Genomic DNA, 57,671 nt, shown 5'->3' with positions numbered 1-57,671 from the left:
CCGACGCCATCAACCACCTCGTCAAGAACGGCCAGTACGCCAAGTGGCTGGCCGCCTGGAACCTCTCCAACGAGGCCGTGGACACCTCCCAGGTCAACCCGCCCGGTCTGCCCCTCAGCAACTCCTGAACCACCGCCCACCTCAGGGGACTCCGCCGTCACGCGGCGGGGTCCCGGGGCGCGTCCGGCCGCTTTCCCGATACGGAGACCCGCACCGTCATGTCCACCAGCGTCCACCCCGCCCCCTCCCCGAGCCCGACCGCACCGCACATCCTGGACAACGCGGCCTGGGCCGCGCTGACCGGTCCGCACGCACACCTCGCGGAACGCCTGGGCCGAGCCGCCCGCTATCCCGCCGACGTGTCCCCGTTCACCGCCCTCGCCGACCCCGCCGACCCCCGCTCCTGGGCCGATCTCGCCGAACTCGTCGGTCCCGGCGCGGTCACCCCGGTCACCGCGGTCCAGACCGTGCCCGACGGCTGGACGACCGAACAGAGCGGCTACGGCGTCCAGTTGGTAGCGACGGGACTGGACACCGCGCCCGCTCCGGAAGCGGTACCGCTGGGACCCGCGGACGTGCCCGAGATGCTCGACCTCATCGCCCTCACCCGGCCCGGCCCCTTCCTGCCCCGCACCGTCGAACTCGGCACCTACCTCGGCATCCGGAAGGACGGACGCCTGATCGCCCTGGCCGGCGAACGTCTTCGCCCGCCGGGCTGGACCGAGATCAGCGCGGTGTGCACGCATCCCGACCACCGCGGACAGGGTCTCGCGACCCGCCTGGTCCGCGCGGTCGCGGCCGGCATCAGGGACCGCGGAGACATCCCCTTCCTGCACGCCGCCGCCGACAACACGAACGCCATCCGCCTCTACGAGTCGATCGGGTTCACGCTCCGCCGCCGGACACGGTTCGTCCTCGTGCGCTCGCCCGGTGACCCTCGGAAGACCCGGAACGGGCACGAAGGTTCCGGGCAGCCGGAAGAAAAGGCATAGCCGTGCGGTTGTGCCTGTCCAGGACCACGTGGCGCCCCACCGGGGACCCGCGAGGGCCGGGCGGACCAGGTGCCCCGGAGCACCGGGGCGGGAGGGCGGAGGTGAGGCCGGTGCGTCGCCTGAGCCACCGCCGCGCGCCGAGACCGCTCACGCCCCGCCGCCTGCACCTGTACGGCCGGCCGCACATCGATCTGCTGCGGGTCGCCGGCGCGCTCTGTCGCCCCTGACCCGTTCCCCCGCAGCCGCGTCCCGCTCCGCCGGGACGGGCTTCCTCGTACGGTCGATCAGGAAGGCACCCCGTGTCCTCGTCACCCACACCTCTGCACCTCGCCGTCGCGCTGGACGGCGCGGGCTGGCATCCGGCCGCCTGGCGCGAGCCGGTCGCCCGCCCCCGCGAACTGCTCACCGCCGCCTACTGGACCGACCTGGTCTCCGAGGCCGAGCGCGGCCTCCTCGACTTCGTGACCATCGAGGACGGCCTCGGCCTCCAGTCCTCCTCGCCCACCGAACCGGACGGCCGCACCGACCAGGTCCGCGGCCGCCTGGACGCCGTCCTCATCGCCTCGCGCATCGCGCCCCTGACCCACCACATAGGCGTCGTACCGACCGTCGTCGCCACCCACACGGAGCCCTTCCACATCTCCAAGGCGATCGCCACCCTCGACTACGTGAGCACCGGCCGCGCCGGTCTCCGCGTCCAGGTCAGCGCCCGCCAGAACGAGGCCGCCCACTTCGGCCGCCGCACGATCCCCGCGATCCGGTCCGAGGAGTACGACACCCCCGCCGTGCAGGAGGTGGTGACCGACCTCTTCGACGAGGCCGCCGACCACGTCGAGGCCGTCCGCAGGCTGTGGGACAGCTGGGAGGACGACGCCGAGATCCGCGACGTGGCCACCGGCCGCTTCATCGACCGCGACAAGCTGCACTACATCGACTTCGAGGGCCGGCACTTCAGCGTCAAGGGCCCCTCGATCACCCCCCGCCCGCCCCAGGGCCAGCCGGTCGTCACCGCCCTGGCCCACGCGACGATCCCGTACCGGCTGGTCGCGAGGTCCGCGGACATCGGCTACGTCACCCCGCACGACGCCAGCCAGGCCCGCGCCATCGTCCAGGAGATCCGCGCCGAACAGGCCGCGGCCGGCCGCGCCGACGACACCGTGCACGTCTTCGGCGATCTGGTGGTCTTCCTCGACGAGGATCCGGCCGCCGCCCAGGCCCGCCGGGAACGGCTGGACGCGACGGCGGGCGAGCCCTACACCAGCGACGCCCGGATCTTCGCCGGGACACCCGCCCAGCTCGCCGACCTGCTCCAGGAGCTGGCCGCCGCGGGGCTCTCCGGCTTCCGGCTGCGTCCCGCCGTCCTGGGACACGACCTCCCCGCGATCACCCGCGGCCTCGTGCCCGAACTCCAGCGCCGGGGCGTGTTCCGGACCGCCTACGAAGCCGACACCCTGCGCGGACTGCTCGGGCTCGCCCGCCCCGCGAACCGTTTCGCCGCCACCACCGCCTGAGCCGGAAGGACCCCCCGACCATGAGCAAGCCGCTCAAGCAGATCCACCTCGCGGCGCACTTCCCCGGCGTCAACAACACCACCGTGTGGAGCGACCCCGAGGCCGGCAGCCACATCGAGTTCAGCTCGTTCGCCCAGTTCGCGCGGACCGCCGAGCGCGCCAAGTTCGACTTCCTGTTCCTCGCCGAAGGTCTGCGCCTGCGGGAACAGGGCGGCAAGATCTACGACCTGGACGTCGTCGGACGCCCCGACACCTTCGCCGTCCTGACGGCGCTCGCGGCCGTCACCGAACACCTCGGCCTGACCGGCACCATCAACTCCACCTTCAACGAGCCCTACGAGGTGGCCCGCCAGTTCGCCAGCCTCGACCACCTGTCCGATGGCCGGGCCGCCTGGAACGTCGTCACCTCCTGGGACGCCTTCACCGGTGAGAACTTCCGCCGCGGTGGCTTCCTGCCCCAGGACGAGCGGTACTCACGCGCCAAGGAGTTCCTGGCCACGGCGAACGAACTCTTCGACTCCTGGCGCGGCGACGAGATCGTCGCCGACCAGGAGAGCGGCACCTTCCTCGACGACGCCAAGGCCGGCGCCTTCGTCCACCGGGGCCGGCACTTCGACATCGAGGGCCAGTTCAACGTCCCGCGCTCCCCGCAGGGCCGCCCGGTGATCTTCCAGGCGGGGGACTCCGAGGAGGGCCGCGAGTTCGCCGCCGCCGGCGCCGACGCCATCTTCAGCCGCTACGCCACCCTCAAGGAGGGCCAGGCCTTCTACACCGACGTCAAGGGACGCCTCGCGCGGTACGGGCGACGCCACGACGAGCTGCTGATCCTGCCCGCCGCGACCTTCGTCCTCGGGGACACCGACGCCGAGGCCGAGGAGCACGCCCGTGAGATACGGCGCGCGCAGGTCAGCGGCGCCACCGCCATCAAGCACCTGGAGTTCGTCTGGAACCGCGACCTGTCCTCGTACGACCCGGACGGTCCGCTGCCCGACATCGACCCGGACCTCGGCGAACACACCATCGCCCGGGGCCGCGCCCAGGTCCGGATGTACCGTGACCCGCTGGCCACCGCCCGCGAGTGGCGGGAGCGGGCGGCCGCCAACAACTGGTCCATCCGGGACCTCGTCATCGAGACCGGGAACCGGCAGGCGTTCGTCGGCACCCCGGCCACCGTCGCCGAGACCATCAACGACTTCGTCCAGGCCGACGCCTCCGACGGCTTCATCCTCGTCCCGCACATCACACCCGGTGGCCTGGACTCCTTCGCGGACAGCGTCGTCCCCCTCCTCCAGGAACGCGGTGTCTACCGCACCGCGTACGAGGGCCGCACCCTGCGGGACCACCTCGGCCTCGCCCACCCCGACGCCGGGGCGCGGACCGACCGGGCCGCGTCATGAAGTTCCTGGCGATCACCCTGATCGTGCACGCTCCGCATCCAGTGACCGGCGTCAAGAAGCCGACCGACGACCGCTTCCGCGAGGTGATCGACAACGCGCTGCTCGCCGAGGAACTGGGATTCGACGGGTTCGGAGTGGGGGAGCGCCACGAGCGTCCGTTCATCTCGTCCTCCCCGCCGGTGGTGCTGAGCCACATCGCCGCGCTCACCTCGCGCATCCGGCTGTTCACGGCGGTCACCACCCTCAGTCTCCTCGACCCGGTTCGCGCGTACGAGGACTACGCGACGCTGGACCATCTGTCGGGCGGGCGCCTGGAGCTGATCGTCGGAAAAGGGAACGGCGCGGCGCAGCGGGAGCTGTTCCAGGTCACGACCGACGACCAGTGGGACCGCAACGCCGAGAGCTACGAGGTGTTCCGGCGTATCTGGCGGCAGGACAAGGTCACCGCGGCGACCCGCTTCCGTCCGGAGCTCCACGAGGCCGAGGTGTGGCCGCGACCGCTCCAGCAGCCCGTCCGCGTCTGGCACGGCAGCGCCACCAGCAAGGAGTCGGTCGACCTGGCCGCCCGGTACGGCGACCCGCTCTTCTCCGCCAACGTCACCAACACCATCGAGCCCTACGCCGAGTTGATCCGCCACTACCGCGAGCGCTGGGTGCACTACGGCCACGATCCGGCAGCCATCGCGGTCGGCGCCGGCACCGCCGGCTTCTACGCGGCGCGGACCTCCCAGGAGGCACTCGCCGACTACCGGCCCGTGTTCGAAGGCAACCTCGCGTTCCAGAGACGTCTGGGTCTGGAACCCGTGTTCCCCACCCTGGAGGACTTCGTGGAGCGCAGCTCGGCGCTGATCGGCAGCCCCCAGCAGATCATCGAGAAGGTGCACCGCTACCACGAGCAGTTCGGGCACAGCGTGCTGCATCTGCACGCCGACGCGGGCGGACTGACGGACCGCCAGCACCGCACGGCGCTGGAACTCTTCCAGTCGGACGTGGCACCGGTGCTGCGCCGCGAGATCCCCGATCCCCCGTTCACCTGGGGACCGGTCCTCGCGCCGCCCACCGGCCACCCCGTGCCCGCCGACCACTGAGGAGCCGAACCGTCATGTCCGACATCCCTCTCGGCGTCCTCGACCTGGTCCCGATCCCGTCCGGCTCCACCGCCGGCGAGGCGCTCCGCAACTCCGTCGACCTGGCCCGCCGGGCCGAGGAACTCGGGTACGCCCGCTACTGGTTCGCCGAGCACCACCTCAACCCGGGCGTCGCCGGCACCTCACCCGCGGTCCTCCTCGCCCTGACGGCATCGGCGACCTCGACCATCAGGCTCGGGTCCGGCGCCGTCCAGCTCGGCCACCGCACCGCCCTGTCCACGGTCGAGGAGTTCGGCCTGATCGACGCGTTGCATCCCGGGCGTCTCGACCTGGGGCTGGGCCGCTCGGGTGGAGCCCCTCCGGGTGGCACCGCCGCCCGGCCGACCACCACGCCCGTCGTCGACGGGCTCACTCCCAACGGGCTGCGCATCCCGCCCCGTTTCTCGTTCGAGCACCTTCTCGGATCACCGCGCGTGGCCCTGCAGCGCACCCTGCTGCAGCAGCCGAACGCGGTGTCGCAGGAGTACGGCGAGCAGATCGACGACGTCCTCGCCCTCCTCGGCGGCACCTACCGGTCGGCCGACGGCGTCGAGGCGCACGTCGTCCCGGGCGAGGGCGCGGATCTGCAGCTGTGGATCCTGGGCAGCAGCGGCGGCGTGAGCGCCGAGGTCGCCGGCCGCAACGGCCTGCGGTTCGCGGCGAACTACCACGTCAGTCCGGCGACCGTGCTGGAGGCGGCCGAGGGCTACCGCGCCGCGTTCCGGCCGTCGGACGTCCTCGACAAGCCGTACGTCAGCGTGTCCGCGGACGTGGTGGTCGCCGAGGACGACGCGCGAGCCCGTGAGCTCGCCACCGGCTACGGCCTCTGGGTCCGCAGCATCCGCAACGCCGAGGGGGCCGTCCCGTTCCCCACACCGGACGAGGCGCGCGCCCACGTGTGGTCCGCCGCCGACCGCGCGCTGGTCCAGGACCGCCTCGACACCCAGTTCGTCGGATCCCCGGGCCGGGTGGCGGACCGACTGGCCCAGCTCCAGGAGGCCACGGGGGCGGACGAGTTGCTGATCACCACGATCACCCACGACCACGCGGACCGGGTGCGGTCGTACGACCTGCTGGCCGAGGAGTGGCGCACACGGTGAACCGCCGCCGGACGGAGGCCGGGCGGATCACCCGCCCGCCCGGCCTCCCGTTCGCCCGGCCGTCAGCCCGTCAGCCCGTCAGTTCGCTGACGAGTGCGGAGACCTGCTCCACCTCGATGAGGAAGCCGTCGTGCCCGTGGGGGGACTCGATCACCCGCGGCCGGTCCGCCGCGGAGATGCCCGCCGCCACCTCGGCCTGCTGGGACGGCGGATAGAGCCGGTCGGAGTCGACGCCGGCGACCAGGGTCCTCGCCGTGACCCGGCTGAGCGCCGCACGGGTGCCGCCACGGCCGCGCCCGACGTCGTGACTGTTCATGGCCTCCGACAGCGTCACATAGCTGCCCGCGTCGAAGCGGCGCACCAGCTTGGCGGCATGGTGGTCCAGATAGGACTGGACCTGGTAGCGGCCACCCTCCCACGGGTCCTCCTCGCCCTGCACGGCACGACCGAAGCGGACCGCCAGCTCGGACTCGCTGCGGTACGTGACGTGGGCGAGGCGGCGGGCCAGGCCCAGGCCCGCGTGTGGCCCCCGGCCCGGCCCGGCACCGTGATAGTCGCCGCCCCGCCAGTTCGGGTCGCTCCGGATCGCCCGCGTCTGGATGTCGGCCCAGGCGATCTGCTCCGCGCTCGCCGCAGCCGTGGTGGCCAGCAGCAGCAGCGCGTCCGTGCGGTCCGGGTACGACACCGCCCACTCCAGGGCGCGCATGCCGCCCATGGAACCGCCGATCACCAGCGCCCAACGGCCGACCCCGAGCGCGTCGGCGAGCCCGGCTTCCGCCGCCACCTGGTCGCGCTGGGTCAGAAAGGGGAACGCGCCGCCCCACGGCGGGCCTGCCGGGCCGGCCGAGGACGGACCGGTGCTCCCCTGACAGCCGCCGAGCACGTTCGGCGCGACGACGAACCAGCGGTCCGGGTCCAGGGCGAGACCGGGCCCGACCAGCCCGTCCCACCAGCCGGGCGTCGGGTGACCGGGCCCGGCCGGACCGGCGACATGGCTGTCGCCGGTGAGCGCGTGCAACACCAGCACGGCGTTGGACCCGTCGGGCGCGAGCCGCCCCCAGGTCTCGAACGCCAGCCGCACGCCCGGCAGTTCACCGCCCGCCTCCAAGGACAGCGCCTTGTCGCGGAGGTGCCACTTGCGGTGTCCGGGCGGGTCACCCTCCCGCCGGCCACCGGAGGCCGGCGGGAGGGGATCGGCGGACGGAGTGACCTCGGTGTTCAGGACGCACCCTTCGCCGCGCGGAAGCCTGCCTCCAGATCCGCCTTGAGGTCCACCAGGTTCTCGATGCCCACCGACAGCCGCACCAGCCCCGGCGCGGTACCGGTCGCCGCCAGCTGCGCCTCGTCCAGCTGACTGTGGGTCGTCGAGGCCGGGTGGATGATCAGGCTGCGGACGTCCCCGATGTTCGCCAGATGGCTGAACAGCTCCACGGCGTCCACGAACCGCTTCCCGGCCTCGACACCGTCCCGCAGCTCGAACGCGAGGACCGCGCCCGCTCCTCGCGGCAGATAGCGCTGCCCCGCTTCGTACCACCGGTTGGACGGCAGTCCGGGGTAGTGCACGGCGGCCACCTCGTCACGCTGCTCCAGCCACTCGGCCAGCGCCTGGGCGTTCGAGGAGTGCCGCTCGATGCGCAGGCTCAGCGTCTCCACGCCCTGGAGGAGCAGGAACGCGGAGTGCGGCGAGAGCGCCGGGCCGATGTCCCGCAGCAACTGCACCCGCAGCTTGACCGCGAAGGCGCCGGGACCGAGCGCCGGCCAGTACCGCAGCCCGTGGTAGCTGGGGTCCGGCTCGGTGAAGTCCGGGAAGCGGTCCGCGTGCGCACCGAAGTCGAAGGTGCCGCCGTCGACGACGACACCGGCGATGGTGGTGCCGTGTCCGCCGAGGAACTTGGTCGCCGAGTGGACGACGATGTCGGCCCCGTGCTCGAGGGGCCGCAGCAGATACGGCGTCGGCACGGTGTTGTCCACGATCAACGGGACGCCCGCCCCGTGCGCGACGTCCGCCACGGCCCGTACGTCGAGCACGTTGCCGCGCGGGTTGCCCAGGGTCTCCGCGAACAGGGCCTTGGTGTTCGGCCTGATCGCGGCACGCCAGGCGTCCGGGTCGTCCGGGTCGTCGACGAACGACACCTCGATGCCGAACCGGGGGAGCGTGTGGCGGAACAGGTTGTACGTGCCGCCGTACAGCGACGTACTGGAGACGATGTGGTCCCCGGCGGACGCCAGCGTGAGGATGGCGAGGGTCTCCGCGGCCTGCCCGGAGGCGAGTGCCACGGCCGCGACGCCACCCTCCAGCGCCGCCACACGCTGCTCGAAGACGTCCTGGGTCGGGTTGTGGATGCGGGTGTAGATGTTGCCCGGCTCGGCCAGCGCGAACAGGTCCGCGGCGTGCTGGGTGTCGCGGAAGACGAACGAGCTGGTCTGGTAGATCGGCACCGCCCGCGCCCCCGTCGTCGGATCGGGCACGGCACCGGCGTGGATCTGCTTGGTCTCGAACGACCAGGCGGACGTGTCGGGACCGGGCGCTTCGTCGGGGGTGTGCCCCGCGGTCACGGAGTCGATGGGCCGGCTCATGGTTCTCCCTTGTGCGGTGTACGGGTGCGGAGGTGCGCGGATCGGCGCGGGCGGAGGTGTGGGCGGACGCGCGGCGGCCTTGCGCGCGATGCCGTGAAGGCGTGCAGGGCAAGGCGAAGCGCGGTGCCGGAAAGGGGAGGAGAAGGTGATCGGGCGCGGAGCGGAGCGTCAGCTCACGGCGCGACACGCCGTGGTGGTGACACGCACGTAGTCGACGTGGCGGCGGGTCACGAGCACGGTCATGCAGTCAGGTAACCACAGTTGGTCACGGCACACCAGCGGATCGCGACCTTCGGGGGCACCGGTGAAGGCCGTCCGTTCCAGGGGGAGTTGGAGGCAGCGGCGACCGGCCGGACCCGGCGGTGCGACGGCCGGGGTGCGGACCGCCCGTCGCCGGGTCCGGGCGGTGCGCCGTCACGACCGTCGTCAGCCGGTCGACGCCAGGACCGTCGTCCGTCCTCCGAGCGCGGCGGAGAAGTGGTCCGTCACCTGCTCCAGGGCCTGGGCCGCGGCGAGCGCGACCGCCGGTGTGCCGTCCTCGCCGACGACGATGTCCTTGTCGAGGGTGAACCAGCCGGGGACGATGTGCGAGGCGCCCATGGAACTCAGCACCGGACGCAACGCGTAGTCGATGGCGAGGACATGGGCGGTGCTGCCGCCGGTGGCCAGCGGCAGCACCGTCTTGCCGGTCAGCGCGTACTGCGGGAGCAGGTCGAGGAGCGACTTCAACAGGCCCGAGTAGGCGGCCTTGTAGACGGGTGTGCCGATGACCACGCCGTCCGCGCGCTCGAACTGCGCCGTCGCCTCGACGATCGCCGGGTGCCGGAAGTCGGCATCGAGCAGTGCCTGGGCGGGCAGGGTCCGGACCTCCAACGGGATCACCTCGTGTCCCTGGAGGCGGAGCCGTTCGTCGAGGTGACGCAGCAGACGTGTGGTGCGGGAGGTGGGGGAGGGGCTTCCGGAGACGGACAGAATCACAGCCATGGCGGGCCTTCCGGGTCGGGGTTCGGATGCGGCGAGGGGCGGTGGGACGTCACCAGGCGCTCGACCGCACGGCGACCAGCGGCCGCAGGTCGTTGCGCAGCGCTTCGAGGAACGTGACGACCTCGGCGGCGACCGAACGGTGCTGCAGGTCGTTGAGGACGTCGTGGTGCGCCCCGTGGACGACCGAGAGACGGGCCCGGGGCAGCGACTTCGCGGCACGGGCGAGCGCCTCGTGGTCGGCCAGCGGGTCGGCGTCACCGGCGAGGAGCAGGGTGGGCACGCGGGTCTCGCTCGCGTACGCCGCGCCGAGTACCGCGTCCGGAACGGCGTCGCCCAGCGACCCGCGCCGTACCCCGGCGTCCTGGGAGAGCGTCCCCCGGTGCGTCGGGCACGAGGTGCGCGCGTCGAGCTCGTCGTCCCAGGTGCCGATCCCGGCGGCGGACCCGGCGGTGGGGCCGGGGAGACCGGCGAGGACCAGCGCGTCGGGCTCCGGGGCCGGCCCCGCACCGGTCCGGCCGAGGAGCGCGGCGAGCGCCGCGGCCCCCGTGTCCGACCCGACGAGGACGACCGGCAGGGCCACACCGTCCTCGGAGGCGGTGCCCCCGATCGCGTCCGTGAGCCGCTCGGCCAGGCCCGTCAGCGAGCCGTCCGGGTCCCCGGCGTCGAGGACGGGAGCGTCGATCACCCGGACGCGGTAGGCGTCGGCGGCGAGCCGCCGGGCGAAGCGCGTGTACGTGTCCCGGGTCTCGCCGCGGCCGGGCACCACGATGATCGTGCCGCGGATCAGCAGGCCCTCGGGGCCGTGGTGGTCGCTGTACTGGGTCATCTCACACTCCTGCGGATGCGGGTTCGGCCGTGCGCGCGGGCTGCCAGCCGAGAGCGGGCGCCACCTCGGTCGCGATGAGTTCGAGGGCGCGTACGGCGGCGTCGTGGTCGGGCACGGCGGGGTTGAACTGGGTGATCAGGTCGGTCGCCACGGGCAGGACCTTCTCCTGGCGCAGGCTCTCGACGATCTCGTCGGGATGGCCGTAGAAGGTGTGGAAGCGGCGCAGCGCCTCGTCCGCGTCGAGCCCCTTGGGGAAGGCGCCGTTCTCCGCCATGCGCAGGGCCGCCCGGTGGACGTCGTCGCCGATCGCGCGGAGCGCCGTGCGGCGGTCCTTGGCGGGGAAGACGAAACGGGAGAGGCCGATGCGCGGTCGGTGCGGCCGGTCCCACGCGGCGAGGTAGGCGTCCGCCCAGGGGCGCTGCACCTCGTCGGTGGGGGCGTCGTACCCGTAGGCGGCCCGGTTGAGCAGGAGGTGGGAGCCGCGGCTCGCCGCGTACTCCGCGCCCTGGGCGCTGAACACGCCCTGCCACACGCGCTCGGTGAAGTCGGCGGGCCGCGGCTGGATACGGAAGCCCGGCGTTCCCACGTCGTCCCCGGACAGCGCGCGGCGCAGGACGTCCAGGTTCTCGCTGGTCAGTTCCCGCTTGCGGCTGACGTCCTTGCCGAAGGCGGCGTACTCCAGGCCGCTCGTCCCGCTGCCGACGCCGATCTCGACACGGCCGCCGCTGAGCGCGTCGACGGTGGCGACGTCCTCGGCGAGCCGGACGGGATCCTCCAGCGGGAGGACGGTGATGGCGGTGCCGAGGCGGATCCGCGTGGTGCGCGCGGCGGCGTGCGCGAGGAAGGTCCAGGGCGAGGACAGTCCGCCGCCTCCGAGGGCGACGTGGTGCTGGGCGACCCAGCCGACGTCGAAGCCCAACTCGTCCGCCACGACGAACAGTTCCTGGGCGTTGCGGTAGGTGCGGGCGATGTCCTGGTCGCGTCCCTGGACATGGGTGAGGAAGCCGAGCCGGAAGCGTGGTCGCTCGCTCGTCATGAGGTGATGCCTTTCGGTGTCGGGCACCCGTCGTCCGGTGACCGGGAGGGCGGCCGGACGACGGGTCCGCAGGGAGACAAGGCGGAAGGGGCGCCGCGCGAAGGTGCACGGAGGGGGTCCGGTGTGTTCGACCGCCCCGGACGCGGCGCGGGACGACGGTCGACGGGTCCTAGGGCGTGTCCGCACGGTCACGTCGTCCGCCCGAAGTGCGTGCCAGGCGTCGTCGGGCAGGCGAGACTGTGCGGACACCCCCTAGTCGTTCACGAGCTGCGGCTCGCGCGTGTTGCTGTTGGCCGGGACGGGCAGGCCGAGGTTGCCGCGCAGGGTGTCGGCCGCGTACTCGGTGCGGAACAGTCCGCGCTTCTGGAGGATCGGGACGACGCCGTCGACGAAGAGGTTCAGCTCGTCCTCGGTGCGGAAGGCGAGGTTGATGCCGTCGAAGGTGCCGGCGTCGAACCACTCCTCGATGGTGTCGGCGACGGTCTGCGGCGCCCCGACGAACGGCGAGGTGCGGAACTGGTTCACCGAGTCCGCCACTTGACGCAAGGTCAGGTTCTGCTCCCGGGCCCGCTCGATGAGCCTGGCCGCTCCGGTGCGGCCGCCCTTCTCGGCGAGGTGGGCGACGTCGGGGAACGGCGCGTCCAGGTCGTGCACGCTGAAGTCGTAGGCGCCGAAGGAGCGGCCGAGCAGGGCGAGGTTGCGCTCGAAGTCGTTGTCCTCCTCGAAGATCTCCCGCTCGCGGCGCCGGGCGGCCTCGTCCGTGGCGGCGACGACCGGACCCCCGTGGATGAAGATCTTGATGTGCTCGGGGTCGCGGCCGTAGGAGGCGGTGCGCTTCTTGATGTCAGCGAAGTACTCCTGCGCCTGCTGGAGGGTGCCGCCGGGCGCGTAGATGCCCTCGGCGACCTGTGCCGCGAGGTCGCGGCCCTCTTCGGAGACCCCGGCCTGGAAGATCACGGGCTGGCCCTGCGGGGAGCGGGAGAGGTTCAGCGGGCCGGCCACCTTGAAGTGCTCGCCCACGTGGTCGAGCGCGTGCAGCTTGGCCGGGTCGAGGAAGACGCCCCGGTCCACGTCGGCGGGGAACGCGTCCTCCTCGTAGGAGTCCCACAGTCCCCGGGCGACCTTCACGAACTCCAGGGCGCGGCCGTAGCGCGTGCTGTAGTCGAGGTGTTCGTCGAGCCCGAAGTTGCGGGACGTGCCGGTGTCGAAGCTGGTGACGACGTTCCAGCCGGCCCGGCCGCCGCTGATGTGGTCGAGGGAGGCGAACCGGCGGGCCAGGTTGAACGGCGAGTTGTACGTCGAACTCGCCGTGCCGACCAGCCCGATGTGCCGGGTGTGGGTGGCCACCGCCGACAACAGGGTGAGCGGCTCCAGGCGGTTGAGGTAGTGCGCCGGGTAGGTGGAGTTGATGAACTGGCTGTCGACGATGAACAGGGCGTCGAACAGGGCGTGTTCGGCCGCCTTCGCCAGCCGGATGTAGTAGTCGATGTCGATGCTGGAGTTCTTCGCGACGCGCGGGTCCTTCCACAGGCCGTGCTGGCCGGGGCCGCCGACGCCGTAGGGGTGCAGGGCGAGGTGGATCGTGCGGGGCATGGTGTCGGGTTCCTGTCTGTCGGGTCGGTGGCGGGTCAGGAGTGCAGAAGCGCGGCGCGCAGGGCCTCGCGTTCGGCCCGGTCGGCCGGAGCGGAGTGCAGGGTGGGCGCGGAGCGGACGAGCAGGCGCGTGTAGGCGTGCCGGGGCCGGGTGATGACGTCGCGGACGGGACCGACCTCGACCAGTTCGCCCTGGTAGAGCACCGCCACACGGTCGGCGACGCCGGCGACGGAACCGAGGTCGTGGGAGATGAAGACGAGGGCCACCCCGTCGTCGCGTAGCTCCTTGAGGATCTGCAGGATCTGGACGCGGTTCGCGGAGTCCAGGGCGCTGACCGGCTCGTCGAGGATGACGAGCCGCGGCTCGGTGACCAACGCCCTCGCCACCGCGACGCGTTGGCGCTGGCCGCCGGACAGTTCGCCGGGGAGCCGGTCGAGCAGGTCCTCGGAGAGCCGGACCCGGGAGAGGAACGCGCGCACCCGGCGCGCGGCCGCGTCGCGGGGCACGCCCGCGACGAGCAGGGGCTCGGCGAGCGAGGTCTCGACCGTGAGGTCCGGGTCGAGACTGCGGAGCGGGTCCTGGAAGACGTACTGGACGACACCACGGCGGCGCAGGGCGCGCCACTGGCGGGGGCTGTGCGAGGTGACGTCCTCGCCGTCGACGACGACGGACCCGCCGGAGGCGCGCACCAGGCCCAGTACCGCCCGCGCCAGGGTGGACTTGCCCGAGCCCGTCTCTCCGATGATGCCGACCGTCTCACCCGCCGTGACGTCGAGGCTGACGCCGTGCAGGGCGCGGCGACGCCGACGGCGCTGCCCGTAGTGGACCTCCAGCTCCCTCACCGCCAGCACGGGGCGCGTCGGCGTGTCGGGAGCGGCGGTCGCCGGGGACGGCTCGACGGTGACGGCGTCGGTGGTGCTCATGCGTCCTCCCGGGGCGCGAGGAACGTGTCGAGGCCGTACTGCTCGTGCTCGGCGATCAGCAGCCGGGTGTAGGCGTGCCGCGGGTGGTGGAGCACGTCGTGGGTCGGCCCCTGCTCGACCACCTCGCCCTGGTGCATGACGAGGACCTCGTCGCACAACTGGGCCACCACGGCGAGGTCGTGGGAGACGACGACGAGGGCCAGACCGGTCCGTTCCCGCAGGTCGGCCAGCAGGTCGAGGATCTCGGCCTGGACCGTCACGTCGAGCGCCGTGGTCGCCTCGTCGGCGATGAGGATCCTCGGGCCCGCGGCGATCGCCGCCGCGATGAGGACCCGCTGGAGCATGCCGCCGGACAACTCGTGCGGGTACTGGCCGTGGACCAGTTCCGGATCCCGCAGGTGGACCGCGCGCAGCAGTTCCACCGCGCGGCGGTGCGCGGCCCGCCGCTTCAGCCCGTTCTTGACCCGCACGACCTCGGCGATCTGCGCGCCCACCCGGATCGACGGGTTGAGGTACGACGCGGGGTCCTGGAAGACCGCGCTGATCGTGGCACCGCGCAGTTCCGTCCAGCTGGCCGGGGACAGACCGGCGATGTCCTCGCCGTCGATCTCCACCGAGCCGCCGGTGATCTCGAAGTGGGCGGGCAGGATGCCCAGCGCGGCACGGCAGGTGAGCGTCTTGCCGCTGCCGGACTCGCCGACGATGCCGACGGCCCTGCCCGGGGTGAGCGTGAAGCTCACGCCGTGCACGATCTCCCGGTCGCCGGCCAGGTCGCCGATCCGGACGTCGCGCACGGCGAGTACGGGCGCGGACGGTTCGGCCGGGGGTACCGGGTCGGGCCCGGCGATCTCCTCGGCCTCGGGCAGGAGCTTCTCGGACAGGGCGGTCATCGCACACCTCCTACGGGGGCGGGGTCGGCGTCGCGGCGGCGGTTCGCGTGGGCCTTGCGTCGGTTGACCAGCGCGCGGCCCGCCTCGCCGGAGACGTCGCGGATCGCGTCGGCGAGAAGGTTGCAGGCCCAGACGGTGACCATGATCAGCAGGGCCGGTACGGCCGGCGCCCACGGCTGGTGACTGAGGTAGCCGAGGTCCGAGGCGAGGAGACCGCCCCAGGTCGGGGCCGGCGGCTGGACGCCGATGCCGAGGAAGGTCAGGCTCGACACGATGACGAACCCGACGCCGACGGTCTGGGCGAGGGCGACCGCGATGGGCGGCAGGACCTTGGCCCACACGTGACGGCGCACGACCCACCCGATGGACGCGCCGGAGATGAGCGCGGCCTCCACATAGGGGGAACGTGCGACGGACAGGGTGGCGGCGCGGGCCACCCGGTAGAACAGCGGGGACACCAGCGCGCCCGTGACCAGCATCGCCTGGGTGAGGCCGTTGCCGAGCAGCGCGATGACGGCGACGGCGAACAGCAGGAACGGAAGGGCGACGAGAGTGTCGGCGAGCCGGAGGGTGATCCACTCGAAGGCCCGGCCGAGGTGGACCGACAGGATGCCCGGGACGGCGCCGATGGCGAGTGCCGTGAGGGCGACCTCCAGGGCACCGAGGACGCTGACGCGTGAGCCGTCGAGAAGTCGGCTGAGCACGTCACGGCCGAGGTAGTCGGTCCCCAGCCAGTGGGCCCCCGAGGCGGCGGCCAGCGTGTGGTCGCTGGTCGCCAGAGGGTTCTGCGGGGCCAGCAGCGGCCCGAGCAGGGCCAGCAGGGCGACCGCGAAGAGAACGGCCACGGCGATCCGGCCGGAGGTGAGGGCGAGGACGCGGCGCACCATGGTCACACCCCCCGTTGCGAGGCCGGCGTGACGCGTGCCAGCACCAGGTTGACGATCAGGTTGAAGACGACGACCAGGACGATCGACACCACGAGGACGCCCTGCACGGCCGGTACGTCGCCGGCCTGCGCGGAGTCGTTGGCGAACCGTCCGAAGCCCTGCAGCCCGAAGATCCACTCCGTCACGACGGAGGCACCGACGAGAGCGGGGAACTTCAGGCCGAGCGTCGCGAGCGCCGGTCCGAGCCCGTTGCGCAGTACGTGGCCGAAGAAGATCCGGCGGGGACTCAGCCCCCGGACCACGGCGCCCGTCACGTAGTTCTCGCGGTAGGCCGCCACGAGACTGCTCCGCAGCTGGCGTGCCACGTCGGCGACGACGTCGAAGCTGAGTGCGATCGCGGGCAGGGTGATGTGGGCGAGCCACGGCCCGAACCCCTGCTCCGCCGGCACGTATCCGGCCGACGGGAGCAGATGCAGTCCCACCGCGAAGACCGCGACCAGCACGATCCCGACGACGAAGGCCGGCATCACCGAGATGACCGTGACGAACCCGGTGATCGCCCGGTCCACCCAGGTGGTGCGGCGCAGCGCCGCGATCGTGCCGAGGGCGAAACCGGCGACCACGCCGATGAGCAGGGCGAAGGTTGCCACCGACAGGCTCACGCCCAGGCCGAGGCCGATGAGGGTCGAGATGTCGGCGCCGTTGGTCCAGCTCGTTCCGAGCTGCCCGTGCAGCACGCCGCCGAACCAGTCCGCGTACTGGACCAGGAACGGCCGGTCGAGTCCCCACTGGGCCTCGACCCGGGCGACCGCCTCGGGCGTCGCCTCCTCGCCGAGCTGGATGCGCGCCGGGCTGAGCCCGCTCAGCGACCGCAGTGCGAACGTCACGAACGTCGCGACGAGGAAGACGGGCACGAAGATCGCGACCGACCGGGCGAGGGTGACCAGGACACGGAACACGGTGTGCCGTGTCCTGGCCGCGGCGGCGGGAAGACGGACGTCGGGCGGAGCCGGTGCCTCCGTCGTCGTCATGGAATGCCTCCTCTCTGGGGTGGACGACGGTCAGTTGCCGGAGATGGTCACGCCGGTCCAGTCGATGTGGGCCGGGTTCTTCGGCAGGCCCGAGATGGACTTGCTCTTGGCGATGAGGTTGGGCGAGGAGTACGTGAAGACGAGCGCCTTGCTCTTGAGCCCCGCCCGGGTCGCCGTCTGGAGGACCTTCGTGTAGTCGGGGGAGTCGAGCGGGGTCTGCCGCACCTTCGCGATGGCCGCCTCGAACCCGGCGGGCTCGTAGGGGGTGCTGAGGTTGAGCGGCCCGTCCGGGCCGAAGTGCGCGGTGAGGGTCTGCGCGGCGGAGTCCCGCCCCGTCGTCCCGTACAGCGAGAACGTCAGGTCCTTCGCGAAGAACGGGGTGGCCCAGTTCTTGTCGATCTTGATGGTGACCTTGATGCCGACCTTCGCCAACTGCGCCTGGACGATCTCGGCCTGCGGGTCCTCGGCCGGGATGACCAGGTTCAGCTTGATGTCCCCGGCGTGGTAACCGGCCTCGGCCAGCAGCTTCTTCGACTTCGCGGGATCGTAGGCGTAGGCGTTCTCCGACTGCGGATCGAAGGCCACATACCCCTTCGGGAAGGGCTGGTTGGTCACCGAGCCGTAGCCGAACGTCAGCTTGTCGACGAACTCCTGACGGTCGACCGCGTACCGCACGGCGTCGACGACCTTGTCGTTGTCGAACGGTGCCTTGTTCACGTTGAGGCTGATGTTGGACGCGTTGAAGCCGGGCTGCACGAACACGTCGAGGCCGGCCTTCTTGGCCGCGTCGGCCTGACTGGGCGCGATGTCGGCGAAGTTGTAGACGCCGGTCTGCAGTCCCGAGACGACGGTGGAGGCGTCGGGCGCGGAGGTCAGTTCGACGTTGTCGATGTGGATGTTCTTCGCGTCCCAGTAGTCGGGGTTCTTCTTCAGCACCGCCTTCGTGCCCGGCACGAGCTGGGTGACGATGAACGGACCGGCGCCGACCGGGTTCTGGTCCAGCTTGTCGGGCGAGGCGGACGCCTTGGGGCTGGCGATCTGCAGGACGCGCTCGCCGAGCAGCTGGGGTATCTGGTAGTCGACCTGGCTCAGCCGGAGCACCGCGTCGAGGCCCTCGGCCCGCACCGACCTGATGGAGGTCAGGTCGCCGAAGAGGGCCGAGTTCTTCTGCTTCTTGGCCCGTTCGATCGCCGTCTTCACCGCGGAACCGTCGACCGGCGTCCCGTCGCTGAACTTCAGTCCGGGGCGCAGATGGAAGGTGATCACGTCCCCCTTGGCGTTGTACTCCCAGCTCTTGGCGAGATCCGGGACGGCCTTGCCGTCCTTGTCGGTCCTGGTCAACGAGGCGTACACGAGGGCGAGTTCACGGAACTGGGCGCCACTGCCGCCGACGACCGGGTCCCAGTGGGCGGGGAAGTAGGAGGAGGTCCACTTCAGCGCGGCCGCGCCGCCGCCGGTCGACGCCGCCTCACCGCCGCAGGCGCTGAGCGCGGGGACGAGCACGGCGGCGAGGGCGGTCCCCAGCGCCGCGGCACGGAGCCGGGCGGGCCGGGCGGAGCGGAGTCCTGTCGCGGGGCTTTCGGGCGTGAGTCGTCCGGACATCTGTTTGTTCTTTCTGCGAGGGCTCCCGTCCGCGCCGGGGCGCCGGAACGGGAGCGAGGACGGCACGCCCCTACCCGGTCCGCGCAGCCCGGACGGGCATGCCGGCGTGGCGTCGGTGCGCACGGAGGCATGCCGCGCTCAGGGCGTGAGGCGTCGGCGGATCGCGAGAGGGGCGGCCGGAAGGCCGAGGGAGGGAGAACGACGAGGCGCTGCGGGGGCGGCGCGCGATGACGGGCGTCGGGCGGCGAACCGGTGGGAGACCGGTGCCGGTGCCGAGGAGAGCGGCGTCAGGCGCCTGGGGGCCGCGGTGGGCGGGCGGTCAGCGACAGAGAGCGCTGCAGGTGCGCCGCAGGTCCACGTAGCGGCACTCCACGCCGGGATGCGTCGTGAGCATGGGCACATCCTGGCGGCGGTGCTCGGCGGCTGTCAATGGACACCAATTGGTGTCTCATTGGGCGGGACGTCTCTGACCCCTGATCAGAAGCCTGTCAGGACGCCGGGAGCGGACCTGCGCGGCGGGCGGGGTGCACCGCGGCCTCCTCCGGATGCAGCCACAACGGCCCGTTGCCGGTGTCGACACGGACCGCCTCCACGGGGGGCCACGGCCCGTCGGCCAGCACGTGGCCCTCCGGGCCGGTGAGGCTCCGGTACCGGGCGAGTGCCTGGGCGGCAGTCCACCGTTCGGAGTCCGCCGGCGGTTCCGGGCTCAACTCGGCCACGGCCGCCGCGTACTGCTCGTACGGCCGCCAGCCCGGTACGACCCGGAACGCCGTGGACGTACGGATCAGCAGGGTCGGCAGCGCGTACCGGTGGCCCCCGTCCGCGGTCTCCTTCGCGGCGCCGGGGTGCGGCGATCCGCCGGGCACGGACAGCACCGCGCGCACCGGACGACGCGCCTCGGCGTGGTCGGCGCGCACCGCGTCCAGCACCTCGGCCGAGGCCGCGCCCGCGGCCAGCAGCTCATGGTCCAGGCCGGGCACGCCCCGTACCGCCGACAGCGCGAGCGGCACGGTGTCCGCCGGTTCGCCCAGGACGAAGACGCTCTCCCGCAGCCGCCGCAGCACCCGGTCGGCCACCTCGGCGCCCTGTCGCTCGGCGGCCTTGGCGACCAGCGAGGACGGCCAGGAACTCGCCGCGACCCGGCTCAGCCGGACGGGTCTCGGGGCTCCCGTGTGCGTGCAGACGTCCTCGACGTAGCGCGCGTACCAGGCGGTCTCCGCCGCCGGATCGGGCGGCGGGTCGTCGTCGAGGTCGAAGAGCAGGCAGTACACGCGGCGCCAGCGGACGCGGCCCGCAAGCCCGGCGCGCAGCCGGCGGAACACCGGCTCCGAACCCCAGGCCCACGGACACAGCGGGTCCGTGTACTCGACCACCTCCACCCCGGGGTGTCGTACCGCCCGCGCCCCGGCCTCGGGCGGGGCCGTCACGCGGCTCCCTGGTGGCTGAGCCGTTCGGCCGGTTCGGCGGGCAGCAGCGCGGCCAGGGTCGTCCCGCCGAGCACCGCCGCGGCGTCCGCCTCGATCTGCCGCCACACCCCGGGCAGTCCGGCGGCGGGCCCGGGATAGTCCAGTCCGGCCAACGGCTCACCCCGCAGCGTGATCAACTCGCCGTCCACGGCGCGTACGACGTCCAGCAGCGTGACTTCGCCGGCCGGCCGGCCCAGCCAGTACCCGCCCTCGCAGCCGCGCTGGCTGCGCACCAGCCCCGCCCTGCGCAGTTCGCCGACGACGGACTTCAGGAACCGGAACGGGATGTGCTGCGAGGAGGCGATCGCCTCGCAGGTGAGCGGTCTGGCGGGTTCGCGGGCGAGCTCCAGCAGCGCCCGTGTGGCGTAGTCCGCCTTCGCGGAGATATGCATGGGGCCATGATGCCCGACAGGGCGCCGGGCGCGGGGGCTTCCACCGCTTCCACACCTACATTGCGGGAACATTGCCGCAGGTGAAGGACAATGGACACCTCTTGACATCCTTTTCCGGACGGCTCTAGCGTCGCCCCCCATGAGCCAGCCGCTGACGACCCCCGGTGAAGGTTTCCACCCCCATCTCACGGACCGTGCGGGGGAGTCACCGTCCCCGCTGCGCACCCGCCTGCACCACATCCGTGCCGACGCGCTCGACGGCGACACCGCGCAGTCCGGCGGCATGCGCCGGTTCGCCGCCGTCAGCGGCACCACGGTGGGCTCCGAGAAGCTGTGGATGGGCCAGACCCACGTCGCCCCCTCGACCGCGTCCTCCGACCACCATCACGGTGCGTCCGAGACGGCCATCTACGTCGTGAGCGGACACCCCGAGTTCGTGTTCCTCGACGACGCGGGCCCGCAGCCCGAGGAGATCCGGCTGCGCACCTCCCCGGGCGACTACATCTTCGTGCCCCCGTTCGTGCCGCACCGCGAGGAGAACCCCGACCCGGCGGACGAGGCCGTCGTCGTCATCGCCCGGAGCACGCAGGAGGCGATCGTGGTCAACCTGCCGGAGCTGTACGTCCTGCGCGCCGAGGATGAGGCCTGACGGGATCCGTCCGTCGGACCGTGTCCACCGTCGCCGCGTGCCCGCGCGGCACGGTCCGGCGTCGACGGCGTTGACGGCGTCGAAGCGCCGAGGGGCCCGCCTGTTACGCTCGCCGAGCCTCCCGTGGGGGAAGTCCGGTGAGAGTCCGGCGCTGACCCGCAACGGTGTGCGTGGCGACCTGACGGTCCGTCACGCGAGTCCGATCGCCCGCGGGGAGCACGCGACCCGTTGACTGCTCGCCGTGGAATGCGACAGGGGACCGCACGGCCGGCGCGCTGTACGGGCTGTTCCCCTGCCTCGGTTCACCAGGCGGCCCCAGGCGAAGGACCGCCCCGTGCGCACCACCACGACGACTCCGATACCCGGACCCGGCCGCACCCGGGACAGGACCCCCGGCCGCCTGCCGCTGACCCCGCTCCTCGGCTGCCTCGCGGTCGTGCTCCTGATCTCCCTCGTCTGCGGCGTCGCCCTGGGCGCGACCGGGATCGGGACGACCGCGGTCCTGCGCCTCCTGTGGGCCGGTGCCACCGGCGGGACCGTGCGGGCCCCGGACGCCGCCGCCTACACCATCGTCACGGAGATCCGGCTCCCACGGGTGGTGCTCGGCGCGGTGGTCGGAGCCGGGCTCGCGACGGTCGGCGTGGCCGTGCAGGCCATGGTCCGCAACGCGCTCGCCGACCCCTTCGTCCTCGGCATCTCCTCCGGCGCGGCGGTGGGCGCCAACGCCGTCATCCTGCTCGGCGCGTTCGCCGGGCTCGGCGTATGGGCGCTGTCCGTGTCGGCGTTCGCCTCCGCCCTCGCGGCCATGGTCCTCGTCTACGCGGTGGCACGGTCGCCGCACGGCCTCACCCCGCTGCGGCTGATCCTCACCGGGACCGCCCTGGCCTACGGCTTCGAGGCGCTCACCACGCTCATGGTGTTCGGTGCCGCACGCGGCGAGGCGGCACGGTCGGCGATGATGTGGCTGCTCGGCAGCCTGGGCGGGGCGACCTGGGCACAGATCCCCGTCGCCGCGCTGACCGTGACGGTCGGCTGGGTATGGCTCAGGCTCAGGGCCGAGCCGCTCAACGCCCTCGCCATGGGGGACGAGACGTCCGCCGCGCTCGGTGTCCGGCCGGCGCGCCTCCGCGGGGAGCTGTTCCTGGTCACGGCCGCGGTGACCGGCACCGTCGTCGCCGTCAGCGGCGCCGTCGGATTCGTCGGGTTGATGGTGCCGCACGTCGTGCGGATGCTGGTGGGCGCCGACCACCGGCGGGTGCTCGCCGTCGCGCCCCTGGCCGGCGCGGTCCTGCTCGTGTGGGCCGACGTCCTCTCCCGCCTGCTGCTCGCCCCGGCGGAGCTGCCGGTCGGCGTGATCACCGCCGTGGCCGGCGTGCCCGCGTTCCTGCTCCTCATGCGGCGCGGCGGCTACGCGTTCGGGGGCCACTGATGCGACTCGAGATCGAGGGACTCTCGGCCGACGCGGGCACCGTGCGGCTCCTCGACGACATCCGTCTCACCGTGGACAGCGGGACGTTCGTCGGGCTCGTCGGCCCCAACGGCAGCGGCAAATCAACTCTGTTGAGGTGCGTCTACCGGGCGCTGCGGCCCGCCGGGGGAGCGGTCCGGCTGAACGGGGACGACCTGCACGGCATGGACGCGCGGGCGGCGGCGCGACTGCTGGCCGCGCTGCCGCAGGAGTCCTCCGCCGAGTTCGACTTCACCGTCGCCGAAGTCGTCGGCATGGGACGGCATCCGCACCGGAACCGGACGGCCGCCGACGACCGGGCGATCTGCGCCGGAGCCATGGACCGCACGGGCGTCGCCCATCTCGCCGACCGCGGGTTCCTGGCCTTGTCCGGCGGCGAGAAACAGCGCGTCCTCATCGCCCGCGCTCTCGCCCAGCGACCCCAGGTCCTCGTCCTCGACGAGCCCACCAACCACCTCGACATCGCCCACCAGTTGGACGTCCTCGCCCTGGTCCGGGCGAGCGGCCTCACCGTGCTGGCGGCGCTCCACGACCTGAATCTCGCCGCCGCCCACTGCGACCTCCTGTACGTGATCGCCGACGGCCGGATCGTCGCGTCGGGTCCACCGCTCGACGTACTCCGGCCCGAGCTGCTGGCCGACGTGTTCGGCGTCCGCGCCCACCCCGTACGGCACCCGGTCACCGGCGCCGTCCAGCTCCTCTTCGACCTCCTTCCGACCACCCCCTGAGGAACACCCGTGCGCAGAAAGCTCATTGCCGCCCTCTGTCTCACCGCCACCGTCACGGCCTCCGGCTGCGGCGCGCACGTCGAGACGTCCGACGACGCCCGGTCCCCGGCCGTCACCCTCACCAACTGCGGCCGTCAGGTCACCTACGACCGGGTGCCGCGCCGGGTGGTCACCAACGACGTCGGCATCACCGAGATCATGTTCGCGCTCGGCCTGGAGGACCGCATGGCCGGGTTCGCCATGCCCGACGACAAGGGCGACCTGACCGGCGTGCCCTGGAAGGAGGGCTACGAGAAGGTGAAGTGGCTCTCCAAGGACCAGCTCACCAAGGAGAACGTCCTCGCCGCCCGCGCCGACCTCGTCTTCGCAGGCTGGAACTACGGCTTCCGCGAGGAGGACGGCTTCACCCCCGACGCCCTGAAGAAGCTCGGCATCCCCTCCTACGTCCTCACCGAGTCCTGCCACAACGGCCGTTCGGGATCCGCCCGCGGCATCATGCCGCCCCTCGACGCGCTCTACGCCGACCTCACCAACCTCGGGAAGCTGTTCGGCGTCGAGGACCGGGCCGCCGCACTGGTCGCCGGCTTCAAGAAGCGGATCGCCGACGTCCGGGCGCAGGCACCCGAGGGCGCGGACCGGCCGAAGGTCTTCCTCTACGACAGCGGCCAGGACACCCCCTTCACGGCCGGCCGCTACGCCGCCCCGGAGCAGATCATCAGCGAGGCCGGCGGCGTCAACGTCATGCACGACGTCCAGGACTCCTGGACCACCGTCGGCTGGGAGACCGTCGTCGAGCGCGACCCGGACGTGATCGTGATCTGCGACTACGGGGACACGAGCGCCGAGCAGAAGAAGAAGTTCCTGCTGAACCACCCGCCGCTCCGCGGGGTCTCGGCCCTCAAGAACCGGCGCGTCTTCGTCCTCGACTACGCCGACCTCGTCGAGAGCCCCCGCAATCCGTCGGCCGTCGCCCGGCTGGGCGCGTATCTGCGCACGGTGGAGAAGCGCTGAACAACCGGGGTCCGACCCGCGCCCGCCCGGGGTCTGTCGGCGTCCGGCCACCCGGAGCCGACAGACCCCGCACCCGCTCGAAGGCACCGGCTCCCCCCGCCGGCACGGGCGCTGAGAAGATCGTCACCGAGTTGTGCTCTCCACCCGGCCCCGGAAGGAACGAACGAGATCATGCACGACAGCGTGGCCAACGGCCCGACGGAGGTCCGCGGATGACCGGCACCGACGAACACGCCACCGAGCCGTCCGTCCTGGTGCGCACCGAGGGACGGGCCGCCCACATCATCCTCAACCGGCCGCGGGCGCTGAACGCCCTGAACCACGAGATGGTGCACCTCGTCGACCGCGCGCTCACCGCCTGGGAGCACGATCCGGCCGTCGAGACGGTCGTCGTCACCGGCGCCGGAGACCGCGGCCTGTGCGCGGGCGGCGACATCCGCGTCGTCCACGACGACGCCCGCGACGGGGACGGCACCGCCTCCGCCGCGTTCTGGCGCGACGAGTACCACCTCAACGCCCGCATCGCCCGCTACCCCAAGCCCTACGTGGCCGTCATGGACGGCATCGTCATGGGCGGCGGTGTCGGCATCTCCGCGCACGGCAGCGTCCGGATCGTCACCGAGCGCTCGCGGATCGCCATGCCGGAGACCGGCATCGGCTTCGTCCCCGACGTCGGAGGTACCTACCTGCTCGCCCACGCCCCCGGCGAGCTGGGCACCCATCTCGCCCTGACCGGCACGTCGGTCACCGCGGGAGACGCCGTACTGTGCGGCCTCGCCGACCACATCGTCCCCTCCGCCGCTCTCCCCGCGTTCCTCGCCGACCTGGCGGACCGGTCCGTGCGGGAGGCCCTGACCCGCCACACCCAACTGCCGCCCCCGGCACCGCTGACGGACTGCCGTGCGTGGATCGACACCAGCTACGCGGCCGACACCGTGGACGAGGTCCTCCGGCGGCTGGAAGCCTTCGGGGACCCCGCCGCCAAGGAGGCGGCCGAGACGCTGCTCAGCCGCTCGCCCACCGCGCTGAAGGTCACCCTGGCCTCGCTGCGCAGGGCCCGTCGGGCGGGTCCGCTGGAAAGCGTCCTGAACCAGGAGTACCGCGTCTCCTGCGCGTTCCTGGCAGCTCCCGACCTGGTGGAGGGCGTCCGGGCGCAGATCATCGACAAGGACCGCGACCCGCACTGGACCCCGGCGACTCTCGCCGAGGTGACCGACGCGGACGTCGAGCGCTTCTTCGCGCCGCTCGGCGAACGCGAACTCGGGCTCGTGGTACCCGGGGTCGGCCCGGACACGGGCGGAGCCGGCTGCTGACGCCTCCCGTCGACCTCCGTGGCCGGGCGCGCCGTCGACGCACCGCCCCCACGGACCGGCCACCTGGCGCGAGAGGAAGATCACGCCAGGTGGCGCGGTCTTGGCCATGTACCCGCCACGCGGTACGGTCGGTCCGATAACGATGACGTCAGGACGGAAGCCGGTGGGAATCCGGCACGGTCGCGCCACTGTGAACGAGACGCTCCAGCACGCTGGACACCTCGCAAGTCAGACCCGTAGACGTCATCCAGTGCACCACCGAGATGGGACGCGAACTCCCGAGGAGGTCCTGCCATGGCGCAGACCGTCGCTCCGCCGACAGCCACCACCCCCGTAGTGCCCGCCAAGCTGCCGTTGAAGGCGATCGCTCCCTGGGCGGTCTTCTTCGGCATCCTGATGCTGGTCCTGCTCTACTTCGTCGGCGCGGAACAGGGCGCCACCGCCGTCGTCTCGGGCGAGAACGTCCACGAATGGGTCCACGACGCCCGCCACCTGCTCGGCTTCCCCTGCCACTGACGCGAGGGACAGAGCACACTCATGAACTCCGCAACGGTAAGAAACCTGCTCGTCCGCGGCATGCTCGCCGGCCTCGCGGCCGGCGTGCTCGCGCTGGTGGTCGCCTACTTCCTCGGTGAACCGAGCGTCGACAGCGCCATCGGCTTCGAGGAAGCGCACGCACACGCCCATGGGCACGAGGTCGAACTCGTCTCGCGCAGCCTGCAGTCCACCGCCGGCCTGGCCACCGGTGTGCTGCTCTACGGGGTCGCCTTCGGCGGCATCGCCGCGCTCGCCTACTGCTTCGCCCTCGGCCGCGTGGGCCGGTTCGGGGCGCGCGCGACCGCGCTGCTCCTCTCGGGCTGCGCGCTGCTCGCCGTCTACGTCGTGCCGTTCCTGAAGTACCCGGCCAACCCGCCGTCGGTCGGCGACCCCGACACCATCGGCAAGCGGACCACCCTGTACTTCCTGATGATGGTCCTCAGCGTGCTGCTGGCCGTCGCCGCCACCCTCCTCGGCAAGCGTCTCGCCCCGAGGATCGGCAACTGGAACGCGACGGTCGTCGCGGTCGTGGCCTTCGCCGTCGTGATCGGCCTGGCCTACGCGTTCCTGCCCGTCATCAACGAGGTGCCCGCGGAGTTCCCGGCCACCCTTCTGTGGCGGTTCCGCCTCTCGGCCCTGGCCATCCAGGCCGCACTGTGGGGCGGATTCGGTCTGGTCTTCGGTGAGTTGGCCGAGCGCCTGCTGAACCCGAAGCCCGCAGCCGTCGGTTCCGGGCAGTCCGTCCCGGCCGCCGGTTGAGTCCCCGGCAACGTGAAGGGCCCCCGGCACCGGCCGGGGGCCCTTCACGTTCCTGGGACATCGTGCGGGCCTGGGGCCGTTCCGGCCCCGCGCACCTCACTCCACGCCCTGCGCGGGGAACGCCGGCCCCCGGTACCGCGGTTCGACAGGCCCGCTCCCATCGCTAACGGTCTCCGCCCCGGAAGGTCCTCAGGATCCGTTCCGCGGCGAGGGTCGCCGTCAACGACCCCTCGCGCACCTGCCGTTCGAGGTCCGGGGCCAGCGCACGAACCTCCGGGTCGGCGTGCAGCCGGCCGAGAAGCTCGTCACGGACCATCGTCCAGGTCCAGTCGACCTGCTGGTCGCGCCGCTTGTCGGCCAGCCGGCCGGAGGAGTCGAGCAGCGTGCGGTGCTGCTCCAGCCGGTCCCACACGGTGTCCAGGCCCGCACCCTCACGGGCGCTGCAACTGAGCACGGGCGGCGTCCAGGCCGCGTCCTTGCCGTGCATCAGCCGCAGCGCACCGGCCAGTTCACGGGCGGCGGACTGGGCGTCACGGGTGTGCGGTCCGTCCGCCTTGTTGACCGCGATCACGTCGGCCAGCTCCAGGACGCCCTTCTTGATGCCCTGCAACTGGTCCCCGGTGCGGGCCAGCGTCAGCAGCAGGAAGGAGTCGACCATGTTCGCGACGGCGGTCTCCGACTGTCCGACCCCGACCGTCTCCACGAGCACGATGTCGTATCCCGCCGCCTCCATCACCACGATCGACTCCCGGGTCGCCTTGGCGACCCCGCCGAGCGTGCCGGCGGTGGGGGAGGGGCGGATGAACGCGTCCGGGTCCACGGCCAGCCGCTCCATCCGCGTCTTGTCACCGAGGATCGAGCCGCCGGTACGGCTCGACGACGGGTCGACGGCGAGCACCGCGACCCGGTGGCCGAGCGAGGTCAGCATCGTGCCGAACGCGTCGATGAACGTCGACTTGCCGACACCCGGAACCCCGCTGATCCCGATCCGCCGCGCCCTGCCGCTGTGCGGGAGCAGCTCGGTCAGCAACTCCTGCGCCAGCGCCCGGTGCTGGGGGCGCGTGGACTCCACGAGGGTGATCGCGCGGGCGACCAGCGCCCGCCTTCCCCCGAGGACCCCCTTGACGTAGGTGTCGAGCGCGATCACAGCTCGTGCCCGAGGTCCGTCCCGAGCCGCCGGACGAGGTCGTAGGCCGCGTCCGGGATCACCGTGCCGGGCGGGAACACGGCCGCCGCGCCCATCTCCAGCAGCGTCGGAACGTCCTGCGGCGGGATCACCCCGCCGACCACGATCATGATGTCCTCACGGCCCTCCGACGCCAGCTCCTCGCGCAGCGCCGGGACGAGCGTGAGATGCCCCGCGGCCAGCGACGAGACACCCACGATGTGCACGTCCGCCTCCACCGCCTGGCGCGCCACCTCGGCGGGCGTCTGGAACAGCGGGCCGACGTCGACGTCGAAGCCGAGGTCGGCGAACGCGGTGGCGATGACCTTCTGGCCGCGGTCGTGACCGTCCTGGCCCATCTTGGCCACCAGGATGCGCGGGCGACGGCCCTCCGCCTCCTCGAACGTGTCCACCAGCGCGCGCGTGCGGTCCACGGACGGGGACTCCCCTGCTTCGTTGCGGTACACGCCGGAGATCGTACGGATCTGGCCCGCGTGCCGCCCGTACACCTTCTCCAGCGCGTCGGAGATCTCGCCGACCGTCGCCTTGGCGCGTGCGGCGCGCACCGCCAGCTCCAGCAGGTTGCCCTCACCACCGGCCGCGCGCGTCAGCGCGTCGAGCGCGTCCTGGCACGCGCCCTCGTCGCGCTCCGCCCGCAGCCGCCGCAGTTTCTCGATCTGCTGGGTGCGCACGGAGGAGTTGTCGACCTTGAGGACGTCGATCTTCTCGTCGGTCTCGACCCGGTACTTGTTGACGCCGATGACCGGCTGGCGGCCGGAGTCGATCCGGGCCTGGGTACGGGCCGCCGCCTCCTCGATCCGGAGCTTGGGGATGCCGGCGTCGATGGCCTGCGCCATGCCGCCCGCCGCCTCGACCTCCTCGATGTGCTGCCAGGCCCGGCGCGCGAGGTCGTACGTCAGCTTCTCGATGTACGCGCTGCCGCCCCACGGGTCGATGACCCGGGTCGTGCCGGACTCCTGCTGGAGCAGCAACTGCGTGTTGCGCGCGATCCGCGCGGAGAAGTCGGTCGGCAGGGCCAGCGCCTCGTCGAGGGCGTTGGTGTGCAGGGACTGCGTGTGTCCCTGGGTGGCGGCCATCGCCTCCACGCACGTACGCGTCACGTTGTTGAACACGTCCTGTGCGGTCAGCGACCAGCCGGAGGTCTGCGAATGAGTGCGCAGGGAGAGGGACTTGGAGTTCTGCGGGTCGAACTGCCTGACGAGCTTCGCCCACAGCAGGCGCGCCGCCCGCAGCTTGGCGACCTCCATGAAGAAGTTCATGCCGATCGCCCAGAAGAAGGACAGACGCGGCGCGAACGCGTCCACGTCCAGGCCCGCTTCGCGGCCCGCCCGGATGTACTCCACGCCGTCGGCGAGCGTGTACGCCAGCTCCAGATCGGCCGTCGCCCCCGCCTCCTGGATGTGGTACCCGGAGATGGAGATGGAGTTGTAGCGCGGCATCCGCTGCGAGGTGTACGCGAAGATGTCGGAGATGATCCGCATCGACGGCTTCGGCGGATAGATGTAGGTGTTGCGGACCATGAACTCCTTGAGGATGTCGTTCTGGATGGTCCCGGCCAGCTTCTCGGGCGGTACGCCCTGTTCCTCGGCCGCCACGATGTACAGCGCGAGAACGGGCAGCACGGCGCCGTTCATCGTCATCGACACGGTCATCCTGTCCAGCGGGATGCCGTCGAAGAGCTGCCGCATGTCGTAGATGGAGTCGATGGCCACGCCCGCCATGCCGACGTCGCCCGTCACGCGCGGGTGATCGCTGTCGTAACCCCGGTGCGTGGGCAGGTCGAAGGCGATCGACAGGCCCTTCTGGCCGGCCGCCAGATTGCGGCGGTAGAAGGCGTTCGACTCCTCGGCCGTGGAGAAACCCGCGTACTGACGGATCGTCCAGGGCTGGTTGACGTACATGGTCGGGTACGGACCGCGCAGGTACGGCGCGATCCCCGGGTAGGTGTCGAGGAAGTCCAGGCCCTCGGTGTCCCGCCCGGTGTACAGCGGCTTGACCGCGATGCCCTCCGGGGTCTCCCAGACCGCCTCGCCGCCGGTGGCCTTCGCCGCGGCGGCGTTCCACTCCTCGGCGGTGCCGTCGGCGGTGGGTGTCCCCAGTTCGATCCCGGAGAAGTCGGGGATTCCCATCAGGACACTCCCATGCGGTCGAGCGTGGCGGAGAGGACGGCGACGGCGTCGCAGCCCGCGAAGACGTAGGAGTCGACACCCGGGTACTGCCCGGGACGGCCGGCGAGGAACACGTGCCGGGCGCCTGCCGCCACGAGGGCCTCGGCCGTGCTCGCGGCCTGCTCCTCGTACAGCGTGTCGCTGGAGCAGACGCAGGCCTCCGTGGCTCCGCTGTCCTCGAACGTGCCGTCCGTGACCGGCTCGACGCCGCCGGCCTGGAACAGGTTCGAGACGAACGTGGACCGCGCGGAGTGAGCGGCGGCGGGGCCGATGGTGGCCAGGTAGACGCGGGGCCGGGACCCGGTGGCGGCGAGGTGCGCGTCGGAGCGGGCCCGCAGCGCCTCGTACGCCTCGTCGCGCCGGACCCGGGGCAGGCCGCCCGACGGCGGGGCGGGGGCCGGCGCGCGTTCCACCGGGCGTTCGGCGAGATGCGGGAACTCGCTGACGCCGGTGACGGGTTCACGTCGGGTGGCGAGCTTCGCCGAGCGCGCCGCCCAGGTCTTCGCCAGTTCGTCACCGATCCGGCCCGAGCGCAAAGCGGCCGCCTGGCCGCCGTCCTGCTCGATCGACCGGAAGAACTCCCAGGCCGCGCCCGCGAGTTCGTCGGTCAGCCGTTCCACGTACCAGGAGCCGCCGGCGGGGTCGATGACCCGGGACAGGTGCGACTCCTCCATGAGGATCGTCGAGGTGTTGCGCGCGATGCGGCGCGCGAACGCGTCGGGCAGACCGAGGGCGTGATCGAAGGGGAGCACGGTGACCGCGTCCGCGCCGCCGACACCCGCGGCGAGCGTGGCGATGGTCGTCCGGAGCATGTTCACCCACGGGTCGCGGCGCGACATCATCACCGGCGACGTCACGGCGTGCTGCACCTGCGCGCCCGCGGCCGGCGCACCGCTCACCTCGGCGACCCGCGCCCACAGGCGGCGCGCCGCCCGGAGCTTGGCGATGGTCAGGAACTGGTCGGCGGTCGCCGCGTGACGGAACTCCAGCTGTGCGCAGGCCTGTTCGACGGTCAGGCCCGCCCGGGTCAGCTCCCGGAGGTAGGCGACGCCGGTCGCCAGGGAGGCGCCCAGCTCCTGCGCGGCCGATCCGCCGGCCTCGTGGTACGGCAGCGCGTCCACGGTCAGCGCCCGCAGCCCGGGGTAGTCCTCGGCGCACCGCCGCGCGAGGGCCGCGACCGGGGCGATGTCCGTCGGGTTGCCCGTGCGGGCCTCGTGGCCGAGCGGGTCGCCGCCGAGATTGCCCCGGACCGCACCCGGAGCCACACCCCGCTCTTCGTACAGCCGCAGCAGTTCCGCCGCCGCGGCCTCGGTGTCACGGCCCGCGTCGAGGACGACCGGCGCCAGGTCGAGGTAGACGCCCTCCAGCACGGGGCCGAGCGAGCCGAGGGGGATTCCGCCCTCGCCGACGGCCAGCCACAACGACGTGACGCCGTTCTCCAGGTCGCCGAGCACCAGCGCGTTGTCGCCGGCCGTGTGCCGCTGACGTACGTCCCAGCCCCCGGCGGTGCTCCCCTCGGGGCGGGCCGCCCGCACGAAGGGGGCGAACCCGGGAAGGCCGGGATCGGGAGCCGCGTCGCGCGCGGTGTACAGGGGCTTGGTGCGGAGCCCGTCCTCCAAGGAGGTCGACAGCGCGTCCTCGGCAGACGCGCCCGAGACCTCCTTGCCCGACTTGCGCAGCACGCCCTCCACCAGGAGCTGCCACTGGTCATGGGTCGCGGACGGGAACTCGGCGGCCAGCGCGAGCCCGTCATTGGGCAGGACTGTCATGCTCGGATGCTAGGCCAGAGTTCTCGAGCGGCAGCAGAGGCGGCGCCTGTGACCTTGGCCTCTTGGCTTCGGTGATCCAGATCTCAGGGGTCCGGGCGGGCGCCCGGCAGCGGTACGGGACGGGGCCGGGAGCAGGGCGGACCGTGCTCCGGGCCCGGGTGGGACGTCCGGGGCGGGAGGGGTCACGCGCCGGGGGCCGGCACCTTCGTCGCGGGGTCGCCGTCGACGGCGGCGGCCAGCTGGGGCACCAGCCGGTCGAGCATGTACGGCAGGCTGAGCACCGTCACGAAGGAGACGGAGTTGCCGTAGTCGCTGCTCTCCTTGATGTAGACCTCACGCTGCTGCCGCGCCACCTTCAGGTCGCCGTACAGGGCGTCCTTGTGCAGCTTGGCCTCGTCCTCGGCCGGGTCCCCGGCGATCCAGACGATCGCGTCGGTGTCCAGCAGGTCGGTGCGCTCCTTGCTGATGTTGGCGCCGAACTCGTCCCCGATGACCTTGTCGAGATCGGCGGGGAGGGTGAAGCCGAGGTCGGTCAGGACGCGCGAACGGGGGTCCTGACTGCCGAACACGAAGGTGCCTTCGTACGGTGTGGCCACGACGCCCTTGGACCTGGCGAACGCGGGGTTCTTCGCGGCGGCGGCCTTGAAGTCGGCCTCGACCCCGTTCACCACCGAGGCGGCCTTGGCCTCCTGGCCGAGCGCCTTGCCGATGATCTCGGTCTGCTTCTGCCAGGGCACACCGAAGTCGTTGTACTCCTTCGGCTGGGCCACCACGGGAGCGAACTTCGACAGGGTGGTGTACTGCGCCTTCGTGAGGCCGCCGTAGACCGCGAGGATCAGGTCCGGGTGCAGGGCCGCGATCTTCTCGGTCTGCGGGCCGGTGCCGGTGTCCTTCAGGACGGTGGGGATCGTGGCGTCTCCGAGCTTGTCGGTGGCCCAGGGGCCGATGGCGCCCTTGTAGCCGCCGAGCCATTCCGTGGTGCCGACGGGCACCTTGCCGAGGGCCAGCACGGAGTCCTGGTCGGTCAGACCGACCGTGACGATCCGCCGGGGCTCGGCCTTGACGGTGGTGCTGCCGTACTTGTGGGCGATCGTGACGGGAAAAGCCTTGTTCGCGGCGGCGGGCTTCTCGGAACCGGCTCCGGAGCCGTCCGAGGAGCCGCAGGCCGCGACGGTGCCGAAGAGCAGGAGGGCCGAGGCGAGCGCCGCGGCGAGCCGGGTGCCTCTCAGGGAGCCGAGCATCAGTGGTCCTTCAGGGTCGGGGCGGTGAGGGTGTGCGGGGGGTGTTCGGGCGTCGCGCGCGTTCCGGACCAGGCCTGCCAGAGCGAGGCGTAGGTGCCGTCGGCGGCGCACAGCTCGTCGTGGCGGCCGCTCTCGACGATCCGGCCGTCCTCCATGACGACGATCCGGTCCGCGGTGGCGGCCTGGGTGAGGCGGTGGGCGACGACGAGGGCCGTCCGGCCCTCGACGGCCCGGGCGGCGGCCCTCTCCAGGAGGCGGGCGCCGGTGCTGCCGGCCTCGGCCGTCGCCTCGTCGAGCACGGCCACCGGCGGGTCGGTCAGGACCAGGCGGGCCAGGGCCAGTTGCTGCACCTGGGCGGGGGTGAGGCGGTGCCCGCCCTCGCCGACGACCGTGGCGAGGCCCTCGGGCAGGGCCTCGACCCAGTCGAGCGCCTCGACGACGGCCAGCGCGGCGCGCAGGTCCTCGTCGCCGGCCGCGGCCCGGGCCAGCCGCAGGTCCGCGGCGAGCGGCCCGGCGAAGACGTGTGTCTCCTGGGTCACCAGCGCGACCTGCAGTCTCTCGCCGGGGAGGCCGGAGCCGGCCAGCCGGACCGAACCGGCGGTCGGCCGGTGCACACCCGCGATGAGTTTGGCGAGCGTCGTCTTGCCGGCGCCGCTGGGGCCGACCAGGGCCACCCGTTCCCCGGCACGCAGCGTCAGGCTCACGTCCCGCAGGACGGGCCTTCCGGGCGTGTAGGCGTGGTGGAGGCCGGTCACGGTGACCGTGCCGGGTCCGTCGTCGGCGGGGCCCGGCTGCCCGGGAACGGTGGCCGCCGGTCCGGCGTCGGCGGGCGCGGGGTCCGCGACCCCGACGAGCCGGTTGAGCGCGGCGGTGGCGGTCTGGGCGTCGTCGAGGAGCACCAGGGCGGAGTTCACCGGCGTGAACAGGCTGTGGAAGTACAGCGCGGCGGCGGTCGCCGTGCCGATGGACACGGATCCGGCGCGGACCAGCAGGAACCCGGTGACGAGGACGGCGGCGAGCCCCGAGTACTCCGCGATGTGCAGCCGGTTGTAGAAGCGCAGCACCAGTTTGACCCCGCGCATCGTCAACTCGACCGCGGAGGAGGAGCGTTCGGTGACGTACCCGGTGTGCTCGTCCTCCAGCCGGTACGCCCGTACGGTGCCGGCGCCGGAGATGGTGTCGAGCAGCTGCTGCTGCTGGGCGCCGGTCGCGATGCGTTCGCGGGCGTACAGCGGCACGGCGTTGCGCAGGTACCAGCGCGCGGTGTGCGCCTGGACGGGTACGGCGACGAGAGCGGCGAGCAGGAAGCGCCAGTCCAGCGCGGCCATCGCGGCCAGGGTGAGCACGATGGCCAGGACCGAGCGGGCCAGCTCGGGCAGCGCGGAGCGGACGGCCTCGCCCACCCGGGCCACGTCCCGCGTGACACGGGCGGTGAGGTCTCCCGTGCCGGCCTTCTCGACCTGCTCCAGGGGCAGGCGCAGCGCCCGGTCCACGAACAGTTCGCGCAGCCGGGCGAGCACGCTCTCGCCGAGCCGTGACACCAGGGAGAGGCCGAGCGCGGTGGCGCCGCCCTGGACGAGGGCGACTACGACCAGCAGGACGACCGGGAGGGTGAGATCCCCGGGCGGCCGTCGGTCGGCCACGACGTCCACCATGTGTCCGAGCAGGGGCTGGACGAGCAGTCCCACCGCGGTGGCCGCGACCATCGTCACGAGGGAGCCGAGCGCCAACCTGCCGTACGGGCCCGTCAGTTCGCGCACGGCGGCGCGTGTCCTCGCCGGGGTCGCGGTGGGCAGGAGCTCTCGGGCGGTCATCGCTTCCTCGTTCCGGTCCGCCGGGATGCCGCTCATGCCAGCACCGCCGAACGGTAGATCTCGTGGCGCCGCACCAGCTCGGCGTGCGGGGCGGTGTCCGTGACCCGGCCGTCGTGGAGGAGCGCCACCCGGTCGGTGACCGCGAGGAGGGCGGGGCTCGTCGTCACGAGGACCGTGGTGCGTCCCGTGCGGATGTCGCGGATGCCGGACGCGATGCGGGCCTCGGTCACCGTGTCGACCGCCGTGGTCGGTTCGTGGACCACGAGGACCGGGCGGTCCGCCGCCAACGCACGGGCGAGGGCCACGCGTTGGCGCTGCCCGCCCGACAGTGATCGGCCCTGTTCGCTCACCGCGGTGTGCTCGCCCTCCGGCAGCGTCTCGGACACCTGGGTCACCCCGGCCGCGCTCATCGCCGCTTCGGGCGCTGCGGTCTCGGGGGCGGCGGCGGTCACGTTGCCCCGGACGGTGCCCTCGAAGAGGTCCGCGTCGTGCTCGGCGACGAGGACGGCCGTGCGGATCCCGGCCGGGTCCAGATCGCGCAGGGAGACCCCGTCCAGTTGGACCGATCCGGCGTCGGGGTCGGCCTGGCGGCTCAGGCAGCGCAGCAGATCGGCGGCGTGGGCGGGGTCGGTCGCGACCACCCCGAGGAGTTCGCCGGGGACGATGTCCAGGTCGACGCCCCGCAGCCCGCCGTGCCGTACTCCGGTCAGCCGTACGGCGCCCCGCACCGGGCTCGGCAGCGGACTGCCGCCGGCGGTGACGGCGGGCGCGCCGGCCAGCACCTCCGCGATCCGGGTGGCCGAGGCGCGGCCCTGGGCGAGTTCGGCGTTGACCCAGGCGAGGACTTCCAGGGGGCCGATGAGGAAGAGGGCGAGGCCGACCGCCGAGACCAGCTGACCGAGGCTGATGGTGCCTTCGGCTGCCAGCCGTCCGCCGACCAGGGCGACGGCGGCGATCAGGCAGCCGGTCAGGGCGAGGACCATCCCGCTCTGGAAGGCCTGCGCCCGGGCGGCACGCAGGGTGGCACGCAGGGAGTCGCGGCTGGTCGCGCGGTAGCGTTCGATGGCCGCCGACTCGCCTCCGATGCCCTTGAGGACGCGCAGACCGGTCACCAGGTCGGCGGCGACGGCCGAGGCGTGTGCGGCCTGTTCCTGCTCGGCCTCGCTCCGGGTCTCCAGCGGCTTGCTCAGCAGGTGGCCGAGCCACAGCAGTACCGGAGTGCCCACCAGGACGACGAGGCCGAGGGTGACCGAGGTCCGCAACAGCACGATCGCGCAGGCCGCGATGCCCACCAGCGCGGCGATCCCCAGTGTGAGAGCCATGTTGACGGCTCCGACCCGTTTGGCGTCCTCGGTCGCGATGTTCGCCAGCGCGCCGGGCAGTCTGCCCTTCTCGGCGCCGCCGCCGGGGTGCAGGACCCGGCGAACGAGGGTGACGCGCAGGGAGTGTTCGGCACGGACGGCGGCGAGTTCGCCCGACCACGCGCCGATCCGGAAGCTCAGGGCCAGTCCCGCGTAGACCGCGGCCAGGACCCCGAGCCACAGGACGAGGGCGCCGGTGTCGGAGCCGGTGACGGCGCGGTCGATGACGACGCCGATGAGGGCGGGGACGAGGGCCTCGCCGATCTGGTGCCCGGAGCCGAAGAGGGCGCTGAGCGCCACCCGTCCGCGTTGTCCCGTGACCGATTCCCTCAGGACGCCGCGCCCCGACGGATGTGCAGCACTCATCCATACCCCTCCGGGAAAGGACATCGAAACTTAGGTGAGGCTACCTTAAGTTGGGCTGCGGGCCGGTGTCCGGGCGACAATAACCGTCCCCCCGACGGGAGGGACGGCACGCAGGGCCATGCCGTCCCTCCCGATCCCGACTGCCCGTGTCTACACGACGGTTCGGGCGGCGTCGTCGGTCCGCGCGGCGGTGTCGTCCGCCCGGTGGGCGACCAGCGAATCGAGGATCTCGCCCGAACGGACGGCCGTGGTGGACAGCAGGGTCGAGGTGAGGCCGTGCGTGTGCTCGGTCGCCCCCTGCACATAGATGCCGGCCGTCACCTCGGACGTGAACTCGACCCGGTGGTCCCGGCCGACCAGGACGGCGTCCTTGTCGTCGCGCAGGCAGAGCTTCGACGCCCGGCCCAGCAGCGCGTCCAGGTCCCGGGGGCGGTATCCGGTGGCGTGGACGAGCAGGTCCGAGGAGATGACCTCCCGTTCTCCGGTGGGGAGATACTCCACCGTGACGTCCAGCCGGTCCTCGCGGGCCTGTACGTCCCGGATGCGGGAGACGTTGCGCAGGCGCAGCCGCTCCCGCCCGAGGACCTTCTCGCGGTACATGGTGGCGTACAGCGACTCGATGAGATCCATGTCGACCACCGAGTAGTTGGTGCTGCGGTGGTAGTCGACCAGTGACTGCTTCACCTCCGGGGCGGACCGGAAGTAGACGTCCACCGCCTCCGGGTCGAAGATCCGGTTGGCGAACGGGCTGTCGTCGGCCGGGGTGTAGCCGTACTTGGCGAACACCGCGCAGATCTCCGTGTCCGGGAAGGACCGGTGCAGGTAGTCGACGGCCTCGGCGCCGCTCTGCCCGGCCCCGAGCACCAGAATGCGGCCCACCGGAGCGCCCGTGCTGGTCAACTCGGCCACCCGCGGGACGAGTTCACTGTTGTGCCAGACGCGGTCCGACAGTGCGGTGCCGGGTGGCAGATGAGGCTCCAGCCCGACGGCCACCGAGATGTTGCGGGCCCGCCGGGTCACCGTGCGCTCCGGTGATCCCGGCACCCGGCTCGTCACGTCGAACCAGCGGACCTCGCCGTCGTCCGACGTCACCGGCTCCACGGAGAGCACCTCGCAGTCGTAGCCCACGAGGTGCGCGAGCCGGGCGGCGGCCCACTCGAAGTACTCGTGGAACTCGATCCGCAACGGGAAGAGCGTCTTCGCGTTGAGGAAGTCCACCAGCCTGCCGCGTTCCCGCAGGAAGCAGAGGAAGGTGAAGTCGCTGGTCGGGTTCCGCATCGTGACGAGGTCCTTGAGGAAGGACACCTGCATCGTCGCGTCGTCGATCAGCATGCCGCGGTGCCAGCCGAAGGAGGGCTGACGCTCCAGAAACTCCGCGCGGATCCGGTCCTCGGGCGATGCCCCGGCGTTGTGCTCCTCAATGGCGATGGCCAGTGCGAGATTTGACGGTCCGAAACCGATCCCGATCACGTCATGTATGGCGTCAGGTTCGTCGTGCAGTGCGTTCACCGCAACTTCCCTTCCCTTGGGCGCCCCTGATGGTAAATAAGGTTAGCCTTACCTTGCAATGGTGGTCTCCAAGAGAGGATCGACTATGCGGGTCGTCATGTTCGGCTACCAGACCTGGGGGCATCGCACGCTCCAGGCTCTGCTGGAGTCCGACCACGAGGTGGTCCTGGCGGTCACCCACCCCAAGAGCGAGCACGCCTACGAGAAGATCTGGGACGACTCCGTGGCCGACCTCGCCGAGAAGCACGGCATCCCGGTGCTGCTGCGCAACCGGCCCGACGACCCGGAACTCCTCGCCGCCCTGCGGGACGCCGAGCCCGACATCATCGTCGCCAACAACTGGCGCACCGTACTGCCGCCGGAGGTCTTCGACCTCCCCCCGCACGGCACGCTCAACGTCCACGACTCCCTGCTGCCGGCCTACGCGGGCTTCTCGCCCCTCATCTGGGCGCTGATCAACGGTGAGCGCGAGGTCGGCGTCACCGCGCACCGCATGAACGCCGAACTCGACGCCGGGGACGTGCTGTTGCAGCGGGCGGTCCCGGTCGGCCCCGCCGACACCGTGACCGACCTGTTCCACCGCACCGTGGACCTGATCACCCCCGTGGTGACCGAGTCCCTCGACCTGATCGCGTCCGGCCGGGCCCACTGGATACCGCAGGACCGCGGTCGCGCCAGCTTCTTCCACAAGCGCTCCCTCGAGGACAGCCGGATCGACTGGACCTGGCCCGCCGAGGACCTCGAACGGCTGGTGCGCGCCCAGTCCGACCCGTATCCCAACGCCTTCACCCATCACCGGGGCGAACGCCTGCGCATCGTCGAGGCGTCGGTGTCGCGGGGCTGCTACGGCGGCACCCCGGGGCGGATCTTCATCCGCGAGGGGGACGGGATCGTGGTCGTCGCCGGCGCGGAGGCCCGCAACGGCCGGCTGCGCGGGCTGCTCGTCCGGCGGGTGCGCACCGAGGACGGCGCCGAGCACGCGGCCACCGACTACTTCCGGACCATGGGCGGCTACCTCACCGCTCGTCCGTGAGCGGCCCGCTCGGGCTCGTCGACCGGGCCGCGCCGGAGGAGCACCGGGAAACCCCGGAAGGCCGCACGGTCGTCGTGAAGTACGGCGGCCACGCGATGGCCGACGAGCCGCTGCGGCGGGCCTTCGCCCAGGACGTCCTCACCCTGCGCCGCAGGGGTGTGCGGACCGTCGTGGTGCACGGCGGCGGCCCGCAGATCGGCGCCCACCTGGACCGCCTCGGTCTCAAGTCCGCCTTCCTGAACGGGCTTCGGGTCACCACGCCCGCGACCATGGACGTGGTGCGGATGGTGCTCTCCGGCAAGGTCCAGAAGGAACTGGTCGGACTGCTCAACGAGGACGGGCCGTACGCCGTCGGGCTCAGCGGCGAGGACGCGCGCACGCTCACCGCCGTCAAGCGGTTCGCCGACGTGGGCGGTGAGCGCGTGGACATCGGCCTCGTCGGCGACGTGACGCGGGTCAACACCGCTGTTCTCGGACTGCTGCTGGAGCACCGTCACATTCCGGTGGTCTCGTCCGTGGGCCGGGGCGAGGACGGCCAGGTCTACAACGTGAACGCGGACACGGCCGCCGGAGCGGTCGCCGCCGCGCTCGGAGCCGACGCGCTGGTCGTCCTGACCGACGTGCCGGGCCTCTACGCGGACTGGCCGGACAGCGAACGGGTCGTCGACCGGATGACCGCGGTCGAACTGGAGGGTCTGCTGCCCCGGCTCGGCGGCGGGATGGTGCCCAAGATGGAGGCATGTCTGCGGGCCGTGCGCGGCGGAGTGGGAGCGGCCCGGGTGCTCGACGGCCGGGTTCCGCACGCCCTGCTCGACGGTCTGTCGGCGCGCCGCGGAATCGGCACGACGATCGTGCCGGACCGCACGCCGTAAGGGCCCGACCGGGCCGGTGAGGACCGGTCGCGCGAGGCGGGACGCCCCGCGCGGCCGGACATCCGCGCGGGCCCCTCGGCGGGGGAGTGCCTTCAGTCGGCGCCCTGCGCGACGCGCTCCAGGGCGGGGGCTCCGTGGTGCCGTCCCATAGGGATGACCAGCGGGGTGCCGCTGACCGGGTCCGTCGTGATGCGGCAGTTGAGATCGAAGACGTCCTCGACGGTCTCCACCGTGATGACCTCGGCGGGGGAGCCCTCGGCCACGATCCGTCCCGACTTCATGGCGACGACGTGATCGGCGTACCGGCAGGCCTGGTTGAGGTCGTGGAGCACCATCACGATCGTCCGGTGTTCCCGGCGGTTGAGATCGGTGATCAGGTCCAGCACGTCGATCTGGTGGGCGAGGTCCAGATAGGTGGTGGGTTCGTCGAGGAGCAGCACCTCCGTCCCCTGCGCGACCGCCATGGCGATCCAGGCGCGCTGACGCTGCCCGCCGGACAGCTCGTCGACCGGACGGTCCGCGAGGTCGGTCATGCCGGTGGCGTCCAGGGCCTGCCGTACGGCCTGCTCGTCCGCCCGTGACCACTGCCGCCACCAGGTCTGGTGCGGCGAACGGCCCCGGTTGACCAGGTCGACGACGGTCAGACCCTCGGGTGCGACGGGGCTCTGCGGCAGGATGCCGAGCCGTTGCGCCAGTTCCCTGGACGGCATGGAGTGCAGCGCCCGCCCGTCCAGCTCGACCGTTCCCGCGCGCGGTGCCATCAGCCGGGCCAGCGCGCGCAGCAGAGTGGACTTGCCGCAGGCGTTGGCGCCGACGATCGCGGTGATCCGGCCGGGAGGCACGACGAGGTCGAGGCCGTCGACGACCGTGCGGTTGTCGTAGCCCAGCCGCAGGCCGTTCGCCCGCAGGTCCGGGCCCGCGCCCGGTGTCCGGCCGGTGGGCGGGGACGTCACCGACAGGGGATCGGCCGACGTGGGATGAGCCGACATGGGATCAACCTCCTGAGCCCGCGCGGTTGGCGCGGACGAGCAGCCAGAGCAGGATCGGCGCGCCGAGGACGCCGGTGACGATGCCGACCGGGAGTTCCGTGCCGGAGATGAGCGTGCGGGCGATGAGGTCGCTGCCGAGCACCACGAGGGCGCCGGTGAGTCCGGAGGCGACGGTGGGCGGCCAGGCGGTTCGGGCCAGACGCTGCGCGATCTGAGGGGCGGCGAGCGCGACGAAGGCCACGGGGCCGGCCGCCGCCGTGGCGAACGCGATCAGACCGACGCCGGTGAGCAGGACGGCGAGGCGCACGGACTGGACCCGGGTGCCGAGGCCGGTGGCGACGTCGTCGCCGAGCTGGAGCGTGCGCAGCAGCCGGCCGAGCAGCAGCGAGGCCGGGAGCAGGACCGCCAGGGCGGCGGCGAGGGGGCGGGTCTCGTCCCAGGTACGGCCGTTGAGGTTGCCCACCAGCCAGCCGAGGGCGGCCTGCGCCTCGAAGCGTCCGCCCTTGGCCATCAGGTAGTCGGTCGCGCTCGCGCACATCCAGGAGACGCCGATACCGACCAGGATGATCCGGTAGCCGGTGGTGCCGCGCCGCCAGGCCAGCAGATAGACGAGGAGGGCCGTGGCCAGGGCCCCGACCAGGCCGAGCGTCTGGGTGCCGAGGCCGGCGTCCCAGCCGAGCACGAGTCCCGCCACGACGGCGGTGCCCGCTCCCTGGGTGAGGCCGATCATGTCGGGGCTGGCCAGCGGGTTGCGGGTCATCGTCTGGAACAGCGCGCCCGAGACGCCGAACGCGACACCGGCCAAGAGGCCGACGAGGGCCCGCGGCAGCCGGAGGTCCTGGACGACGAGCACGGTGCCGGGATCGCCGGCACCGCCCAGGGCGCGTACGACGTCCGTGAAGGCGATCGGGTAGTCGCCGATCGTCAGGCCCCAGCAGAACAGCAGGAAGGCGCCGACGCCCAGAACCAGACACAGGGCGACGAGCCGGGGCCGCACGATCCCCGACACGGGCGGGACGGCGAGACGGTAGGCGCGGAACGCCGAGGGGAGACGCGTCGGGGGCGAAGGCGCCTTCCCGGGGCGGGAGTCGAGGGTTCGTACGGCCGGCTTCGTCATGTCACACCTCCGCCAGGCGCTGGCGTCGGACCAGGGCGATGAAGAACGGGCCTCCGATGAAGGCGACGATCACCCCGGCCTGGACCTCGGTGGGCCGGGCGACGATCCGTCCGAGGATGTCCGCGGTCAGCAGCAGGCACGGGGCCAGCACAGCCGACAGGGGCAGCAGCCAGCGGTGGTCGGGGCCGAGGCCCGCGGAGCGGGCGAGCACCCGGGCGATGTGCGGCACGACGAGTCCGACGAAGACGACGGGGCCGATGACGGCGACGGCCGCGCCGGTGAGGAGGGTGACCGCGGCGACCCCCTGGAGCCGGACCAGGCCCAGCCGGCGCCCGAGCGAGGCCGCCACGTCGTCGCCGAGCGCGAGGCTGTTGAGCGCCGGTGCGCAGGCCAGCGCCAGCAGTGTGCCCACCGCGAGGAAGGGCAGGATCCGCCAGACGGTGGCGGCGTCCTGGTCGGCCATGGAGCCCGCGGACCAGAAGCGGTAGCGGTCCAGCGCGTCCGGGTCGGTGAGCGCGATCGCGCTCGTCAGGGAGGACAGCATCGAGGTCACGGCGATTCCGGCGAGCGCCAGTTTCACCGGGGTCAGGCCGGACCGGCCCAGCCTTCCGAGCACGTACACCAGCACGCTGGCCGCGAGGGCTCCGGCGAAGGCGAACCAGACGTATCCGTAGAACGACCCGAACCCGAAGACCCCCACGGCCACCACGATGGCGAAGGAGGCGCCGGCGCTCACGCCGAGGACACCCGGGTCGGCGAGCGGGTTGCGTGTCAGCGCCTGCATCAACCCGCCCGCCAGGCCCAGTGCGGCACCGGCGGCGAGTCCCAGCGTGGTCCGGGGGACGCGGGCGGTCCAGACGATGTTGTCGACCAGTCGGCTGGGCGCATGGCCGAACAGCGCCCGGACCACCTCGTCCAGCGGGATGCCGGCCGCGCCGACGGCGATCGACAGCAGACAGAGCACAGTCAGCACCGTGCCCAGCGACGCCACGAGAAGGACCGGGCGGACGTGCTTGCCCCCGGTCACCTTGCGGTCTCCAACGGCCAACTCCCTTAGGTTAGGCAGGCCTTAATCGTAGGCGGCAACTCGACGATCGCCGAGACCAGGGCCTTTTGGTTAGGTAATCCTTACCTTAGTATGGCCGCGGTCCTCCGGCTCGAGCCGGTTCCGCGCACTCGGAAGGCACGGTCACCTGTGTCCGGTATCGAAGATCGTGTGTCTGGCATCGACGACGGTGTGGCGGCGGCCTACTGGCGCCGGCGGCTCGACCCGCTTCCCCAAGAGGCCGCGCTGCCCGTCGACTTCCCCTACCCGGCCGGTCCGGGCGGCGAGCGCCGTGTGGTGAGCCGGGCGTGGGCGGGCACGGCCGACGAGGCGACCCTGCTGTCCGCCTTCGTCGCCCTGCTGCACCGGTACGGCGGGGCGCACGACATCACCGTCGGGTACGACGGACTTCCGCTCCGGATCGGGTTCGACGGCGGTACCGACTTCTCCGCGCTGGTGGAGCGGGTGGCCGCCGCGATCACGGAGGCGCGCACCCACCGCGTCGAACTCCCGTCACTCATCGCCCAGTTGCACCCGGAGCCGACCCGTGGCGGCGGCCTCCTGTTCAACACGGAGTTCCGTACGGATCCAGGCGCGACGGCGGACCAGGAGGCGACACCGGCCGACCGAACCGGCGCCCCGCTGGACCTGACACTCGAAACAGTTCCGGGAGAGGTGCGGCTGACCTACCGTCACGACCTCTTCGAGGACAGCACGGCGCACCGCGTCGCCGGCCACTTCACGACCCTGCTGGCCGACGCCCTCGCACGGCCCCACACGCCCGTCGGCGAACTCGAACTGCTCGGCGCCGAGGAGCGCCGACGCATCCTGGAGGAGTGGAACGACACCGGCCACGACGTGCCCGTCCGCACCTGGCCGGAGATGTTCGCCGAACAGGTCCGCCTGCGCCCGGACGCCGTCGCGCTCGTCTTCGAGGACACCCGGCTGACGTACGCCGAACTCGACGAGCACGCCAACCGCCTGGCCCACACCCTGATCGCACGGGGGGCCGGACCGGAGCGCGTCGTGGCGCTGGCGGTGCCCCGCTCCGCCGAACTGATCGTCGCCGAGGTCGCGGTGCTCAAGGCGGGGGCCGCCTATCTCCCCCTCGACACCGACTACCCGGCCGACCGCATCGCGTACATGCTGGCCGACGCCCGTCCCGCCTGCCTGATCACCACCGCGGACGTGACCGACGACGTCCCTCCCTGCCCAGGTATGGACCGGGTCGTCCTCGACGAACCGTCCACCGCGCGGGAGTTGGCCGCGAACCCGGTCCACGACCCGGGGACCGCGGACCGCGGGCCGCTGGAGACCGCCGGCGCGGCCTACGTCATCTACACCTCCGGATCCACCGGCCGCCCCAAGGGCGTTGTGCTCTCCCATGCCGGCGTCGCCAAACTGGTGGCCACCCAGACCGAGCGGTTCGGGATCGGACCGCACAGCAGGGTCCTCCAGTTCGCCTCACCGAGTTTCGACGTCGCCTTCTGGGACCTGTGCCTCGGCCTGCTCTCCGGCGGCCGGCTCGTCGTCGTCCCCACCGAACTGCGGGTGCCCGGCGCGCCGCTCGCCGACCACGCCCACGCCCACGGCATCACCTTCATGATCCTCCCGCCGGCCCTGCTCGCCGCGATGCCCGAGGACGTCGAACTCCCGCCCGCCACCCTGCTGGCGGGGACCGAGCGCGTCTCGCCCGAACTCGTCGGCCGGTACGCGCGCGGCAGGATGATGTTCAACGCGTACGGGCCCACCGAGGCCACCACCAACTCCACCCTCGGCCTGTGCGACCCCGACACCCCCGCCGGCACCATCGTGCCCATCGGTGTCCCCGACCCGGGCACCCGCGCCCATGTCCTGGACGCCCGGCTGAAGCCCGTCCCGGCCGGTGTCGCGGGCGAGCTGTACCTCGGCGGCGCCGGACTGGCCCGCGGCTACCTGGGACGGCCCGACCTGACGGCCGAGCGCTTCGTCGCCGACCCCTTCGGGGCGCCCGGCGAACGCCTCTACCGCACCGGCGACCTCGTGCGCTGGAAGTCCGACGGGCGCCTGGAGTTCCTCGGGCGCGCCGACGCCCAGGTGAAGATCCGCGGCTTCCGAGTCGAACCCGGCGAGATCGAGTCCGTGCTCCGCGCCCACCCCGCGGTCGACCAGGCCGCCGTCGTCATCCGCGAGGACCGGCCCGGCGACCGCAGACTCGCCGCCTACGTCGTGCCCTCCCTGGAGACCGGAACGGGAGGCGACGACGGCGAGCGGGTCCAGGAGTGGAAGGACCTCCACGAACTCCTCTACTCCGCGGCGGGTGCCGAGGGCGACCGCGACACCGTCGCGGACGAGGCCGGCCCGTCCGCCGCCTTCCGCGAGAACTTCGCGGGCTGGAACAGCATGTACGACGGCCTGCCCATCCCCGTCGAGGAGATGCGGGAGTGGCGCGAGGCGACCATCACCCGCATCGGTGAACTGGCCCCGCGCCGCGTCCTGGAGATCGGTGTCGGCAGCGGACTGATCCTCTCCCGCGTGGCACCCGACTGCGTCGAGTACCGGGGCACCGACCTCTCCGAGGAGGCGGTTCGCGCCCTGCGGACCCAGGTGGAGGCGGTGGACGGCCTCGCCGACCGGGTCCGGCTCGACGCCCGCCCCGCCCACGACACCACCGGCCTGCCCCGCGACCACTTCGACACGATCGTCCTCAACTCCGTCGCGCAGTACTTCCCCGGCGCCGACTACCTCGCCGACGTGCTCCGCGCCGCGGGAGAACTCCTCGCCCCGGGCGGCAGCCTCTTCGTCGGCGACGTCCGCAACGCCCGCCTGCTGAGCTGCCTGCGCGCCGCCGTGGAGACCCGCCGTGCCACCGGCCCCCAGGACCGCAAGACCCTGCGCACCGCGGTGGAACGGTCCATGGCCTGGGAGGGCGAACTCCTCCTGGACCCCGACTTCTTCGCCGCACTCGACGGCTTCGACGCCGACATCCGCGTCAAGCGCGGCAGCCACCACAACGAACTGACCCGGTACCGCTACGACGTCGTGCTGCGCAAGCGGTCCGCCACCGCCACGACGGCAGGACCGGACGTCCGCACCGCCACCGCGCCGCACGCCGTCGCCTGGTCCGAACTGCGCGCCCTCGACGCCCTCGACGCCCTCGACGCGCTGATCGCCGACCGCCGGACCCCGCTCCGCGTCACCGGTGTGCCCAACGCCCGGCTCACGGAGGACCTGGCCGCCCTGACGGCCCTCGACGACAGCAGCCGCACCCCCGCGCCCGCCGACGCCCCCGACCCGGAGGCCTTCCACGCGCTCGGCGCCCGGCACGGCCACCAGGTCGTCGTCACCTGGAACGGCACCTCCACCGACGGCAGCCTCGACGTCCTGTTCGCGCCCGACGGGACCCCGCTCGCCGGACACTACGAGCCCGCTGGCACCGTCCCTCGGGCCAACCGGCCCGCACCCTTCCGCGACGTCAACTCCCTGATGAAGGAACTGCGTTCGCACGTCGCCGGGCAGCTCCCCGAGTACATGGTGCCCGCGGCGCTCGTCCCCCTCGACCGCCTCCCGGTCACCCCCAGCGGCAAACTCGACGCCGCCGCGCTGCCCGCCCCCGACTACGCCGCCCTCAGCTCGGGCCGCCCGCCGCGCGACGCCCGCGAGGAGTCGCTGTGCTCCGCCTACGCCGATGTGCTGGGCGTGGGCGCGGTCACCATCGACGACGACTTCTTCGCCCTCGGCGGCGACAGCATCACCGCCATCCAGCTCCTCGTCCGGGCCCGCAGGACGGGACTGCGTCTCAGCTCCCGCGACGTCTTCCGGCACCGCACCGTCGCCGCGCTCGCCGAGGCCGCCGTCGAGCGGACGGATCGCACGGCGGAGGCGGACGTCGCTCCGTTGCTCGACCTGACCGGGAGCGACCGCGACGCCCTCCAGGGCGAGCGCCCCCTCGCCGTCGAGGACACACTCCCGCTGAGCCCGCTCCAGGAAGGGCTCTACTTCCACTCCGTCGTCGACGGCAACGGCCCCGACACCTACGTCGTGCAGCAGGCCCTCGACCTGGCAGGCCCCGTCGACACCGGCCTGCTGCGCCGGGCCGCCCAGCGCGTCCTGGACCGCCACGCCCCGCTCCGCTCCTGCTTCCGCCCGCTCCCCGACGGCAGGCCCGTGCAGATCGTCGCCACCGGGGTGGAGCTCCCCTGGCGAGAGGTGGATCTCTCCGCCCAGGACGCGGAGGTCGCCGCCCCGCTCGCCGACGCGGTGGCGGCCGACGAGCGCGCCCGCCGTTTCGACCTCGCCCGGCCGCCGCTGATGCGCTGCGCGCTCGTCCGCCTCGCCGGGGGCCGCAGCAGGCTGCTGCTCACCTTTCATCACATCGTTGCTGACGGCTGGTCCCTGCCCGTGCTGCACCGGGAACTGATGGCCTCCTACGGAGACTCCCCGGCCGCCCTGCCCGAGGTCGCGCCCTACGGTGCGTATCTGCGGGCGCTGGCCGGAGCGGATGCCGAAGCGGCCCGCGAGGGATGGCGCACCGCGCTGGCCGGGATCGAGGAACCCACCCGTCTCGTCGACACGCCCGCCGACGGCCGCCCCGTCGAACCCGCCCAGGTCCGTGTGGAGCTCTCCGAACAGGTCACCGCCCGGCTGACGGCCCGAGCGCGCGAACTGGGCGTCACGCTCGGCACCGTCGTGCAGGGCGCCTGGGGGCTGCTGCTCGGCCGGCTCACCGCCGGGCAGGACGTCGTGTTCGGCACCACGGTCTCCGGCCGCGACGCCGAGGTCGAGGGCATCGAGTTCATGGTCGGTCTCCTCATCAACACGCTTCCCACCCGGTTCCGCTGGGAGCCCTCCGACACCCTCGCCGCGCTGCTCGGCCGCCTCCAGGACGAGCAGTCCCGGCTCCTCGACCACCAGCACCTCGGCCTCGCCGAGATCCAGCGGCTCGCCGGCCACGCGGGCAGCGGGGAGCTCTTCGACACCCTCGTCGTCCTCGAGAACTACCCGGCGGCCACCGGGCTCACCGACCCGTCCGGCACGCTCCACCTCACCGGACACGACTTCCTGGACACCGTCCACTATCCGCTCGCCCTCATCGTCAAGCCGGGCCGCCGCCTCGACCTGCGCCTCAAGCACCACACCCGGCGCCTCGACACCGAGGCCGTGCGGCGCGTCGCGGACCGCCTCACCCGCATCCTGGGAGCGTTCGCCACCGACCCGGGACAGTCCGTCGCCGCCCTCGACCTGCTGCCGGCGCCGGAGGCGGCCGAGGCGCACCCGTCCGGCCCCCGCGTCCTCGTCCCGGACACCACGCTCGCCGCCGCCTTCGAGGCCCAGGTCGCCCGCACCCCCGACGCCCTCGCGGTCGTCTTCGAGGACGAGACCCTCAGCTATCGCGAACTCGATCTCAGGGCGGCCGAGCTGGCGAGCCGGCTGCGCGCCCGCGGCGCCGCGCCGGACGCCGTCGTCGCGGTCGCGGTACCGCGCTCCGCCGACCTCATGGTCGCCCTGCTCGGCGTGCTCAAGTCCGGCGCCGCCTACCTCCCCGTCGACATGGACTACCCGGCCGACCGCGTCGCCCACATGCTCACCGACTCCGGGGCCACCACGGTCGTCACGCACACCAGCACGGCCCCCCGTCTGCCGTCGGTGCCCGGACTCACCGAGCTGTTCGTCGACGCCCCCGCCGGAGCGACGACCGTGGACCCGGCGGTACCGGCGGGCCCCGACGACCCGGCCTACCTGATCTACACCTCCGGCTCCACCGGCCTCCCCAAGGGCGTCGTGGTCACCCACCGGGCCGTCGTCAACCGCCTCGCCTGGATGCAGGGCCAGTACGGTCTCACCGCCGACGACCGCGTACTCCAGAAGACTCCGGCCAGCTTCGACGTCAGCGTCTGGGAGTTCTTCTGGGCGCTGTGCGAGGGCGCCGCCGTCGTGCTCGCCCGGCCCGACGGCCACCGCGACCCCGCCTACCTCGCCGATCTCATCCGTGAACAGGGCGTCACCGCCCTGCACTTCGTGCCCTCGATGCTGGAAGCCTTCCTCCAGTCCGAGGAGATCACCGCCGATCCCGGCTGGGCCGCCTCCTTGCGCCAGGTGTTCAGCAGCGGTGAGGCCCTGCCCGGCGCCGCCGCCGCCCGCTGGCACGACCTCACCGGCGTACCCCTGCACAACCTGTACGGGCCCACCGAGGCCGCCGTCGACGTCACCCACCACCGCTTCGACGGCACACCCGACACCACCGTGCCCATCGGCCGCCCCGTCTGGAACACCGGACTCCGGGTGCTCGACAGCTGCCTGCGCCCGGTTCCGTCCGGCGTCCCCGGCGAGCTGTACCTGACGGGAGTCCAGCTGGCGCGTGGCTACCACGCCCGGCCCGCCCTGACCGCCGAACGCTTCGCCGCCGACCCCTACGGCGGTCCCGGCACCCGCATGTACCGCACCGGCGACCTGGTGCGCCGCCGCGCCGACGGCGTCATCGAGTATCTGGGGCGCACCGACCGGCAGGTCAAGATCCGCGGCAACCGCGTCGAACTCGGCGAGATCGAAGCCGCGTTGAACCGCGAACCCGCCGTCGCGCAGGCCGCCGTCACCGTCGCCGGCACCACCCTCGTCGCCTACGTCGTCCCCGCCCGCGGTGCCGCCCCCGACCCCTCCGGTCTGCTGGCCGCGCTCGCCGCCTCACTGCCCGCGCCCATGGTGCCCGGCGCGTGTGTCGTCCTGGACGCCCTGCCGCTGACGCCGAGCGGAAAGCTCGACCGGGCCGCACTGCCCGCCCCGCGCACGGTACGGGCGGAGGCGCGCGCCCCGCGCGACGACCGCGAGCGCGCCCTCACCGAGATCTTCGCGGCGGTCCTCAGGCTCGACGAGGTCGGCATCGACGACGACTTCTTCCTGCTCGGCGGCGACAGCATCTCCTCCATCGGCGTCTCCAGCCGCGCCCGCCGGGCCGGCCTTGAGCTGAACCCCCGCGACGTCTTCGAACACCGCACGCCCGCCGCGCTCGCCGCGGCGGCCGGCAGCACCGAACCGGCGCGCCGCGCGCTGCGTTCCGCCTTCGCCCTCACCGCCGAGGAGACCGAGCGCGTCCACCGGCTCAGCCCCGGACCGGTCGAGGACATCTGGCCGCTGGCACCGCTCCAGGAAGGCCTCTTCTTCCACTCCACGTACGACGACGGCGCACTGGACGTCTACACCGTCCACGAGTCCTTCGACTTCGCGACCCCGCTCGACGCGGAGCGACTGCGCACCGCGGTGCGGGTGCTGCTGGAGCGCCACCCGAGCCTGCGCGCCGGATTCACCAGCGACGGACTGCGCCAGCCGGTGCAGTTCATCGTCCGCGATCCGCGGATCCCCCTCGAAGAGGTCGACCTCTCGGGCCTGCCCGCCGCCGAACAGGACACCCGGCTGGCCGAGTTGATGGACGCCGAACGCACCCGGCGCTTCGAGCTGACCCGCCCGCTGCTCTTCCGCATGCTCATCGTCCGGCTCGGCGCCGACCGCGGCGACCGCCTGGTCGTCGGCCGTCACCTCCTGCTGTGGGACGGCTGGTCGGCCTGGGTCTTCCTCGATCAGCTCTTCGCCCTGTACGCGTCCGGCGGCGACGCGACCGGCCTGCCCGCGCCCGGTTCGTACCGCGACTACCTGACCTGGCTGGAGGCGCAGGACACCGAGGTCGCGACCGGCGCCTGGCGCAGCGCGCTCGCCGGACTGGACGAGCCCACGCTCCTCGCCGCCAACGACGCGGGCCTCGAACCGGACATCCCGGAACGGCTCGACGCGGTCCTCGCGCCGGAACTCGGCGAACGGCTGCGGGACGCCGCCCGGCGGCACGGCCTCACCCTCAACTCGGTGCTGACCGCCGCCTGGGGCCTGACCCTCGCCTCCGCCACCGGACGCACCGACGTCGTCTTCGGCACCACCGTCGCCGGCCGCCCGAGCGAGGTACCGGACATCGAGCACGTCATCGGCATGTTCCTCAACACCGTGCCCGCCCGCATCGCCTACGACCCCGCCGAGCCGGTCCTGGACCTGCTGCGCCGGGTCCAGGACGAACGCCTCGCGGTGATGCCCCACGAGTACCTGGGACTCGGTGTCCTCCAGGCCGAGACCGGTCACCGGCGCCTCTTCGACACCCTCTTCGTGCTGCGCAACAGTGACACCGAGGAAAGGCTCGCCGAACTGGCCGAGCGGCACGGCGCCACCGCCGTCGCCAACGTGGACGCCACGCACTACCCGGTGAACCTCGTCGTGACGCCCGGGCACCACATCCAGGTCATGCTGGCCCACCGGCCCGACGTGGTGGACCGCCCGCGGGCCGAGGCGCTCCTCGGCCGCTTCACGCTGCTCCTCGAACGGCTCGGCGACGACCTGGACGCCCCCGTGGGGAGCCTCGACCCGCTCCTGCCCGCCGAGCGCACGGCGCTCACCCGGGAGAACGCGGCGAGCCGCGTCCCGGTGCCCGAGGACACCGTCGCCGACCTGCTCGCCACCCAGGCCGCCGCGACCCCCGACGCCGTCGCCCTCGTCTTCGGCGACACCACCCTCACGTACGCCGAACTGGACACGCGCATCAACCGGACGGCTCAGCTCCTGCTGGCCCGCGGTGCCGCGCCCGAACGGGTCGTCGCCCTCGGCCTGCCCCGCTCACTGGACATGGTCGTCGCCCTGTTCGCCGTCCTGCGCACGGGCGCCGCGTACCTGCCGCTCGAACTCGATCACCCGGACGACCGGCTCGCGACGATGCTCGACGACGCCCGGCCCGTCCTGCTGCTGTCCACCGCCGCGGTCTCCGCCCGCCTCACCGCGGCCGCGCCCGACACCGCCCGTGTCCTGCTGGACGATCCCGCCGTGGCCGACGAACTGGCGTCCCTTCCGGCCGAGTTCGCCCGCCGAGGGTTCAGCCTGGAGCACCCGGCCTACGTCATCTACACCTCCGGCTCCACCGGCCGCCCCAAGGGCGTCGTCACGCCGTACCGCGGACTGACGAACATGCAGCTCAACCACCAGAAGGAGATCTTCGCCCCCGCCATCGCCTCGGCCGGCGGCCGGCGCCTGCGGATCGCCCACACGGTCTCCTTCGCCTTCGACATGTCGTGGGAGGAGCTGCTCTGGCTGGTCGAGGGACACGAGGTGCACATCTGCGACGAGGAGCTGCGGCGCGACGCCGAGGCGCTCGTCGCGTACTGCGACGCGCACCGTGTCGACGTCGTGAACGTGACCCCCACGTACGCGCATCTCCTCATGGAGCAGGGCCTGTTGGAGGGGCACCGGCCGCCGCTCGTACTGCTCGGCGGCGAGGCGGTCTCGGAGACGGTCTGGAACCGGCTCCGGGACACCGACGGCACCTACGGCTACAACCTGTACGGCCCGACCGAGTACACGATCAACACGCTCGGCGGCGGCACCCTCGACAGCGCCACCCCCACGGTCGGCCGGCCCATCCGCGGCACCCGGGCCCACATCCTCGACGCCTGGCTGCGGCCGGTGCCGGACGGTGTGCCCGGCGAGCTGTACATCGCCGGGATCGGGCTGGCCCGCGGTTACCTGGACCGGGCGGGACTGACCGCGGAGCGCTTCGTCGCCGACCCGTTCGGAGAGCCCGGCGAGCGCATGTACCGCACCGGCGACCTCGTCCGCCGCGGCGCCGACGGCAACCTCGACTTCCTCGGCCGCACCGACGACCAGGTCAAGATCCGCGGCTACCGCGTGGAACTCGGCGAGATCGAGACCGCCCTCGCCCAGCACCCCCAGGTCGCCCAGGCCGCCGTCGTCGCGCGCGACGACGCGACCGCCCCCGGCACCCAGCGCCTCATCGGCTACGTCGTGCCCGCCGAACGCTCCGGCGAGGAACAGCGGTCCGTCGCCGCGGCCCACGTCGGGGAGTGGCAGGACGTCTACTCCGACGAGTACGAGCGGATCAGCACCGCCCTCTTCACCGAGGACTACGCCGGATGGGACAGCAGCTACGACGGAGAGCCCATCCCCTTCGAGGAGATGAGCGACTGGCGTGAGCGGACCGTCGCCCGCATCCGCGAACTGGGCCCGCGCCGCGTCCTGGAGATCGGCGTCGGCTCCGGTCTGCTGCTGTCCCGGCTGGCACCCGACGCCGAGGCCTACTGGGCCACCGACTTCGCCGCCCCCGTGATCCGCAAGCTCCGCGAAGACCTGCTGCGCGAACCCGAGTTGGCGGCGAAGGTCGAGCTGCGGTGCGCGCCCGCCCACGACACCGACGGACTGCCCGAGGACTTCTTCGACACCGTCGTCATCAACTCCGTCGTCCAGTACTTCCCCGGCATCGACTACCTCACCGACGTCGTCGAGGGCGCCATGCGTCTGCTGCGGCCCGGCGGCGCCCTGTTCGTCGGCGACGTCCGCAACCCGCGGCTCGCCCGCACTTTCCACACCGCGATCCAGCTCACCCGGGCGACGGACGACGCCGACCCCGAGGCCGTGCGGAAGGCCGCCGAGCGCGGTCTGCGGCTGGAGAAGGAACTCCTCGTCGACCCGGACTACTTCACCACCCTCGGGCACGGCGTCGACCTGCGGACCAAGCGCGGACACCACCACAACGAACTCACCCGGCACCGCTACGACGCCGTCCTCTACCGCGAGGGAGCCGATCCGCTCGACCTCGGGGCGGCCCCGGCCGTCGGCTGGTCCACCGCCGAGGTCGTCGGGACACGGCTGCGGGAGGAGAACCCGGAGTGCCTGCGGGTCACCGGAGTGCCGGACGCGCGTACGGCCGGAGAGCTGGCCGCGCAGCGCGCTCTCGACCAGGGACGCCGTCCCGGCGGCACGATCACCGGCGGGGGAGTGGACGACCCCGAGGAACTGCACGCGCTGGGGGCCTCGCTCGGATACCGGGTGCTCACCACCTGGTCGTGCGAACTCGGACGCTACGAGGCGGTGTTCGTCCGGAATACGTCGGCCGATCGCGCGGGCGAGGACGAGGACCGCACCCGATCGGGCGGAGCGGCCCGGAACGTCCGGGTGACCGCCGGACTGTACCGGCCGGGCGGCGGCGAGCCGCCGTACGCCAACGCCCCGACGGCCGCCCGTGACGCGGACGCCCTCGTCCGGCGGGTCCGCGAGGACCTGAAGACACAACTGCCCGAGTACATGGTCCCGGCCGCCTTCGTCACCCTCGACCGGCTGCCCATGAACGACAACGGCAAGCTGGACGTCCGCGCGCTGCCCGACGCGGAGCCCGCCGTCGCGCTCGGCACCGGACGCGGCCCGCGCACCCCGCAGGAGGAGGTGCTCTGCCGCCTGTTCGCCGAGGTGCTCGGCCTGCCCGAAGTCGGCGCCGAGGACGCCTTCTTCGACCTGGGCGGCCACTCCCTGCTCGCCACCCGGCTGATCAGCCGTGCCCGCACCGAGCTGGGCGCCGAACTGGCGATCCGCGACCTCTTCGAGGCGCCCACCCCCGAACTGCTCGCCGCCCGCGCGGACGGCGGCCGGCCCGCCCGCCCGGCCGTCACGCCCGTCACCGACCGGCCCGACCGCATCCCGCTCTCCGCCGCCCAGCGCCGACTGTGGCTGGTGGAGCGGATCACCGGCGGTGGAGTCGCCTACAACTTCCCGTTGGTCTTCCGCCTGCGCGGCACGCTCGACATCACGGCGCTGCGCCGGGCCCTGCACGACGTGGTGGCCCGCCACGAGTCGCTCCGCACGGTCTTCGGGGAGCACGACGGCGAACCCCACCAGCGCGTCCTCGCCGCCGGCGAGGCACGGTTCCCGTTCACCGTGACCGACTGCGCGGAGGCCGAACTGCCCGCGCTGATCGAGGCCGCCCAGCGGGACCCCTTCGACCTGGCGACCGAACTCCCGCTGCGGGCCACGGTGTTCCGCATCACCCCGGACATGCTGGACACGCCGGGCACGGGCGCCGCGGATGACTCCCGTCCCGGTCCGCTGCCGGACGGGGGCACGGACGCCCCGACCGACGGCTCGTACGACGACTGCGTGGTCGCTCTCGTGCTGCACCACATCGTCACCGACGAGTGGTCCGACCGGCCGTTCCTCGCCGACCTCGACGCCGCGTACACGGCCCGGACCTCCGGCGCCGAGCCCGGCCTCGCGCCGCTGCCCGTGCAGTACGCCGACTACACGCTCTGGCAGGCCGACCTCCTGGAACAGGTCGGCGAGCGGCAGCTCGACCACTGGACCCGGGCGCTGCGCGGCCTGCCCGAGGAACTGGCCCTTCCCCTGGACCGTCCCCGCCCCGCCGAGCCCACCGGACGCGGTGCCACCCTGCGCCGGGAACTGTCCGGCGAGGTCGGCGAGGCACTCAGGGCACTGGCCGGAACGACCGGCACCAGCATGTTCATGCTGTTCCAGGCCGCCACGGCCGCATTGCTGCACCGGCTGGGCGCGGGCGACGACATCCCGCTCGGCGCTCCCATCGCGGGCCGCACCGACAGCGCGCTCGACGACCTCGTCGGTTTCTTCGTCAACACGCTCGTCCTGCGCACCGACGTGTCCGGAACCGATCTGACGTTCCGTCAACTGCTGGCGCGGGTCAAGGAATCCGACCTCGCGGCCTTCGAGCACCAGGACCTCCCCTTCGACCGGGTCGTGGAAGCCCTCAACCCGCCCCGCGTGGCCGGCCGCAACCCGCTCTTCCAGGTCATGCTCGGCTACCACTATCGTCCCGACGGCGACCCCGACCTGCTGGGCCTGCCCACCGAGTGGACCGGCATGGACACCGGCACGGCCAAGTTCGACCTCGACTTCACCTTCGTCGACGAGGGCACCGGCGGACGGGTGGCCCTGCTGCTGGAGTACGCCACCGACCTGGTGGACCCGGACACCGCCGCGCTCCTCGCCGAACGGCTCCTCCTGCTGCTGCGCCGGACCGCCGACGCCCCCGACCTGCCGCTCACGTCGTTCGACCTCCTCACGCAGGACGAACGCTCGGCCGCCGCCGACGCCTGGAACGACACCGCCCACCCGGTGGAGACGCGGTCGGTGCCCGAGCTCCTCGCCGCCACGGCCGCGGCACACCCCGGCCGCACCGCCCTGGTCACCGCCGCCGGATCCCTGTCCTTCGCCGAACTGTCCGCCCGCGTCGACGCCGTGGCCGCCCTGCTGCTCGCGCACGGCGCCGGCGAAGGCGCCGTGGTGGCCCTCGCCCTGCCCCGGCACGCGATGGTGCCCGCGATCCTCGGGGTGCTCCGCGCGGGCGCCGCCTACCTGCCTCTCGACCCCGACCACCCCGCCCACCGCCTGGAGTTCATGCTCGGCGACGCGGCACCGGTCTGCCTGCTGACCACCGCGGACCTCACGGACCGGATTCCCGAACGGGCCGGGCTCGAACGGCTGCTCCTCGACGGCCCGTTGCCGTCCGCCCCCGCAGCCCCTGCCATCGGCTGCCACCCCCAGGCCGCCGCGTACACCATCTACACCTCGGGCTCCACCGGCACCCCCAAGGGCGTCGTCGGCACCCACCGCGGGCTCGGCAACCTGTTCGCCTCCCACCTGCGCGACCTGATCGCACCCGCCGTCGAGGACACCGGCCGCGCCGTCCTGCGCGCCGTCCACGCCGCCTCCTTCAGCTTCGACGGATCCTGGGAACCGCTGCTCTGGCTGCTCGCCGGACACGAACTGCACATCGCCGACGAGGCGACCCTGCTCGACCCGGCGGCCCTGCTCACGCTGCTGGACGACCGCCGCATCGACTTCGTCGACCTCACCCCGACCTATCTGCGCGAACTGCTCCACCACGGATTCCTCGCCCCCGGCAGCCGGGTCCCCGCCGTCCTCGCCGTCGGCGGAGAGGCCACCCCGGCGGCCCTGTGGCAGCGGCTCGACGCCCTTCCCGGCACCGCCGCGCACGACCTGTACGGGCCCACCGAGTGCGCCGTGGACGCGTACGGCTGGCACGGCGGTGGAACAGGCCGCGCCGCCTGGGCCGCGCCGCTCGACAACATCCGCGCCCATGTCCTCGACGACCGGCTGCGCCCCACACCCGTGGGGGTGCCCGGCGAGCTGTACCTCGCGGGCGAGGGCCTGGCCCGCGGCTACCTCGGCCGTCCCGCTCTCACCGCCGAACGCTTCACCGCGGACCCGTACGGCGCGCCCGGCACCCGCATGTACCGCACCGGAGACCTCGCCCGGCGACGCTCCGACGGCACCCTGCAGTTCCTCGGCCGCGCCGACGAACAGGTCAAGCTCCGCGGCTTCCGCATCGAACTCGGCGAGATCGAGTCCGCCGTCACCACCCATCCGTCGGTCGCCGCCGCGGCCGTCGTCGTCCGCGAGGACACCCCCGGCACACCACGGCTCGTCGCCTACGTCGTGCCCGCCGCGTCCGCCACCACGGACCCGGCGGAGCTGCGCGCCCACCTCGCGGCCGGACTGCCCGAGCACATGCTGCCCGCGGCCTTCGTCCCCCTCCCCGCGCTGCCCCGCACGATCAA

Annotated in this window: 39 protein-coding genes and 2 riboswitches (2 of these 41 cut by a window edge); of the genes, 16 read left to right on the top strand and 23 right to left on the bottom strand. The window is 72.7% G+C overall.

Translation table 11 applies throughout. The annotated features are described in order from the left end of the window. From B0675_RS28865 to B0675_RS28840, 6 genes are all read left to right on the top strand, one after another. Window positions 1–128 carry the 3' portion of an ABC transporter substrate-binding protein gene (locus B0675_RS28865; protein WP_081222539.1) on the top strand. It extends 898 nt beyond the left edge of the window, so only the last 128 of its 1,026 coding nucleotides appear in the window; the start codon falls outside the window, past its left edge; the stop codon is at window positions 126–128. A 90-nt stretch (window positions 129–218) separates the two neighbouring features. Next, window positions 219–992, top strand: coding sequence for a GNAT family N-acetyltransferase (locus tag B0675_RS28860; RefSeq protein WP_081222538.1), 774 nt, complete (start codon window positions 219–221; stop codon window positions 990–992). A 299-nt stretch (window positions 993–1,291) separates the two neighbouring features. Further along, complete coding sequence (locus B0675_RS28855) at window positions 1,292–2,503, top strand: LLM class flavin-dependent oxidoreductase (protein WP_081222537.1); 1,212 nt, start codon at window positions 1,292–1,294, stop codon at window positions 2,501–2,503. 20 nt (window positions 2,504–2,523) lie between these two features. Next, a complete protein-coding gene (locus B0675_RS28850) occupies window positions 2,524–3,900 on the top strand; it encodes an NtaA/DmoA family FMN-dependent monooxygenase (protein WP_081222536.1) in 1,377 nt (458 codons plus the stop codon). After that, window positions 3,897–4,988, top strand: a complete 1,092-nt coding sequence (locus tag B0675_RS28845; RefSeq protein ID WP_081222535.1) for an LLM class flavin-dependent oxidoreductase — start codon at window positions 3,897–3,899, stop codon at window positions 4,986–4,988. Before B0675_RS28850 ends, B0675_RS28845 begins: the two co-directional genes overlap by 4 nt. A gap of 14 nt (window positions 4,989–5,002) precedes the next feature. Continuing rightward, window positions 5,003–6,127 carry an LLM class flavin-dependent oxidoreductase gene (locus tag B0675_RS28840; protein WP_081222534.1) on the top strand — a complete coding sequence of 375 codons (1,125 nt, stop codon included), beginning with the start codon at window positions 5,003–5,005 and terminating at the stop codon, window positions 6,125–6,127. A gap of 70 nt (window positions 6,128–6,197) precedes the next feature. Here B0675_RS28840 and B0675_RS28835 read toward each other — a convergent pair whose 3' ends face one another. From B0675_RS28835 to B0675_RS28775, 13 genes are all read right to left on the bottom strand, one after another. Next, complete coding sequence (locus tag B0675_RS28835; RefSeq protein WP_081223945.1) at window positions 6,198–7,349, bottom strand: homoserine O-acetyltransferase; 1,152 nt, start codon at window positions 7,347–7,349, stop codon at window positions 6,198–6,200. Continuing rightward, the gene (locus B0675_RS28830) at window positions 7,346–8,704 is read right to left on the bottom strand and encodes a bifunctional o-acetylhomoserine/o-acetylserine sulfhydrylase (RefSeq protein WP_081222533.1); all 1,359 of its coding nucleotides are present in this window, start codon (window positions 8,702–8,704) and stop codon (window positions 7,346–7,348) included. The genes B0675_RS28835 and B0675_RS28830 overlap by 4 nt, the downstream gene beginning before the upstream one ends. A 426-nt stretch (window positions 8,705–9,130) precedes the next feature. After that, window positions 9,131–9,688, bottom strand: coding sequence for an NADPH-dependent FMN reductase (ssuE, locus tag B0675_RS28825; protein WP_081222532.1), 558 nt, complete (start codon window positions 9,686–9,688; stop codon window positions 9,131–9,133). A 49-nt stretch (window positions 9,689–9,737) separates the two neighbouring features. Further along, a complete protein-coding gene (locus B0675_RS28820; RefSeq protein WP_081222531.1) occupies window positions 9,738–10,514 on the bottom strand; it encodes an alpha/beta hydrolase in 777 nt (258 codons plus the stop codon). Window position 10,515: 1 nt separating this feature from the next. Beyond that, complete coding sequence (locus B0675_RS28815) at window positions 10,516–11,550, bottom strand: LLM class flavin-dependent oxidoreductase (protein WP_081223944.1); 1,035 nt, start codon at window positions 11,548–11,550, stop codon at window positions 10,516–10,518. 252 nt (window positions 11,551–11,802) lie between these two features. Then, window positions 11,803–13,143 carry an LLM class flavin-dependent oxidoreductase gene (locus B0675_RS28810; RefSeq protein WP_081222530.1) on the bottom strand — a complete coding sequence of 447 codons (1,341 nt, stop codon included), beginning with the start codon at window positions 13,141–13,143 and terminating at the stop codon, window positions 11,803–11,805. 35 nt (window positions 13,144–13,178) lie between these two features. Further along, entirely contained in the window at window positions 13,179–14,066 is an 888-nt protein-coding gene (locus B0675_RS28805; protein ID WP_081222529.1) for an ABC transporter ATP-binding protein, read from the bottom strand. Continuing rightward, window positions 14,063–14,956 (bottom strand): ABC transporter ATP-binding protein, encoded by an 894-nt coding sequence (locus B0675_RS28800; RefSeq protein WP_081222528.1) that lies wholly within the window; start codon window positions 14,954–14,956, stop codon window positions 14,063–14,065. The genes B0675_RS28805 and B0675_RS28800 overlap by 4 nt, the downstream gene beginning before the upstream one ends. Beyond that, window positions 14,953–15,843: an ABC transporter permease gene (locus B0675_RS28795; RefSeq protein ID WP_081222527.1), complete on the bottom strand. Its 891-nt coding sequence runs from the start codon at window positions 15,841–15,843 to the stop codon at window positions 14,953–14,955. The genes B0675_RS28800 and B0675_RS28795 overlap by 4 nt, the downstream gene beginning before the upstream one ends. A gap of 2 nt (window positions 15,844–15,845) precedes the next feature. Next, window positions 15,846–16,874: an ABC transporter permease gene (locus B0675_RS28790; RefSeq protein WP_081222526.1), complete on the bottom strand. Its 1,029-nt coding sequence runs from the start codon at window positions 16,872–16,874 to the stop codon at window positions 15,846–15,848. Window positions 16,875–16,904: 30 nt separating this feature from the next. Beyond that, a complete protein-coding gene (locus B0675_RS28785; RefSeq protein ID WP_081222525.1) occupies window positions 16,905–18,476 on the bottom strand; it encodes an ABC transporter substrate-binding protein in 1,572 nt (523 codons plus the stop codon). Window positions 18,477–18,964: 488 nt separating this feature from the next. After that, entirely contained in the window at window positions 18,965–19,903 is a 939-nt protein-coding gene (locus B0675_RS28780) for a DsbA family protein (RefSeq protein WP_081222524.1), read from the bottom strand. Continuing rightward, a complete protein-coding gene (locus tag B0675_RS28775) occupies window positions 19,900–20,334 on the bottom strand; it encodes an Rrf2 family transcriptional regulator (protein WP_081222523.1) in 435 nt (144 codons plus the stop codon). Before B0675_RS28775 ends, B0675_RS28780 begins: the two co-directional genes overlap by 4 nt. A 139-nt stretch (window positions 20,335–20,473) precedes the next feature. Here B0675_RS28775 and B0675_RS28770 point away from each other — a divergent pair, with 139 nt between their 5' ends. The 7 genes from B0675_RS28770 (at window position 20,474) to B0675_RS28740 (ending at window position 26,799) form a co-directional block, all read left to right on the top strand. Beyond that, window positions 20,474–20,983, top strand: coding sequence for a cupin domain-containing protein (locus B0675_RS28770; RefSeq protein WP_081222522.1), 510 nt, complete (start codon window positions 20,474–20,476; stop codon window positions 20,981–20,983). A gap of 104 nt (window positions 20,984–21,087) precedes the next feature. Next, window positions 21,088–21,213, top strand: a riboswitch (cobalamin riboswitch). 212 nt (window positions 21,214–21,425) lie between these two features. Next, on the top strand, window positions 21,426–22,412 hold the full coding sequence (locus B0675_RS28765; RefSeq protein ID WP_241540099.1) for an iron ABC transporter permease: 987 nt from the start codon (window positions 21,426–21,428) through the stop codon (window positions 22,410–22,412). Further along, window positions 22,412–23,179 (top strand): ABC transporter ATP-binding protein, encoded by a 768-nt coding sequence (locus B0675_RS28760; RefSeq protein ID WP_081222521.1) that lies wholly within the window; start codon window positions 22,412–22,414, stop codon window positions 23,177–23,179. The genes B0675_RS28765 and B0675_RS28760 overlap by 1 nt, the downstream gene beginning before the upstream one ends. Before the next feature lie 9 nt (window positions 23,180–23,188). After that, window positions 23,189–24,190 (top strand): ABC transporter substrate-binding protein, encoded by a 1,002-nt coding sequence (locus tag B0675_RS28755; RefSeq protein WP_081222520.1) that lies wholly within the window; start codon window positions 23,189–23,191, stop codon window positions 24,188–24,190. Window positions 24,191–24,402: 212 nt separating this feature from the next. Continuing rightward, window positions 24,403–25,503 carry an enoyl-CoA hydratase/isomerase family protein gene (locus tag B0675_RS28750; RefSeq protein ID WP_107482865.1) on the top strand — a complete coding sequence of 367 codons (1,101 nt, stop codon included), beginning with the start codon at window positions 24,403–24,405 and terminating at the stop codon, window positions 25,501–25,503. Window positions 25,504–25,611: 108 nt separating this feature from the next. Continuing rightward, window positions 25,612–25,757, top strand: a riboswitch (cobalamin riboswitch). Window positions 25,758–25,797: 40 nt separating this feature from the next. Continuing rightward, window positions 25,798–26,019, top strand: a complete 222-nt coding sequence (locus tag B0675_RS28745; protein ID WP_081222519.1) for a CbtB-domain containing protein — start codon at window positions 25,798–25,800, stop codon at window positions 26,017–26,019. A 21-nt stretch (window positions 26,020–26,040) separates the two neighbouring features. Continuing rightward, window positions 26,041–26,799, top strand: a complete 759-nt coding sequence (locus B0675_RS28740; protein WP_081222518.1) for a CbtA family protein — start codon at window positions 26,041–26,043, stop codon at window positions 26,797–26,799. A 163-nt stretch (window positions 26,800–26,962) separates the two neighbouring features. On the opposite strand, the gene meaB is transcribed toward B0675_RS28740, so the two are convergent. The 7 genes from meaB to B0675_RS28705 all read right to left on the bottom strand — a co-directional run bounded on the left by meaB (window position 26,963) and on the right by B0675_RS28705 (window position 38,213). Then, window positions 26,963–27,946, bottom strand: a complete 984-nt coding sequence (gene meaB, locus B0675_RS28735) for a methylmalonyl Co-A mutase-associated GTPase MeaB (RefSeq protein WP_081222517.1) — start codon at window positions 27,944–27,946, stop codon at window positions 26,963–26,965. Next, a complete protein-coding gene (gene scpA, locus B0675_RS28730) occupies window positions 27,943–30,114 on the bottom strand; it encodes a methylmalonyl-CoA mutase (RefSeq protein WP_081222516.1) in 2,172 nt (723 codons plus the stop codon). The genes meaB and scpA overlap by 4 nt, the downstream gene beginning before the upstream one ends. Then, window positions 30,114–31,922: a methylmalonyl-CoA mutase family protein gene (locus B0675_RS28725; protein ID WP_081222515.1), complete on the bottom strand. Its 1,809-nt coding sequence runs from the start codon at window positions 31,920–31,922 to the stop codon at window positions 30,114–30,116. The genes scpA and B0675_RS28725 overlap by 1 nt, the downstream gene beginning before the upstream one ends. 182 nt (window positions 31,923–32,104) lie before the next feature. Further along, window positions 32,105–33,163: an ABC transporter substrate-binding protein gene (locus B0675_RS28720; protein WP_081222514.1), complete on the bottom strand. Its 1,059-nt coding sequence runs from the start codon at window positions 33,161–33,163 to the stop codon at window positions 32,105–32,107. After that, window positions 33,163–35,013 (bottom strand): ABC transporter ATP-binding protein, encoded by a 1,851-nt coding sequence (locus B0675_RS28715; RefSeq protein WP_081222513.1) that lies wholly within the window; start codon window positions 35,011–35,013, stop codon window positions 33,163–33,165. The genes B0675_RS28720 and B0675_RS28715 overlap by 1 nt, the downstream gene beginning before the upstream one ends. After that, entirely contained in the window at window positions 35,010–36,704 is a 1,695-nt protein-coding gene (locus tag B0675_RS28710; protein ID WP_081222512.1) for an ABC transporter ATP-binding protein, read from the bottom strand. Before B0675_RS28710 ends, B0675_RS28715 begins: the two co-directional genes overlap by 4 nt. Before the next feature lie 150 nt (window positions 36,705–36,854). Further along, window positions 36,855–38,213 (bottom strand): SidA/IucD/PvdA family monooxygenase, encoded by a 1,359-nt coding sequence (locus tag B0675_RS28705; protein ID WP_081222511.1) that lies wholly within the window; start codon window positions 38,211–38,213, stop codon window positions 36,855–36,857. An 85-nt stretch (window positions 38,214–38,298) separates the two neighbouring features. Here B0675_RS28705 and B0675_RS28700 point away from each other — a divergent pair, with 85 nt between their 5' ends. Both B0675_RS28700 and argB read left to right on the top strand, forming a co-directional pair. Then, window positions 38,299–39,246 carry a methionyl-tRNA formyltransferase gene (locus B0675_RS28700; protein ID WP_081222510.1) on the top strand — a complete coding sequence of 316 codons (948 nt, stop codon included), beginning with the start codon at window positions 38,299–38,301 and terminating at the stop codon, window positions 39,244–39,246. Window positions 39,247–39,320: 74 nt separating this feature from the next. Further along, window positions 39,321–40,118 (top strand): acetylglutamate kinase, encoded by a 798-nt coding sequence (gene argB, locus B0675_RS28695; protein WP_277625266.1) that lies wholly within the window; start codon window positions 39,321–39,323, stop codon window positions 40,116–40,118. 92 nt (window positions 40,119–40,210) lie between these two features. Here the strand turns inward: argB and B0675_RS28690 are convergent, their stop codons facing one another. From B0675_RS28690 to B0675_RS28680, 3 genes are read right to left on the bottom strand one after another with little or no spacing between them, the layout of a single operon-like run. Then, a complete protein-coding gene (locus tag B0675_RS28690) occupies window positions 40,211–41,107 on the bottom strand; it encodes an ABC transporter ATP-binding protein (protein ID WP_081222508.1) in 897 nt (298 codons plus the stop codon). Between the two features lie 4 nt (window positions 41,108–41,111). Continuing rightward, window positions 41,112–42,224 (bottom strand): iron chelate uptake ABC transporter family permease subunit, encoded by a 1,113-nt coding sequence (locus B0675_RS28685; protein ID WP_081222507.1) that lies wholly within the window; start codon window positions 42,222–42,224, stop codon window positions 41,112–41,114. A 1-nt stretch (window position 42,225) separates the two neighbouring features. Beyond that, window positions 42,226–43,215, bottom strand: coding sequence for an iron chelate uptake ABC transporter family permease subunit (locus B0675_RS28680; RefSeq protein ID WP_081223941.1), 990 nt, complete (start codon window positions 43,213–43,215; stop codon window positions 42,226–42,228). Between the two features lie 225 nt (window positions 43,216–43,440). Here B0675_RS28680 and B0675_RS28675 point away from each other — a divergent pair, with 225 nt between their 5' ends. Then, window positions 43,441–57,671, top strand: partial view of a non-ribosomal peptide synthetase gene (locus B0675_RS28675; protein ID WP_081222506.1) — the 5' portion only. It continues 8,020 nt past the right edge of the window; the window shows 14,231 of its 22,251 coding nt (coding positions 1–14,231); the start codon lies at window positions 43,441–43,443; the stop codon falls past the right edge of the window.

The sequence above is a fragment of the Streptomyces sp. M41(2017) genome, assembly GCF_002078175.1.
GTDB lineage: Bacteria > Actinomycetota > Actinomycetes > Streptomycetales > Streptomycetaceae > Streptomyces.
Note: the sequence above shows the minus strand (reverse complement) of the source record. Positions and strands in the feature narration are given on the sequence as shown.

Excerpts from the sequence above, each read along its gene's own strand:
- B0675_RS28745 (WP_081222519.1), top strand. The coding sequence starts at position 25,798 with ATGGCGCAGACCGTCGCTCCGCCGACAGCCACCACCCCCGTAGTGCCC.
- B0675_RS28795 (WP_081222527.1), bottom strand. The coding sequence starts at position 15,843 with ATGGTGCGCCGCGTCCTCGCCCTCACCTCCGGCCGGATCGCCGTGGCC.
- B0675_RS28845 (WP_081222535.1), top strand. The coding sequence starts at position 3,897 with ATGAAGTTCCTGGCGATCACCCTGATCGTGCACGCTCCGCATCCAGTG.
- B0675_RS28805 (WP_081222529.1), bottom strand. The coding sequence starts at position 14,066 with ATGAGCACCACCGACGCCGTCACCGTCGAGCCGTCCCCGGCGACCGCC.
- B0675_RS28820 (WP_081222531.1), bottom strand. The coding sequence starts at position 10,514 with ATGACCCAGTACAGCGACCACCACGGCCCCGAGGGCCTGCTGATCCGC.
- B0675_RS28785 (WP_081222525.1), bottom strand. The coding sequence starts at position 18,476 with ATGTCCGGACGACTCACGCCCGAAAGCCCCGCGACAGGACTCCGCTCC.
- B0675_RS28830 (WP_081222533.1), bottom strand. The coding sequence starts at position 8,704 with ATGAGCCGGCCCATCGACTCCGTGACCGCGGGGCACACCCCCGACGAA.
- B0675_RS28810 (WP_081222530.1), bottom strand. The coding sequence starts at position 13,143 with ATGCCCCGCACGATCCACCTCGCCCTGCACCCCTACGGCGTCGGCGGC.
- B0675_RS28800 (WP_081222528.1), bottom strand. The coding sequence starts at position 14,956 with ATGACCGCCCTGTCCGAGAAGCTCCTGCCCGAGGCCGAGGAGATCGCC.
- B0675_RS28685 (WP_081222507.1), bottom strand. The coding sequence starts at position 42,224 with ATGACGAAGCCGGCCGTACGAACCCTCGACTCCCGCCCCGGGAAGGCG.
- B0675_RS28710 (WP_081222512.1), bottom strand. The coding sequence starts at position 36,704 with ATGAGTGCTGCACATCCGTCGGGGCGCGGCGTCCTGAGGGAATCGGTC.
- B0675_RS28700 (WP_081222510.1), top strand. The coding sequence starts at position 38,299 with ATGCGGGTCGTCATGTTCGGCTACCAGACCTGGGGGCATCGCACGCTC.
- B0675_RS28790 (WP_081222526.1), bottom strand. The coding sequence starts at position 16,874 with ATGACGACGACGGAGGCACCGGCTCCGCCCGACGTCCGTCTTCCCGCC.
- B0675_RS28715 (WP_081222513.1), bottom strand. The coding sequence starts at position 35,013 with ATGAGCGGCATCCCGGCGGACCGGAACGAGGAAGCGATGACCGCCCGA.
- B0675_RS28690 (WP_081222508.1), bottom strand. The coding sequence starts at position 41,107 with ATGTCGGCTCATCCCACGTCGGCCGATCCCCTGTCGGTGACGTCCCCG.
- B0675_RS28740 (WP_081222518.1), top strand. The coding sequence starts at position 26,041 with ATGAACTCCGCAACGGTAAGAAACCTGCTCGTCCGCGGCATGCTCGCC.
- B0675_RS28775 (WP_081222523.1), bottom strand. The coding sequence starts at position 20,334 with ATGCATATCTCCGCGAAGGCGGACTACGCCACACGGGCGCTGCTGGAG.
- B0675_RS28860 (WP_081222538.1), top strand. The coding sequence starts at position 219 with ATGTCCACCAGCGTCCACCCCGCCCCCTCCCCGAGCCCGACCGCACCG.
- B0675_RS28815 (WP_081223944.1), bottom strand. The coding sequence starts at position 11,550 with ATGACGAGCGAGCGACCACGCTTCCGGCTCGGCTTCCTCACCCATGTC.
- B0675_RS28840 (WP_081222534.1), top strand. The coding sequence starts at position 5,003 with ATGTCCGACATCCCTCTCGGCGTCCTCGACCTGGTCCCGATCCCGTCC.
- B0675_RS28725 (WP_081222515.1), bottom strand. The coding sequence starts at position 31,922 with ATGACAGTCCTGCCCAATGACGGGCTCGCGCTGGCCGCCGAGTTCCCG.
- B0675_RS28750 (WP_107482865.1), top strand. The coding sequence starts at position 24,403 with ATGACCGGCACCGACGAACACGCCACCGAGCCGTCCGTCCTGGTGCGC.
- ssuE (WP_081222532.1), bottom strand. The coding sequence starts at position 9,688 with ATGGCTGTGATTCTGTCCGTCTCCGGAAGCCCCTCCCCCACCTCCCGC.
- B0675_RS28850 (WP_081222536.1), top strand. The coding sequence starts at position 2,524 with ATGAGCAAGCCGCTCAAGCAGATCCACCTCGCGGCGCACTTCCCCGGC.
- B0675_RS28720 (WP_081222514.1), bottom strand. The coding sequence starts at position 33,163 with ATGCTCGGCTCCCTGAGAGGCACCCGGCTCGCCGCGGCGCTCGCCTCG.
- scpA (WP_081222516.1), bottom strand. The coding sequence starts at position 30,114 with ATGGGAATCCCCGACTTCTCCGGGATCGAACTGGGGACACCCACCGCC.
- B0675_RS28770 (WP_081222522.1), top strand. The coding sequence starts at position 20,474 with ATGAGCCAGCCGCTGACGACCCCCGGTGAAGGTTTCCACCCCCATCTC.
- B0675_RS28760 (WP_081222521.1), top strand. The coding sequence starts at position 22,412 with ATGCGACTCGAGATCGAGGGACTCTCGGCCGACGCGGGCACCGTGCGG.